59 protein-coding genes, 3 tRNA genes and 1 pseudogene (2 of these 63 only partly in view) are annotated in these 55,782 nt (G+C 53.8%); 18 read left to right on the top strand and 45 right to left on the bottom strand.

All coding sequences use genetic code 11. The annotated features are described in order from the left end of the window. A protein-coding gene (locus AC1DUO_RS02905; RefSeq protein ID WP_223509691.1) for a LysR family transcriptional regulator crosses the window boundary here: on the bottom strand, positions 1-286 show its 5' end (the start). It extends 608 nt beyond the left edge of the window; only the first 286 of its 894 coding nucleotides appear in the window; its start codon is at positions 284-286; its stop codon lies beyond the left edge, outside the window. 320 nt (positions 287-606) lie between these two features. Here AC1DUO_RS02905 and AC1DUO_RS02910 point away from each other — a divergent pair, with 320 nt between their 5' ends. After that, positions 607-933: an NIPSNAP family protein gene (locus AC1DUO_RS02910; protein WP_013574303.1), complete on the top strand. Its 327-nt coding sequence runs from the start codon at positions 607-609 to the stop codon at positions 931-933. Positions 934-1,009: 76 nt separating this feature from the next. Here AC1DUO_RS02910 and AC1DUO_RS02915 read toward each other — a convergent pair. The 5 genes and pseudogenes from AC1DUO_RS02915 to AC1DUO_RS02935 all read right to left on the bottom strand — a co-directional run. Continuing rightward, positions 1,010-1,240, bottom strand: a pseudogene (locus tag AC1DUO_RS02915) (S-type pyocin domain-containing protein); the annotation flags it as partial. Between the two features lie 46 nt (positions 1,241-1,286). Further along, complete coding sequence (locus AC1DUO_RS02920; protein ID WP_013574302.1) at positions 1,287-1,481, bottom strand: CPCC family cysteine-rich protein; 195 nt, start codon at positions 1,479-1,481, stop codon at positions 1,287-1,289. Next, positions 1,474-1,731, bottom strand: a complete 258-nt coding sequence (locus AC1DUO_RS02925) for a DUF7683 domain-containing protein (RefSeq protein WP_013574301.1) — start codon at positions 1,729-1,731, stop codon at positions 1,474-1,476. Before AC1DUO_RS02925 ends, AC1DUO_RS02920 begins: the two co-directional genes overlap by 8 nt. After that, positions 1,731-3,260 carry a colicin E3/pyocin S6 family cytotoxin gene (locus AC1DUO_RS02930; RefSeq protein ID WP_112151314.1) on the bottom strand — a complete coding sequence of 510 codons (1,530 nt, stop codon included), beginning with the start codon at positions 3,258-3,260 and terminating at the stop codon, positions 1,731-1,733. The genes AC1DUO_RS02925 and AC1DUO_RS02930 overlap by 1 nt, the downstream gene beginning before the upstream one ends. Before the next feature lie 3 nt (positions 3,261-3,263). Continuing rightward, positions 3,264-3,749, bottom strand: a complete 486-nt coding sequence (locus AC1DUO_RS02935; RefSeq protein ID WP_013574299.1) for a hypothetical protein — start codon at positions 3,747-3,749, stop codon at positions 3,264-3,266. Between the two features lie 377 nt (positions 3,750-4,126). Between AC1DUO_RS02935 and AC1DUO_RS02940 the strand changes: the two genes are divergently transcribed. After that, positions 4,127-4,411 carry a hypothetical protein gene (locus AC1DUO_RS02940; RefSeq protein WP_240433028.1) on the top strand — a complete coding sequence of 95 codons (285 nt, stop codon included), beginning with the start codon at positions 4,127-4,129 and terminating at the stop codon, positions 4,409-4,411. Between the two features lie 43 nt (positions 4,412-4,454). Here the strand turns inward: AC1DUO_RS02940 and AC1DUO_RS02945 are convergent, their stop codons facing one another. The 6 genes from AC1DUO_RS02945 to AC1DUO_RS02970 all read right to left on the bottom strand — a co-directional run bounded on the left by AC1DUO_RS02945 (position 4,455) and on the right by AC1DUO_RS02970 (position 7,579). Next, positions 4,455-4,709, bottom strand: coding sequence for a bacteriocin immunity protein (locus AC1DUO_RS02945; protein ID WP_013574297.1), 255 nt, complete (start codon positions 4,707-4,709; stop codon positions 4,455-4,457). Between the two features lie 37 nt (positions 4,710-4,746). After that, a complete protein-coding gene (locus AC1DUO_RS02950; protein WP_013574296.1) occupies positions 4,747-5,010 on the bottom strand; it encodes a colicin immunity domain-containing protein in 264 nt (87 codons plus the stop codon). A 199-nt stretch (positions 5,011-5,209) separates the two neighbouring features. Then, positions 5,210-5,285 (bottom strand) — tRNA-Thr (locus AC1DUO_RS02955). A gap of 226 nt (positions 5,286-5,511) precedes the next feature. Then, positions 5,512-5,587: transfer RNA gene (locus AC1DUO_RS02960), tRNA-Thr, on the bottom strand. 123 nt (positions 5,588-5,710) lie between these two features. Beyond that, positions 5,711-6,688, bottom strand: coding sequence for an alpha/beta hydrolase (locus AC1DUO_RS02965; RefSeq protein WP_112151315.1), 978 nt, complete (start codon positions 6,686-6,688; stop codon positions 5,711-5,713). A gap of 30 nt (positions 6,689-6,718) precedes the next feature. Then, a complete protein-coding gene (locus AC1DUO_RS02970; protein WP_477986453.1) occupies positions 6,719-7,579 on the bottom strand; it encodes an MBL fold metallo-hydrolase in 861 nt (286 codons plus the stop codon). Positions 7,580-7,708: 129 nt separating this feature from the next. Between AC1DUO_RS02970 and AC1DUO_RS02975 the strand changes: the two genes are divergently transcribed. Beyond that, positions 7,709-8,602, top strand: a complete 894-nt coding sequence (locus AC1DUO_RS02975; RefSeq protein ID WP_013574293.1) for a LysR family transcriptional regulator — start codon at positions 7,709-7,711, stop codon at positions 8,600-8,602. 65 nt (positions 8,603-8,667) lie between these two features. Here AC1DUO_RS02975 and proA read toward each other — a convergent pair whose 3' ends face one another. The 5 genes from proA to gpt all read right to left on the bottom strand — a co-directional run bounded on the left by proA (position 8,668) and on the right by gpt (position 13,518). Beyond that, positions 8,668-9,921 carry a glutamate-5-semialdehyde dehydrogenase gene (gene proA, locus AC1DUO_RS02980; RefSeq protein WP_013574292.1) on the bottom strand — a complete coding sequence of 418 codons (1,254 nt, stop codon included), beginning with the start codon at positions 9,919-9,921 and terminating at the stop codon, positions 8,668-8,670. 10 nt (positions 9,922-9,931) lie between these two features. Continuing rightward, complete coding sequence (gene proB, locus AC1DUO_RS02985; protein ID WP_013574291.1) at positions 9,932-11,035, bottom strand: glutamate 5-kinase; 1,104 nt, start codon at positions 11,033-11,035, stop codon at positions 9,932-9,934. A gap of 122 nt (positions 11,036-11,157) precedes the next feature. Then, positions 11,158-11,559 (bottom strand): sigma factor-binding protein Crl, encoded by a 402-nt coding sequence (crl, locus tag AC1DUO_RS02990; protein ID WP_013574290.1) that lies wholly within the window; start codon positions 11,557-11,559, stop codon positions 11,158-11,160. A gap of 63 nt (positions 11,560-11,622) precedes the next feature. Continuing rightward, the gene (frsA, locus tag AC1DUO_RS02995) at positions 11,623-12,873 is read right to left on the bottom strand and encodes an esterase FrsA (RefSeq protein WP_013574289.1); all 1,251 of its coding nucleotides are present in this window, start codon (positions 12,871-12,873) and stop codon (positions 11,623-11,625) included. A 186-nt stretch (positions 12,874-13,059) separates the two neighbouring features. Further along, positions 13,060-13,518: a xanthine phosphoribosyltransferase gene (gene gpt / locus AC1DUO_RS03000; RefSeq protein WP_013574288.1), complete on the bottom strand. Its 459-nt coding sequence runs from the start codon at positions 13,516-13,518 to the stop codon at positions 13,060-13,062. 293 nt (positions 13,519-13,811) lie between these two features. On the opposite strand from gpt, the gene pepD reads away from it, so the two are divergent. Further along, a complete protein-coding gene (pepD, locus tag AC1DUO_RS03005; protein WP_126124653.1) occupies positions 13,812-15,272 on the top strand; it encodes a beta-Ala-His dipeptidase in 1,461 nt (486 codons plus the stop codon). Positions 15,273-15,406: 134 nt separating this feature from the next. Here the strand turns inward: pepD and dinB are convergent, their stop codons facing one another. Beyond that, on the bottom strand, positions 15,407-16,465 hold the full coding sequence (gene dinB / locus AC1DUO_RS03010) for a DNA polymerase IV (RefSeq protein WP_112151318.1): 1,059 nt from the start codon (positions 16,463-16,465) through the stop codon (positions 15,407-15,409). Between the two features lie 283 nt (positions 16,466-16,748). Here dinB and dpaA point away from each other — a divergent pair, with 283 nt between their 5' ends. Further along, positions 16,749-17,474, top strand: coding sequence for a peptidoglycan meso-diaminopimelic acid protein amidase (dpaA, locus tag AC1DUO_RS03015; protein ID WP_013574285.1), 726 nt, complete (start codon positions 16,749-16,751; stop codon positions 17,472-17,474). On the opposite strand, the gene AC1DUO_RS03020 is transcribed toward dpaA, so the two are convergent. After that, entirely contained in the window at positions 17,445-18,212 is a 768-nt protein-coding gene (locus tag AC1DUO_RS03020; protein ID WP_015696178.1) for a class II glutamine amidotransferase, read from the bottom strand. The genes dpaA and AC1DUO_RS03020 overlap by 30 nt on opposite strands. Positions 18,213-18,238: 26 nt before the next feature. Continuing rightward, complete coding sequence (lpcA, locus tag AC1DUO_RS03025) at positions 18,239-18,820, bottom strand: D-sedoheptulose 7-phosphate isomerase (RefSeq protein WP_013574283.1); 582 nt, start codon at positions 18,818-18,820, stop codon at positions 18,239-18,241. Between the two features lie 269 nt (positions 18,821-19,089). Between lpcA and fadE the strand changes: the two genes are divergently transcribed. Then, positions 19,090-21,558 carry an acyl-CoA dehydrogenase FadE gene (gene fadE / locus AC1DUO_RS03030; RefSeq protein ID WP_449632199.1) on the top strand — a complete coding sequence of 823 codons (2,469 nt, stop codon included), beginning with the start codon at positions 19,090-19,092 and terminating at the stop codon, positions 21,556-21,558. 168 nt (positions 21,559-21,726) lie between these two features. Here the strand turns inward: fadE and AC1DUO_RS03035 are convergent, their stop codons facing one another. The 3 genes from AC1DUO_RS03035 to mtnK form a co-directional block, all read right to left on the bottom strand. Next, positions 21,727-23,124 carry a carbohydrate porin gene (locus AC1DUO_RS03035; RefSeq protein ID WP_015689451.1) on the bottom strand — a complete coding sequence of 466 codons (1,398 nt, stop codon included), beginning with the start codon at positions 23,122-23,124 and terminating at the stop codon, positions 21,727-21,729. Between the two features lie 292 nt (positions 23,125-23,416). Further along, a complete protein-coding gene (locus tag AC1DUO_RS03040) occupies positions 23,417-23,887 on the bottom strand; it encodes a YehS family protein (protein WP_013574280.1) in 471 nt (156 codons plus the stop codon). A gap of 95 nt (positions 23,888-23,982) precedes the next feature. Continuing rightward, positions 23,983-25,182, bottom strand: a complete 1,200-nt coding sequence (gene mtnK / locus AC1DUO_RS03045) for an S-methyl-5-thioribose kinase (RefSeq protein ID WP_112151322.1) — start codon at positions 25,180-25,182, stop codon at positions 23,983-23,985. A 117-nt stretch (positions 25,183-25,299) separates the two neighbouring features. Here mtnK and mtnA point away from each other — a divergent pair, with 117 nt between their 5' ends. Continuing rightward, positions 25,300-26,328: an S-methyl-5-thioribose-1-phosphate isomerase gene (gene mtnA, locus AC1DUO_RS03050; protein ID WP_217147217.1), complete on the top strand. Its 1,029-nt coding sequence runs from the start codon at positions 25,300-25,302 to the stop codon at positions 26,326-26,328. A gap of 178 nt (positions 26,329-26,506) precedes the next feature. On the opposite strand, the gene AC1DUO_RS03055 is transcribed toward mtnA, so the two are convergent. The 3 genes from AC1DUO_RS03055 to AC1DUO_RS03065 are packed head-to-tail and all read right to left on the bottom strand — an operon-like array spanning position 26,507 to position 28,361. Then, a complete protein-coding gene (locus AC1DUO_RS03055; RefSeq protein WP_013574277.1) occupies positions 26,507-27,052 on the bottom strand; it encodes a 1,2-dihydroxy-3-keto-5-methylthiopentene dioxygenase in 546 nt (181 codons plus the stop codon). 11 nt (positions 27,053-27,063) lie between these two features. Beyond that, positions 27,064-27,750 (bottom strand): acireductone synthase, encoded by a 687-nt coding sequence (gene mtnC / locus AC1DUO_RS03060; RefSeq protein WP_013574276.1) that lies wholly within the window; start codon positions 27,748-27,750, stop codon positions 27,064-27,066. Continuing rightward, positions 27,747-28,361 (bottom strand): methylthioribulose 1-phosphate dehydratase, encoded by a 615-nt coding sequence (locus AC1DUO_RS03065; RefSeq protein WP_126124649.1) that lies wholly within the window; start codon positions 28,359-28,361, stop codon positions 27,747-27,749. The genes mtnC and AC1DUO_RS03065 overlap by 4 nt, the downstream gene beginning before the upstream one ends. A 219-nt stretch (positions 28,362-28,580) precedes the next feature. On the opposite strand from AC1DUO_RS03065, the gene AC1DUO_RS03070 reads away from it, so the two are divergent. Both AC1DUO_RS03070 and AC1DUO_RS03075 read left to right on the top strand, forming a co-directional pair. Continuing rightward, a complete protein-coding gene (locus AC1DUO_RS03070) occupies positions 28,581-29,741 on the top strand; it encodes a pyridoxal phosphate-dependent aminotransferase (RefSeq protein ID WP_013574274.1) in 1,161 nt (386 codons plus the stop codon). Further along, a complete protein-coding gene (locus AC1DUO_RS03075; RefSeq protein WP_037036529.1) occupies positions 29,729-30,502 on the top strand; it encodes an amidohydrolase in 774 nt (257 codons plus the stop codon). Before AC1DUO_RS03070 ends, AC1DUO_RS03075 begins: the two co-directional genes overlap by 13 nt. Before the next feature lie 52 nt (positions 30,503-30,554). Here AC1DUO_RS03075 and AC1DUO_RS03080 read toward each other — a convergent pair whose 3' ends face one another. Then, positions 30,555-31,061: a DUF1993 domain-containing protein gene (locus AC1DUO_RS03080; protein ID WP_013574272.1), complete on the bottom strand. Its 507-nt coding sequence runs from the start codon at positions 31,059-31,061 to the stop codon at positions 30,555-30,557. Between the two features lie 213 nt (positions 31,062-31,274). Between AC1DUO_RS03080 and AC1DUO_RS03085 the strand changes: the two genes are divergently transcribed. Continuing rightward, on the top strand, positions 31,275-32,543 hold the full coding sequence (locus AC1DUO_RS03085) for a glutamine amidotransferase-related protein (RefSeq protein ID WP_477986466.1): 1,269 nt from the start codon (positions 31,275-31,277) through the stop codon (positions 32,541-32,543). A gap of 13 nt (positions 32,544-32,556) precedes the next feature. On the opposite strand, the gene uraH is transcribed toward AC1DUO_RS03085, so the two are convergent. From uraH to AC1DUO_RS03130, 9 genes are all read right to left on the bottom strand, one after another. Then, a complete protein-coding gene (uraH, locus tag AC1DUO_RS03090) occupies positions 32,557-32,892 on the bottom strand; it encodes a hydroxyisourate hydrolase (RefSeq protein WP_013574270.1) in 336 nt (111 codons plus the stop codon). Then, on the bottom strand, positions 32,892-33,386 hold the full coding sequence (gene uraD, locus AC1DUO_RS03095) for a 2-oxo-4-hydroxy-4-carboxy-5-ureidoimidazoline decarboxylase (RefSeq protein ID WP_112197223.1): 495 nt from the start codon (positions 33,384-33,386) through the stop codon (positions 32,892-32,894). Before uraD ends, uraH begins: the two co-directional genes overlap by 1 nt. Further along, on the bottom strand, positions 33,383-34,657 hold the full coding sequence (hpxK, locus tag AC1DUO_RS03100; RefSeq protein ID WP_112197224.1) for an allantoate amidohydrolase: 1,275 nt from the start codon (positions 34,655-34,657) through the stop codon (positions 33,383-33,385). The genes uraD and hpxK overlap by 4 nt, the downstream gene beginning before the upstream one ends. Beyond that, positions 34,657-35,895, bottom strand: coding sequence for a pyridoxal-phosphate-dependent aminotransferase family protein (locus tag AC1DUO_RS03105; protein ID WP_013574267.1), 1,239 nt, complete (start codon positions 35,893-35,895; stop codon positions 34,657-34,659). Before AC1DUO_RS03105 ends, hpxK begins: the two co-directional genes overlap by 1 nt. Positions 35,896-35,913: 18 nt before the next feature. Next, on the bottom strand, positions 35,914-36,666 hold the full coding sequence (locus AC1DUO_RS03110; RefSeq protein ID WP_037036540.1) for an amino acid ABC transporter ATP-binding protein: 753 nt from the start codon (positions 36,664-36,666) through the stop codon (positions 35,914-35,916). Continuing rightward, positions 36,666-37,316 (bottom strand): amino acid ABC transporter permease, encoded by a 651-nt coding sequence (locus AC1DUO_RS03115; RefSeq protein WP_477986497.1) that lies wholly within the window; start codon positions 37,314-37,316, stop codon positions 36,666-36,668. The genes AC1DUO_RS03110 and AC1DUO_RS03115 overlap by 1 nt, the downstream gene beginning before the upstream one ends. A gap of 2 nt (positions 37,317-37,318) precedes the next feature. Next, positions 37,319-37,984, bottom strand: a complete 666-nt coding sequence (locus AC1DUO_RS03120) for an amino acid ABC transporter permease (RefSeq protein WP_013574264.1) — start codon at positions 37,982-37,984, stop codon at positions 37,319-37,321. A 24-nt stretch (positions 37,985-38,008) separates the two neighbouring features. Next, positions 38,009-38,800, bottom strand: coding sequence for a transporter substrate-binding domain-containing protein (locus tag AC1DUO_RS03125; RefSeq protein ID WP_037036542.1), 792 nt, complete (start codon positions 38,798-38,800; stop codon positions 38,009-38,011). A 258-nt stretch (positions 38,801-39,058) separates the two neighbouring features. After that, positions 39,059-39,898: a MurR/RpiR family transcriptional regulator gene (locus AC1DUO_RS03130; RefSeq protein ID WP_037036543.1), complete on the bottom strand. Its 840-nt coding sequence runs from the start codon at positions 39,896-39,898 to the stop codon at positions 39,059-39,061. 198 nt (positions 39,899-40,096) lie between these two features. Between AC1DUO_RS03130 and AC1DUO_RS03135 the strand changes: the two genes are divergently transcribed. The 4 genes from AC1DUO_RS03135 to hpxZ are packed head-to-tail and all read left to right on the top strand — an operon-like array spanning position 40,097 to position 43,752. Further along, complete coding sequence (locus AC1DUO_RS03135) at positions 40,097-41,683, top strand: gamma-glutamyltransferase family protein (RefSeq protein WP_477986472.1); 1,587 nt, start codon at positions 40,097-40,099, stop codon at positions 41,681-41,683. A gap of 36 nt (positions 41,684-41,719) precedes the next feature. After that, positions 41,720-41,914, top strand: coding sequence for an oxalurate catabolism protein HpxX (gene hpxX, locus AC1DUO_RS03140; protein WP_013574260.1), 195 nt, complete (start codon positions 41,720-41,722; stop codon positions 41,912-41,914). Next, on the top strand, positions 41,911-43,314 hold the full coding sequence (locus tag AC1DUO_RS03145) for an AtzE family amidohydrolase (protein ID WP_223509681.1): 1,404 nt from the start codon (positions 41,911-41,913) through the stop codon (positions 43,312-43,314). Before hpxX ends, AC1DUO_RS03145 begins: the two co-directional genes overlap by 4 nt. Positions 43,315-43,368: 54 nt before the next feature. After that, positions 43,369-43,752: an oxalurate catabolism protein HpxZ gene (hpxZ, locus tag AC1DUO_RS03150; RefSeq protein WP_013574258.1), complete on the top strand. Its 384-nt coding sequence runs from the start codon at positions 43,369-43,371 to the stop codon at positions 43,750-43,752. Between the two features lie 656 nt (positions 43,753-44,408). Here the strand turns inward: hpxZ and puuE are convergent. The 3 genes from puuE to AC1DUO_RS03165 are packed head-to-tail and all read right to left on the bottom strand — an operon-like array spanning position 44,409 to position 46,832. Further along, the gene (gene puuE / locus AC1DUO_RS03155; RefSeq protein WP_112151331.1) at positions 44,409-45,347 is read right to left on the bottom strand and encodes an allantoinase PuuE; all 939 of its coding nucleotides are present in this window, start codon (positions 45,345-45,347) and stop codon (positions 44,409-44,411) included. Next, the gene (locus AC1DUO_RS03160; protein WP_217243981.1) at positions 45,340-46,098 is read right to left on the bottom strand and encodes an aspartate/glutamate racemase family protein; all 759 of its coding nucleotides are present in this window, start codon (positions 46,096-46,098) and stop codon (positions 45,340-45,342) included. The genes puuE and AC1DUO_RS03160 overlap by 8 nt, the downstream gene beginning before the upstream one ends. Beyond that, a complete protein-coding gene (locus AC1DUO_RS03165; protein WP_013574255.1) occupies positions 46,098-46,832 on the bottom strand; it encodes a GntR family transcriptional regulator in 735 nt (244 codons plus the stop codon). The genes AC1DUO_RS03160 and AC1DUO_RS03165 overlap by 1 nt, the downstream gene beginning before the upstream one ends. A 177-nt stretch (positions 46,833-47,009) precedes the next feature. Here AC1DUO_RS03165 and AC1DUO_RS03170 point away from each other — a divergent pair, with 177 nt between their 5' ends. Further along, positions 47,010-48,512: an NCS1 family nucleobase:cation symporter-1 gene (locus AC1DUO_RS03170; protein ID WP_013574254.1), complete on the top strand. Its 1,503-nt coding sequence runs from the start codon at positions 47,010-47,012 to the stop codon at positions 48,510-48,512. Positions 48,513-48,584: 72 nt separating this feature from the next. Here AC1DUO_RS03170 and AC1DUO_RS03175 read toward each other — a convergent pair. The 4 genes from AC1DUO_RS03175 to aguB form a co-directional block, all read right to left on the bottom strand. Continuing rightward, positions 48,585-48,661: transfer RNA gene (locus tag AC1DUO_RS03175), tRNA-Asp, on the bottom strand. Positions 48,662-48,799: 138 nt separating this feature from the next. Then, a complete protein-coding gene (gene dnaQ / locus AC1DUO_RS03180) occupies positions 48,800-49,537 on the bottom strand; it encodes a DNA polymerase III subunit epsilon (RefSeq protein ID WP_013574253.1) in 738 nt (245 codons plus the stop codon). 81 nt (positions 49,538-49,618) lie between these two features. Beyond that, positions 49,619-50,704, bottom strand: coding sequence for an agmatine deiminase (gene aguA / locus AC1DUO_RS03185; RefSeq protein ID WP_013574252.1), 1,086 nt, complete (start codon positions 50,702-50,704; stop codon positions 49,619-49,621). A gap of 3 nt (positions 50,705-50,707) precedes the next feature. Further along, positions 50,708-51,592, bottom strand: a complete 885-nt coding sequence (aguB, locus tag AC1DUO_RS03190; protein WP_013574251.1) for an N-carbamoylputrescine amidase — start codon at positions 51,590-51,592, stop codon at positions 50,708-50,710. Positions 51,593-51,852: 260 nt separating this feature from the next. On the opposite strand from aguB, the gene rnhA reads away from it, so the two are divergent. Further along, complete coding sequence (rnhA, locus tag AC1DUO_RS03195; RefSeq protein WP_013574250.1) at positions 51,853-52,320, top strand: ribonuclease HI; 468 nt, start codon at positions 51,853-51,855, stop codon at positions 52,318-52,320. 60 nt (positions 52,321-52,380) lie between these two features. Here the strand turns inward: rnhA and AC1DUO_RS03200 are convergent, their stop codons facing one another. Further along, positions 52,381-53,106: a class I SAM-dependent methyltransferase gene (locus tag AC1DUO_RS03200; protein ID WP_013574249.1), complete on the bottom strand. Its 726-nt coding sequence runs from the start codon at positions 53,104-53,106 to the stop codon at positions 52,381-52,383. A 43-nt stretch (positions 53,107-53,149) separates the two neighbouring features. On the opposite strand from AC1DUO_RS03200, the gene gloB reads away from it, so the two are divergent. Further along, complete coding sequence (gloB, locus tag AC1DUO_RS03205; RefSeq protein ID WP_013574248.1) at positions 53,150-53,905, top strand: hydroxyacylglutathione hydrolase; 756 nt, start codon at positions 53,150-53,152, stop codon at positions 53,903-53,905. Between the two features lie 69 nt (positions 53,906-53,974). Then, the gene (gene mltD / locus AC1DUO_RS03210) at positions 53,975-55,363 is read left to right on the top strand and encodes a murein transglycosylase D (RefSeq protein ID WP_037036550.1); all 1,389 of its coding nucleotides are present in this window, start codon (positions 53,975-53,977) and stop codon (positions 55,361-55,363) included. An 86-nt stretch (positions 55,364-55,449) separates the two neighbouring features. Here mltD and AC1DUO_RS03215 read toward each other — a convergent pair whose 3' ends face one another. Further along, positions 55,450-55,782, bottom strand: the 3' end of a protein-coding gene (locus AC1DUO_RS03215) for an endonuclease/exonuclease/phosphatase family protein (protein ID WP_013574246.1). 468 nt of this gene lie beyond the right edge of the window; the window shows 333 of its 801 coding nt (coding positions 469-801); its start codon lies beyond the right edge, outside the window — the gene reads right to left on this strand; it ends in the stop codon at positions 55,450-55,452.

The raw sequence follows: 55,782 nt of genomic DNA on the forward strand, positions 1-55,782 counted from the left end.
TATTACCGGAGGCGGTGCCGTTCAGTTGAACAAGCGATTCCAGCTCCTGCTCGAGATCAGCAATACGGGGCTCAAGGCAGGCAATAATTCTCTCACCCGCTTCTGTGGGGGCAACACTTCGGGTAGTTCGCGTCAGAAGACGGATGTTCAGCCTTTCTTCCAGCGCTTTCATCGCGTGGCTGAGTGCTGACTGAGAAACACCGAGTTTGCCCGCGGCTTTGGTAAAACTTCGCTCTCTTGCTACCATCAGAAAGATTTGGAGTTCGTTGAAGTTTTCTTTAAGCATTAGCGGTTTCCTTATTGAAGCATTCCCCCCATAGTTCACTCATGAAGGGTATTCATAAACACAATCATTTTAGCCCCGTTACTGACAATAATGATAATTGATGTTGTATCGGCATCGGAAATAAGTCTGAATTATCAGCAGGTTTATCAGGAAAGGACTCGTTAACGGCCAGGTGGCATCCCACAATAACTACAAAACTGACGATGGAAATGAAATGGCGAGATGTGAGCCACTTCACTGAGTTTATCCAGTAATAATGTGTCGCGATCTCAAAAACGCCATGAATTCTATGCCGCTGACAAATAAACGGAGACAACACGTTGAGAACCGTCGAAATACTGCAATACACATTACACAAAGGCACCGGGGCCACGTTTCACGCCATCATGCAGGAAATCAGTGTTCCCCTGCACCAATGCCACGGGATCGACGTTGTTTCGTTCGGCAACTCGCTGCATGACCCGGATTGCTACTATCTGATCCGTGCCTTTGACAGCCCTGAAAGCATGGCTACGGCTCTTGATGCCTTTTATGCAAGCGCTGACTGGCGCAACGGTCCACGCGAAAACATCATTCGTAGTATCGAAACCAGCATTAAAACAGTGATGAAACTGACGCCGGAAAGCGTGGAAGGGCTACGAGGGTAAGTGCAGGTTATCGGAATATAACGTAGTAGTGATAAATCACAGGCGACAGAGATATGATCTGCCGCCTGAATATTCATTATTTTTTAGACGGCATATGATCCGCCTCAAACTTTCCTTTTTTCGAACGCCGCTTAAAGTCACTGTATAACTCAACATCCAAAAACCTCACCAGCGGTTTACTCAGATAAATATAAATCGGCGGCATGCCGTGCGGCAGATTAACCAGGATGTAATCATCGAATGATTGTTCATCCGGGATCGGCAGTGAGGTTGAGGTGCTGCCTATTTCTTCCGCGCCGGGTAACGGTAATACTGTGCTAAGAGTAGGGCTTTATACCGTTAGCTTTTTGTGGCTACTGTATTATTTTACCTTGTTTAAAAGCCTCCTTAGCTTCATTCAAACTCATTTTGTTCGCTCCACCACGCCTGTCAGGATTTTTAGACTGAAAAGGGTCATCTTCCCAATTACAGGTGGGACAGATGTCATGCTCACCCAAAGCTTCGAATACCTTTTCACCACAGCATGGGCAAGGATAGTCATCAGTCATTGTCTTCACCTGCAGACATCTGAATAACGTAATTATCAGTATCAAATATTGTTTCAAATAGTATACCGAGGGATGCAGCTTGCACCTTATTCACGTTAAACACCGCAACACCATTGATGAAATCCATTTTATCCTCTTCATCCCAACCCATTATTTTTGAAATAGGGTCCAGTTTTTTTTTCGGGATGTTTACCTCTAAAATCAAGTCTTCTGTTTGCTTATCAAACAAATCAATCGTGTAAATAATCATTATTTTTCTACCTTTCTTGCTGGATCTGCAGGTTTCGTTTGTTTGCCGGTTACGGGATCAAATTCACCTAAATGATTACGCCCGCTTTTATCATAAACTTCGACAGTTCCATGTTGAGAATCCCATTCGTAGATCGTCTTTTTTGAGTCTTTCCAACGATACCGGAACTTTCCTCCGCCCTTGATTAGGGTCTTACTTACTGCTTTCTTAGCATCAGGAAATGCTGGCAATGGAGGATTTCCTTTTGGTGCCACATGGTATTTGTGGTCATTACTCAGATAAATATAAATCGGCGGCATGCCGTGCGGCAGATTGACCAGGATGTAATCATCAAATGATTGTTCATCCGGGATCGGTAGCGAGGTTGAGGTGCTGCCCATTTCTTCCGCGCCGGGTAACGGTAATACGGTGATGGTCGAAGGTAAATACGGCTCATCACGATTACCGGTATTGCCTGGCGCTTTAAACTCAAGCTCGTCGGGCGTCCAGATGATGGCGGGCTTTTCCGCGCCATCCGCCCAGAACTCATAGTTACCCGTGAATATGTTCCGCCGCATGGCGCGTACACGAACCTGATCCAGACCGCTGTCAGCGCCGGTGTGATAAGCCACGGGAATTAACCGACCATATTTATCCTTCACCCACTTAAAACGGATCCGCGTCGGGGCGGACTTTCCGGCCAGCGCCGCAAGCTGGCTGTCGCTTAAAATATCCTCTTCACCGGCGTTCAGCTTGTTCGAGTAAAACGTCCCGATAACACCGACGGTGACCGGATTCACGAACAGGCTGCCGAGGCGGATCGACGTCACCCCGCGCAGAGCACTCATGCCCGACGCAATGAGCTTAGCGCCACCGCCCGTTGCTACGGGTATTGCCAGCGGCATACCAGACTGAGCGGGTGCATCAGCCTTCGCGCCAAATATCTTTTTGTACCAGGGCTTTTTATCACCGGCTGGCTTCTTGCGCTTCGTCGCCTGCGCGTGCTGCTCAACTTCGGGCTTTATGCCTGCGACCGGCGTCGGCACCCCGTAAGACAATCGCCCGAAGTTATGATGCTGCTCCTCGCAGGTTCGTGCTTCGGTATTCCCTGCGCCACATTCAGCCGATTTTGCAAACACCGGCATCGAACGTCTGGCCTGTTCTGCCGCTTCTTTCTCAGCCTGAACCAGCAATACCGCGGCACGCTCTGCTTCCCACTTTTCACGCGCCAGTTCGGCAGGTGATTTACCTCTCCCCATCCACTGTCCGGCTGGCGCGATAACCCGGTTCGTCCCCGGCGGGCAACCACATAAAACATCCGAACCGTCCACGGCAGAAGCGAGGCCGTCATAGGTGGAATGCGGTTCTCCGCTGGTGATTTTTCCGCGACGACCGCATTTCGGGCAGTCGGTCGTAGCATCACCGATGCGGATCACGCCAAGCCCGTGTTCCGTCGCATTGGGCAGAGAGGTCAGGCACACCGCGCCTGTCGTGGTTTTGTCGCCGTGCAGCGCCTGCCCGCGACCATAACAATTTGAGCGATACCCCATCCGTTACGCGCCGGTAACGGCAAGAAAATCTACTGCCATCGGGACATCTTTTCGGGCAACCAGGTAGCAACTGCCCTGCGGCGTACTGATAATTTTATCGCCGTTATCCAGCATGCTGCCGACTAAGGCAAATCCACGATTCCCCTCACAAAACTGCTGGCCTGCGCTGGTGGTAATCTTTGCCGTGCTGCCATCGGCATAAGTGACTTCATCCTGCTCAAGGGCAAACGCCGCTTCAGTGCCATTCTCAAGGGTGACTTTACCCGTACTGCTGGCTTTGGTGACTTTGCCACCGCGGGCAGTCAGGCTGCCTGGAACTGCCAGCCGGTAAATCGCAATAACAGGATGCTGACGGGCAAACGCTGCCTGTTCCTCAACAACTGCCCTCGCGCTTTCATCCATTTCAGCCAGTTGTTCAGCCGTGAAAGGTGGGGTATTGATGACATCCAGTAATTCCTGATTCAGTTCATTAGTGAATTGCATTTCCATATTTATTTTCCGTCCATTGAGGTGAGTTTCGCCGGTATGATAATCAGCTAAAATAAACACCCACAACGAACAATAAATATAAAACCATAAACCTTGAGCTAAATCATAAGATATAAGTCATTTAAGTTATTCGAGTTATTCGAGTTATTCGAGTTATTCGAGTTATTCGAGTTATTCGAGTTATTCGAGTTATTCGAGTTATTCGAGTTATTTATACAAACAGATAATACGAATACTCATATTAATTATTATTTAAAAATGATTCATATAAAATATTTATAGCACAAACAGTCACATAAATTATTTCAAACAAGATAAATTCAAAGTCAAAATTCAGCCATCGCAGAAAATAACACATAATAATTAATGGATATAGAATGAAAATTGTCGTCATTTTTTATCATTTGCCCTCTTTTCTGGTACTCCTGATGCAAAAAAACTGTACCGAACGTGATGCAGAAGCAGCAGATATTGCAGTGGACAATCTCGATTCATGGGATGCCCTACATAAAAACCACATCGCTTACGCACAATGTGACGATGGCAGTATCGCAAAAGGAAATTCAGTAGCGATGGCGCGGAGACTTACCGATAAATGGCAGGAAATCGCTAAGCTGCAATCTCTGAGAAATCGCGATTCAGGATTTGAAAATATATTATGAGGCATATTGATGCGACGCTGGATGCGGATGACGCAGATACCCGTCAGCTTCTAAACAACGTTTTCCCGACAGAAGTCCGCCACTGTTTAATTTCGGTAACTACACTCTCTGGCGTGACTGGGTTATCTCCTTCAGGATAAAAAATTAAATCAGTCCCTGAAGGATGCCCGGTAACCCGACTGAAATTTTCCAGTAAACTGTCCTGATATGACTCGCTGCCATGCACGTCGAAAATATCTTTCACCAGCGCAACAAATTCGGCTTCCGAGTACTCTTCAAACTTATCTTTGAGCTGCATGTTTTTCCTTTATTTGTATTCAGGTGGCTCCTGAGAGTCATTCGTTATCCAAAACAGCCCGAACCCGCGCTTTAAGTTCATCAGCATCAAACTCATACTTATCACGATCATTGTCAGGATTGAATTGATCTGCGAGACAGAAAATGGTCGAGCATTTTTCACTGTCCTGATAGTTATCTTTCAGCGAATCGCCATTTTCACCCTCAGCTTTCCATAGCATCTGATAAGGGTCAGCAAAATCTTCGGCTGAGATTTCGCCATTAATAAATGATCTGGCGAAGGTTAAAAGTTTCTGGCTCATTTTGGGCTCCCTAAGATTGAAAACACTAAACTGACTGCTTTCTACTTTCATGGAATGCAATAGTCAGCGCATCTTCTTCGGCATAAAAATATGCCACCGGCACATCCAACCCAGCAAGAATGCCTGACACGTATTGAGAAAGCGCTGCACACAAGCGTGCTTCCCTGAGTCTTTTAAATGGATAAGCTGAAACGCCAAATGGTGCCGATAATAGGAGTCGAACCTACGACCTTCGCATTACGAATGCGCTGCTCTACCAACTGAGCTATATCGGCTTTTTTGAAAGGTGCCGGGGCTAGGGGTAACAAATTATGCAAACCGCTGACGTCCGTCAAGCGCCGATCGGGATGTTTGGTGAGTTCTTAATCACCCTGCGCACAATATGGATATAACGCCGGTTCTGATGCAGCAAAAACGTTTGGGCGAACGGGGAGCAGGCGCAGAAACGGAACTAAAGGGAGAAGTTAAAAGATTGAAAATCAGGGAGTGCGAGAAGATAAATGGTGCCGACTACCGGAATCGAACTGGTGACCTACTGATTACAAGTCAGTTGCTCTACCWACTGAGCTAAGTCGGCATTTTGAAGTGTTACCGGGGAACTACGGGGCATAAATTATTCAAATCTCCGACATCCGTCAAGCCCCCGGCGGTGCGTATGCTGCTTTTCTCATCAGCACACGCACTTTGATGAACTGACTGCTTAAGCTTTCGCCAGCGGTTCGCGGAAGAAACTGATCAGGGCGTTGTAAACCTGATAGCGGTTTTTCTCCAGCACCATCATGTGCGTGGCTTCACCGATTTCCAGCCAGCGTTTATCCGGTGAGCCGGTGGCGCACAGGAACCATGCCTGTGCCAGTTCGACGGGCACATCAATATCCCATTCGCCGTGGATTAACATCAGCGGCACGCCGATATCGGCCGGATCGTAAAACGGTTTTCCCGCCGCCCAGTAATCACGGATATCCTGAATCGGACCGTTGCTGGCGCGGATTGATTGCTGTGCCCGAAGTGCGTCATCCGGCTCGTCGCTGACGGTTTTTTCCAGCCATGCCTCAAATCCTCCTTCCGGGATCAGCCCTCCCCGCTTGCACTGTGGCGCTCCGCTAATCCAGCGTTCACGCGCCGCACCGGCATTGACGATGCGCCACGCGTTCAGTTCGCCACCGGGGTCGAGCGGCAGCGGTTTGTCGCTCACCCATTGCGGGGCAATCAGCCCTAAGCGCCTGACTTTATGGCCGTTCTGCGTGGTGTACGTACCGGTGACGCTGCCGCCCCACGACATCCCGATCACGTTAACCTGTGAAAGCCCGTTCGTTCTGAGCACAAAATTGACGGCGCTGCTGAAATCGCGCACGGCGACATCTGTTCTCACCGCAGGTGCGTTGAGGGTGGCGGCCTGAAGCATTTCCACCGGACGGGTCGAGCCGCCATAACCGCGTACATCGACGGCGTACACATCAAAACCGGCGCGGGCGAGTGCATCGGCAAAAGAGGCGCCTTCCAGCGGCGTGTCAAACAGGCTGCCGGAGGAATAAGTCGCGCCGTGCATCATGACGATGGTGCTGGCTTCGCTGAATTTTTGCTCCCCTTTGCGGTGCTTGTGCAAAAGATGCAACCGGATGCCGTCGGTATCAGACGGGATCAAAAAGCTTTCGCTGAAAATATCGGAATTGCTCATCGGGTTTTCCTTCTCAGAGTGGCTGCCAGCTCAGGCCACGGGCATCCTACGGATTTTGCCCGCAGAGGAACCGGCGAAATGGGTGGTGAAAACGGTGGCCTGATGGCTCAGGGCAAACTCAATTGCCTTATGGCGTGAGGCTGTCGCCTGTGCCGGTTCTTCGCAGAACACCGAATCCCAGTCAGGACGCGCGAGCTGAAGCGGATGGTGCATCACATCGCCCCAGAAAAAGGCCGTTTCACCTTCAGAGGTAAAGGCGAAAGAGAAATGATCATGGCTGTGGCCTGGCGTGCGGATGATAGCGAACCCCGGAATGGCCGTGGCGTCATCAGCATGTATCCGCTGATCGAGACCGGCCGCCACGACCGGCTCAACGCTGTCGGCAAAGATGCCGTCGCTCGGATCCCGGACGTTGTTCGGATCGGCGTAAAACTGGTATTCGGCTTCAGAAAACAGATAACGCGCGTTCGGGAAAGTCGGCACCCAGCGGCCATTCTCCAGCCGCGTATTCCAGCCGACATGATCAACGTGCAGATGTGACAGCAGTACCACATCAACATCTTCCGGTTCGACGCCCGTCGCCCGCAGGTTATCCAGCCAGCCCGTCTTCAGCTGATTGAACAACAGGTTCAGTGGACGCAATTTATCGTTGCCGGATGCGGTATCAATCAGCACCGTCTGCGTGCCGGTCTGCACCAGCCAGCTGTGGGTGCTGAGCATCAGTTCTGAGGCATCTGCGCCAAAAAAATCTGCCGGTAATGTTTTCGCGGCATCCTGAATAGCATCAGCATTCCATTGCGGAAAAAGCGACGATCCGGGATCTTGCAATGTCATCTCGGGGATCTTAGTGATTCTGGCGCTGCCGATCGGGTAAGTTTCTGGCACACTCATTTTATGACCTTATCTGGTGACAACCTTCTGGTGTGGGGTCATCCTCCCTGTTTCAGCACGGGCGAACAAGGTGGCAATCCCGAATGAAAGATTGCTGATATTGCAACGATAAAAAATGAAAGGGCCGGAATGGATAAGCTGGAGAATATGCGCACGTTCGTGCAGGTGGTGGATTCGGGGTCATTCAGCCGTGCGGCAGAACTGATGGATTTACCGAAATCCACGGTAACGCGGCAGGTGCAGGCGCTGGAAAGCGAACTGGGCGTGAAGCTGCTGCACAGGACGTCGCGCCGTTTAAGCATGACGGAACAGGGCGAAGCCTATTATCACGGAGCAATACGGCTGCTTGATCAGATGGAGATTCTCGACAGCAATGTGCAGGCGGCAACGCAGGCTCCGCGCGGCAAAATCCGCGTCGAGATGCCGAATGCGATTGCTTATCGGCGGGTGATCCCCGCCCTGCCCGGCTTCCTGATGCATTATCCCGACGTTCAGGTTGAGGTGAGCGTCGGTAACCGCACCGCCGATCTGATTGCGCAAAACATCGATTGTGTGATCCGTATCGGTGAGCTGCACAACGATGCGCTGATCGCCCGGTCGCTTGGGGTTTTACCGATGATCACCTGTGCCGCACCGGCGTATCTGCAAAAACACGGCATGCCTGAACATCCGCAGGATCTTATCCTCGACCATACGCTGGTGCAGATCGCCTCGCCACAAACCGGACGGGTATTTGAACATCAGGTGTTTAAGGATCAGCAGTGTGTCACTGTTCGCGGGCGCTGGCAGTTCTCGGTTAACGATTCCACCGCAGCGCTGACCGGTGCCATTGCGGGGCTTGGCGTGCTGACGACGTATCGCTTTCTGGCACAGGAAGCGCTGGATAACGGCGCGCTGGTGCCGCTGTTTCCTGAATGGGCGGATGAACAGGTGCCGGTGCATATTGCCTGGCCGGAGAACCGGCATTTGCCGTCAAAGGTGCGGTATTTTATCGAATGGGTCAGGGCGTTGTTTCAGGAATGATGGTGTTCAGCAGGGATAAGCGATCGCACCGGTTTCATCATGCTGAATCCACCGGTGCCGGTCAGTTACGGACGGACTAAATCGTCGCCGTAACCAATCCATTTGTAGGTCGTCAGGGCTTCTAATCCCATCGGACCGCGGGCGTGCAGTTTTTGTGTGCTGACTGCCACTTCTGCGCCTAAACCGAATTGTCCGCCGTCGGTGAAACGGGTGCTGGCGTTGACGTAAACCGCAGAGGAATCCACTTCACGCACGAACCTGTCCGCGCTGCTGATGGAACGGGTAAGGATCGCATCGGAATGCTCGGTGCCGTAGGTGCGGATATGCGCCACGGCGGCGTCCAGATCGGCCACTACCGTCACGTTCAGATCCAGCGACAGCCATTCATCCGAATAATCTTCTTCGGTCACCGCCAGCACCTTCGCCGGGCCGTTTTGCAGATACGGCATCGCAGATTCGCTGGCGTGTAACGTAACGCCTGCGCGGTGCATTTTGTCGCTCAGTTCCGGCAGGAAGCGGGCGGCAATCGCCTGATGCACCAGCACGGTTTCCAGGCTGTTACAGGCGCTCGGGCGCTGTACTTTCGCGCTTTCCAGCACGGTCAGCGCTTTGTCGAAATCGACGCTTTCATCCACAAACGTATGGCAAACGCCGATACCGCCGGTGATCACCGGGATGGTGGATTGTTCGCGGCAAAGTTTATGCAGCGCCGCGCCACCGCGTGGGATCAGCATATCGACGTATTTATCCAGACGCAGCAGTTCCGCCACCAGTGCGCGATCCGGACTGTCGATGGCCTGAACGGCGGCTTTAGGCAGTCCGCATTCCTCCAGCGCCATCTGAATGACGTTAACCGTCGCCTGATTGGTGTGGTGCGTTTCTTTACCGCCGCGCAGGATAACGGCATTGCCGGTTTTCAGGCACAGGCTGGCGACATCGATAGTGACGTTCGGGCGCGCTTCATAAATCACGCCGATCACGCCGAGCGGTACACGGCGGCGTTCGAGACGCAAACCGCTGTCCTGCTGTGAACCATCAATCACCTGCCCGACCGGATCGCTCAGACGGCAGACATCACGCACGTCGCTGGCAATCGCCGAAAGACGCGCGGGGGTCAGCAGCAGGCGGTCCAGTAATGCCTCGCTCATGCCGCTTTCGCGGGCAGCAGCCATGTCGAGTTCGTTAGCAAGAATAATGCTCTGGCTGTTGGCCTCAAGCATGTCGGCCATCAGCATCAGCGCACGATTTTTCTGCGCGGTGCTGAGGGTGGAAAGCTGCCAGGACGCGGCTTTCGCGGCCTTGCCCATCTCGTTAAGCATCTGTGGCTCCTTAACTGACAATCATGTCGTCACGGTGAACGGCAACCGGGCCGTATTCGTAACCGAGAATTTCACTGATCTGCTGAGAGTGATGACCGGCAATCATGCGCATCGCATCGCTGTTATAGCGGCTGACACCGTGCGCGAGGTCGCGTCCGTTCAGGTTGCGGATGCGGATCACTTCGCCACGCGAGAAATCGCCTTTCACTTCGCGGATCCCTTTTGGCAGCAGCGAACTGCCGCGCTCCATCATGGCAGAAACCGCGCCGTCGTCGATGGTGATTTCACCGGCTGGCGGTGCACCAAAGATCCAGCGCTTACGGTTTTCCAGCGGCGTCTCCATCGCGTGAAAACGTGTGCCGACGGAAACGCCGTTAATCACATCGCCAATCACGCCCGGCAGGTTGCCCGCAGCAATAATGGTATCGACGCCCGCCCGGCACGCGACATCTGCCGCCTGCAGTTTGGTGGCCATGCCGCCGGTACCGAGACCAGAGACGCTGTCGCCCGCCACACCGCGCAGTTCATCATCAATGGTCATGACTTCGCGGATCAATTCAGCTTCAGGATTGGTCCGCGGATCTGCGGTAAACAGACCACGCTGATCGGTCAGCAACAGCAATTTATCGGCACCCGCCAGAATAGCGGCCAGTGCGGAAAGATTGTCGTTATCGCCGACTTTAATTTCAGCGGTGGCGACCGCATCGTTTTCATTAATGACCGGGACGATATGGTTATCGAGCAGCGCGTGCATGGTGTCGCGGGCATTCAGGAACCGCTCGCGGTCTTCCATGTCGGCACGCGTCAGCAGCATCTGACCAATGTGGATGCCATAAATCGAGAACAATTGCTCCCACAGCTGGATCAAACGACTTTGCCCGACGGCAGCCAGCAGTTGTTTGGAAGCAATGGTGGCGGGGAGTTCGGGGTAGCCAAGATGTTCACGCCCGGCAGCAATCGCGCCCGACGTGACAATCACAATCCGGTGCCCTGCCGCATGTTGCTGCGCGCACTGGCGGACAAGCTCAACAATGTGAGCACGGTTGAGGCGGCGCGAGCCGCCAGTGAGCACGCTGGTGCCCAGTTTTACAACCAGTGTCTGACTACCACTCATAATCGTTCCATTAGTGTGAAAAAGAAGGGCTTCTTTGTCTTTGTAACAGCAGAGAAGCGTTATGCCAAACGGCATAACGCTATAATAGCAGCATTCATGATGGGAATGGGTAGTACAGAAAGTCAGGCGGAGAGCTTCACAGGTTCTTCGCTGAAATCATCAGCAGGTTCCAGTTTGAGGGACATCTCTTCGATCATGGCATTCAGGTTTTTGTGGAACCCTTTCAATGTCGTCTCAAGCTTCTCTCGCACTTCAGCATCTTTAATGTTTTGCACTTTCCAGATGCCGTCTTTATCAAACAATCCGAAATGATAAACATAGGTAAAACGTTCGGCTTCAGCCTGCAATTCAATCCACCAGCCCCAGAATTCACGCTTTTCCGGCGCAGGCTTCACGTTCACACAGACAGCTAAACAGTCAAAGAAAAAGCGGTCGTTCTCGCATTTCCCTTCTCTGATGTACGGTCCCAGTGTACCGAAACGTTTCATTAGCCTGCTTTTAGGATGACCGCTTGGTAACGTCATAGTACAACCTCCATTGAAAGACGATCCTTTTTAGCAAAACGTTAGGAATTAGCAACTATTAAGTTAACGCATATGCTTTTGCAACCACCCACAAATTTCATGTAAAGCGCTGTCAAAATGCGCGTAAAGCGGCTCGCTGCGGATGGTCAAAAGCTTGCCGTCAGCGGAAGAATCCGCAATCAGCTTAGCTTCGCTCTTCGGACTGAATATATCGTTCTCCCAGTATGCGGCCAGGATGGGCGTCGGCGTTCTGCGTCCGAGCAATCCCTGCGTTTTCAGAGAATAACGATTAAGTTCGGTTTTCAGCGCCGAGTCGGACGCGCTCGACATGCCGATGCGGCTCGCCAGCACATCTATATACATGTCCGGCACCTGCTCCTGACATTTCGGGTCGCTCAGCAGCGTATGCACCAGCGCCCCCAGCGTGGCCACTGCCCGCACGCGGCGCGGTTCGAGATACGCCAGACGCACCGCGACGTTCGCACCAAAACGGTAACCGAGCAAACTGACGCGGCTGGCATCGACCCAGGGCACATCCGAAAGCTGCATCAGCACCTGCTGATGCAGGAAGCTGGTGTCCTGCGTCAGTTTCCACTTCGATGAAAAACCGATCGACGGCATGTCGATGGTCAGCATCGCGATGCCCATCGGCGCGAGATATGAACGGAACAGGCGCTGATGGTCACTCTGTAAGGTGTCGAGACCGCCACACACCAGCACCGTCGGGAACGGTGCTTTCCCTTCGGCCGGCAGGTGCAGGAAACCGGTGATAGGGGCACCGCCGGGGATCTTAAATTCCAGCTCTTTCAGTTCGTAAGGCGAATGTTCCGAGGATTTTTCAAAGGCTTTATTGGCCAGCGCTTGCGCCTGTTCCGCCAGCGTATCGCCTTTCAGATGCGGATAACCGGCGATGCTGTAAAGGTTGGCGGCTTTCAGCCAGTATTCGCTCGCCACATCCGCATCTTTTTCTTCGGCGGCTTTTTGCTGCCAGTACATCGCCTGATTTGACCATTCGTAGATCCAGTTGCCATTGCGGTAACCAATCACGGTATCGAGCAGCAACGGATCGCTGTGCTCCGCCTGGGAGACAGCAATGCGCGACAGCACTTCTTCCACTTCCAGCGGATCAACCCCGCGCCACATCCACATCAGACGGTTAATCGTGCGGTACCAGCAATGAACCGTGTCGCCTTCCAGCGCAGAATGCATCGGCGGGTGCGTATTATGGTGATGAACGCGATGAACCAGCGTTGATGTTTCCGGGTATTTGAAGGAAGGTTTAAACAGTTTTTCCGTAAGATTGGCTGGAGCCATGATGCAAGATCCTCCGTTAGCAAGCAGCAGGTCGCCCGCAGGCGATCATTTCTGGACGGGATTATAACCCGCCCACGTTGCGACAAGTGAGGGGTGAGGTCAAGCGGAAAGGATTTCAAGGCAACAAAAGCAAAACGCCCGGCAATAAGCCAGGCGTTAAATTAGAGGAATATTAACAGTGGAGGATTATTTTCCTACCAGAGGTGGCACGAATACCACGCCCATATCCCACGGCTGTTCGATCCAGGTGTTCTGCGGGATGTCGATCACATAGTCATCAACCAGCGGTGCGCCAGCCGGTTTCGCGAAGATCGTGATGAAATGCGCTTTCGGGTACATTTCGCGGATGGCTTTCGCGGTGCCGCCGGTATCCACCAGATCGTCGATCACGATGAAACCTTCACCGTCGCCTTCTGCGCGTTTCAGCACCTGCATTTCGCGCTGATTATCATGGTCGTAGCTGGAGATACATACGGTATCCACATGACGGATGCACAGCTCGCGAGCCAGCAACGCTGCCGGAACCAGGCCACCACGGCTGACTGCAATAATGCCTTTCCATTGTTCTGCCGGCAGCAGGCGTTTAGCCATAGTGCGCGCGTGGATTTGCAGCATGTCCCAGGTTACAACGTATTTTTCGCTCATAAAGGTGTCCCAGCCAGTGAATTAACGGCTTCTAAAAAAATAATGGGGGGAAAAAAGGTTGCGCGAGATTATAGTGAGTCCGGTTCACAAAAACCAGCGATTATCTGGCTTCAGCCGCCCAAAAATCCCGGAATTTATCCCCGTCCCCGCGCACAGGTTAAGATTAAGTGATATTCTGTCAGGCCACTCGCCACACAGTCTGGCGGGGATTACTTAACCTTAAACCTACAGCATCTCAGTCAGTTCCCCTGCAAACGGAGCCTGAATGAGCTGACTGTCACAGGAGACTTATAGTGTCTGAACTGTCTCAGCTTTCGCCACAACCGTTGTGGGATATTTTTGCCAAAATTTGTTCAATTCCGCACCCTTCCTATCATGAAGAAGCGCTGGCAAAACACATCGTTGAATGGGCACAGGAAAAAGGTATCCACGCTGAGCGTGATGAAGTTGGCAACATTTTGCTGCGCAAACCCGCCACCAAAGGCATGGAAAACCGCAAAGCCGTTGCACTGCAGGCTCACCTCGATATGGTGCCGCAGAAAAACAACGATACTGTTCATGATTTCACTAAAGATCCGATCCAGCCCTTCATCGAAGACGGTTGGGTAAAAGCCCGCGGCACCACGCTGGGTTCTGATAACGGTATCGGTATGGCGTCCGCGCTGGCGGTTCTGGCTGATGACAGCGTAGAACACGGCCCGCTGGAAGTGCTGCTGACCATGACCGAAGAAACCGGCATGGCAGGCGCATTCGGCCTGCAACCGAACTGGTTACAGTCTGAAATTCTGATCAACACCGATTCTGAAACCGAAGGCGAAATCTACATGGGTTGCGCTGGCGGGATTGATTTTACCGCCACACTGCCGCTGAGCCGTGAAGCGGTTCCGGCCGGTTTCAGCACGCTGAAACTGACCCTGAAAGGCCTGAAAGGTGGCCACTCCGGCGCGGAAATCCACTTAGGTCTGGGCAACGCCAGCAAACTGCTGGCACGTTTCCTGGCAGACAACGCTGATACTCTTGGTCTGCGCCTGCTCGACTTCACCGGCGGCACACTGCGTAACGCTATCCCGCGTGAAGCGATTGTCACCCTTGCTGTTGCTGCTGATAAAGCAGACGCGCTGAAAGCGGCAGCACAAGAATTCCTGGCAACGATTCAGTTCGAACTGTCAGCGGTAGAGAAGAAAATTGCCTTCGTGGTGGAATCGGCTGAAAGCAACGCGAAAGCGCTGACCGCAGAAACTCAGGGTAAATTCCTTGCCCTGCTGAACGCGACGCCAAACGGCGTGATCCGCATGAGTGATGACGTGAAAGGCGTGGTAGAAACCTCGCTGAACGTCGGTGTTGTCACCATGAAAGATGACGAAGTGGCGATCAACAGCCTGATCCGCTCGCTTATCGACAGCGGTAAAGAATATGTGGTCAGCATGCTCAATTCACTGAGTGAACTGGCTGGCGCGAAAAGTCTGGCAAAAGGCAGCTATCCTGGCTGGAAACCTGAGCCGAAGTCACCAGTGATGACGCTGGTGCGTGAAACTTACCAGACGCTGTTCAATAAAACTCCGAACATCATGGTGATCCACGCCGGTCTGGAATGCGGTCTGTTCAAAAAACCGTACCCGGACATGGACATGGTTTCCATCGGGCCAACCATCACCGGGCCACACTCGCCGGATGAGCAGGTGGAAATCGCCAGCGTCGAGCTGTACTGGAAACTGCTGACGGCCCTGCTGAAAGCGATTCCTGAACGCGGTTAATACTCGATCGGTCCCCTAAATCATTCGGGCTGTATCAAGGCGGCAACTGAGTAAATCCCCGGGAGCATACACAAGTATGTGACCGGGGTTTGCGAAGGCAGCCAACGCAGAGACAGTTTGAAGGATGACGGGGATTATTCCCAGGGAAGCAGAAGCTGCCGCTCGATCTGCGGATCCTGCAACGTCACATGCAATCCCACCAGCCTGACTCCCCTTCCGCCACGCCTCTGTTCCCAGGCTTCATGCGCGACCTTCAGCAGATCTTCTTTATTCAGCACCGGCCAGACGTGTTCCTGCGTGGTCTGCTGGAAATCATGGAATTTGAGTTTTACGCCCTGCCTCGCGATGCGCAGATCCGGGCTGACACGGCTTAAACGTGTTTGCAGTTCAGGATACAAACGTTCGATCAGCGACACGCATTCTTCCCAGCTGTGGATATCTTCTGCCAGTGTGCGTTCAACGCCGACCGATTTACGTAACCGCTCGGGGGAAATTTCACGTTCATCGATACCCTGACAGCGTTCCCACAGCACACGGCCAAATTTGCCAAAGCGTTTAAGCAGTTTCGCCAGATCGTAACGCTGCACATCGCCGCAGGTGATCAGCCCCTGCTCCTGCAAACGCTGAGCGGTGACTTTACCGACGCCGGGGATTTTACTCAGCGGAAGATCCTGTAAAAACGCCCCGACTTTTTCCGGCGTGATCACAAACTGACCGTTGGGCTTGTTCAGATCCGAGGCGATTTTTGCCAGAAATTTGATCGGCGCGATACCCGCAGATGCCGTCAGATTGATCTCATCGAAAATGGCCTGACGGATTTCAGCAGCGATAAGCGTTGCAGAGCCGTTGCATTGCGTCGCGTGGGAAACATCCAGATAAGCTTCATCGAGTGACAGCGGTTCGATCAATGGCGTATAACGCGCAAAGATTTCGCGGATATGGTTTGACGCTTCTTTATAGGCCTCCATTCGGCCGGGGATCACTTTCAGGTGCGGGCAAAGTTTCAGTGCCATGCCGGTGGGCATCGCGCTGTGCACGCCGAATTTGCGGGCAGGATAATTAGCGGTGCTGATAACACCACGGCGGTCACGACTGCCGCCAATGGCAATAGGAATGTCGCGCAGGGAAGGATCATCGCGCATTTCGACCGCAGCGAAAAAGCAGTCCATATCCACATGAATGATTTTACGCATAACCCTCCCCCTCAATAACTGTATAAGTATACAGTTGAATGCAGGGATGTCCAACATAGAAAATGAGGGTTAGTTTGACTTAATTAATCACCATTAATGGCAACGTAATAATTTTCCTATTCCTAAAGTCATTATTCATTATTTGGTGATTGCTAAAAATTTAATCAGTATTAATATGACAGCGTTTCCGACAGACAGTACATAAGAAGAAAATCAGTGGCGGTCTTACAGGCAGTTGAGCTGTAGACAAAATAATCAAAATTATTACCGAGCAGGACTTAGAATGATCAGAATCGCGCTGTTTCTTGCGATGCTCCTCAGTTTGCCTTTATTTACAGCAAATTACGCCGTGGCCAGCGATGCTGTCCCGGTCAACGCGGCACTAAAAAAACAATTATTGGGTGCACCTGTTTATATCCAGATCTTCAAACAGGAACGTAAACTCGAATTGTATGCTCAGCTCGACGGCGAATTTCGTCTGATCGGCAGTTATGGCATCTGCGATTTTTCCGGCGGTTTGGGAAATAAACGTCGCGAAGGCGATTTCAAAAGCCCGGAAGGTTTCTACAACGTGGATATTCACCACCTGAAACCCGACAGCCGCTTTTATCGCGCCATCAACATCGGTTTCCCCAATGCTTATGATATCTCGCAGGGTTATTCAGGTAAGTATCTGATGATCCACGGTAACTGTAAGTCTATTGGTTGCTACGCCATGACCGACGGCTATATGGACGAAATATTCACCTACGTACAGGCGGCATTCCAGTTCGGGCAACGCAATTTAAAAATTAGCATTTACCCGTTCAGGATGACCGATGCCAACATGAAGGCGCATAAAAACTCCAGCTATTACAGTTTCTGGAACCAGTTACAGCCGGGATATGCGTACTTTGAGAAACACCATCAGCCACCAAATGTCGTGGTCACTGACGGTAGATATGAAGTGCTACAACCGTTGTCCAACACCCCGCTGCCTTCACAGCTGGCGTTCGCCCCGATGAAATAATGCGAATTCACCTGGAGCAATTTTGTTCCAGGTTTCGTTCGCCGTCAGCGGTTGCGTGGCAATCACGGTGACGACATCATCCGGTGTCGTCTGCTGCTGAAAATCAATTTCCACATCCTGATCCAACAACGTTGCCTTGCCGAAAGGCGCACGCCGCGTGATCCAGTGCAAATTCGTCGAGCAATAGGCCATCACGAAATTGCCATCCGACAGCAACATGTTAAACACCCCTTTCTGCCGTAATTCATCAGCCAGCGACGCAATATAGCGAAACACCGGCGGCCAGCTTGCAGGGCGGCGCGGATAGCGTTGGGTGAGTTTGTGCAGTAACCAGCAGAAGGCGTATTCGCTGTCGGTCTGGCCCACCGGACGCAGCGTACCGGTATCGAGCTGACGATAACCACGAAGCTGACCGTTGTGCGCATAAGTCCAGTTGCGTCCCCACAGTTCGCGGGTAAACGGATGAGTATTTTCCAGCGCGACTTCACCACGGTTTGCCTGACGGATATGAGAAATCACCGCGCAGGATTTGATCGGATATTCCTGAACAAGGCGGGCAATGGGCGAATTAAAGCTTGGCGTCGGATCTTTAAAAGTACGACAGCCATTCCCTTCATAAAAGGTGATGCCCCAGCCGTCTTTATGCGGGCCGGTCCCGCCACCACGCTGCACTAATCCACTGAAACTGAAACAAATATCAGTAGGAACGTTAGCGCTCATCCCGAGCAATTCGCACATCACCAGCCTCCTTTACGGCAAAAGGCTTATGCCTTTGCCATCTCTTTTTCGATCAGAAGAATCAAAATATGAATGACTTTGATGTGGATTTCCTGCACGCGGTCAGCGAAACCAAAGTGCGGAACGCGGATTTCCACATCGGCTGAACCGTCCATTTTCCCGCCATCTTTACCGGTCAGGGTGATAACTTTCATGCCTTTAGCGCGTGCGGCTTCGATGGCTTTGATCACGTTACCGGAATTACCGGAAGTGGAAATGCCCAGCAGCACGTCGCCCTTCTGGCCTACGGCTTCCAGATAACGGGAAAAGATGTATTCGTAACCGAAATCGTTGCCGACGCAAGAGATGTGGCTGACGTCAGAAATCGCAATTGCCGGATAGCCCGGACGGTTTTCACGATAGCGGCCTGTCAGTTCTTCGGCGAAATGCATGGCATCGCAGTGTGAACCCCCGTTACCACAGGAAATCACTTTCCCACCCGCTTTGAATGAATCGGCCAGCAGCACCGCTGCACGTTGAATAGACTCAATATTTGCCGGATCGCTGATGAATTTATTCAGCGTGTCAGCAGCTTCGTTCAGTTCAGTACGGATAATATCCTGGTACATAGCAGCCTCTTTTATGTCCATTTGCAGCCGGTTTCAGCACGGCCGATAGCAATAAAACGTTCCGCTGTGCAGTTTAACGGAAAGCCGAAACAGCGAGAAGCCATGAAGCGGTAATGATTCCGATAGTTTCTGTTTTTGACGCTTCGTGCGGCCGGTTTGTGAGCTGCGTTGTAATTAGTATGTAAACACATTGATAAAGAAATGGGCATGAACTAAAACCATTATATCCCTACAACAGGTCAGACCTCCTACTACTCAGGAGCTTTACTATGATGGTTCTTAGCATTGTTGCATTTATCGTGATCCTTGGTGCGTTGTTCTATCACAAGGTCAATCTCGCCCTGAGCAGCCTGATTTTACTGGCGTTTACGGCGGTTATGGGTACCATTAATCTGTGGACACTTTGGCTGTTATTGCCGCTGGCGATCATTCTCCTGCCCTTCAATATCCCTGTCATGCGCCGTTCATTGTTCTCCGGCCCGGCGCTTCGCACCTTCCGTAAAGTGATGCCCGCAATGTCGCGCACGGAAAAAGAAGCGATTGAAGCAGGCACCACCTGGTGGGAAGGTGACCTGTTTGGTGGCAAGCCAGACTGGAAGAAATTGCAGGATTATCCTGAGCAGCAACTGACAGAGGAAGAGCAGCGCTTTATTGACGGGCCGGTTGAAGAAGCCTGCCGTATGGCGAATGACTTCCAGATCACCCATGAACTGGCTGATTTGCCGCCGGAACTGTGGGCGTATCTGAAAGAACACCGCTTCTTCGCGATGATCATTAAGAAAGAGTACGGCGGTCTGGAATTCTCGGCTTATGCGCAGGCGCGTGTGCTGCAAAAACTGGCCGGTGTGTCAGGCATTCTGGCGATCACCGTCGGTGTGCCGAACTCCCTCGGGCCAGGCGAATTACTGCAACATTACGGCACCACGGAGCAGAAAGATCACTATCTGCCGCGTCTGGCCGAAGGTCTGGAAATTCCCTGTTTCGCCCTGACCAGCCCGGAAGCGGGTTCTGATGCCGGTGCCATCCCGGACTTTGGTATCGTGTGTAAAGGCCAGTGGCAGGGTAAGGAAGTGCTTGGCATGCGCCTGACCTGGAACAAGCGTTACATCACGCTGGCACCTATCGCCACCGTGCTGGGCCTGGCGTTTAAACTGAAAGATCCCGATCACCTGCTCGGCAACGAAACGGATCTGGGCATTACCTGTGCGCTGATCCCAACCGACACCGCCGGTGTTGAAATTGGTCACCGCCACTTCCCGCTGAACGTGCCATTCCAGAACGGTCCGACACGCGGCAGCGATATTTTTGTACCGATCGATTACATCATTGGCGGCCCGAAAATGGCCGGTCAGGGCTGGCGTATGCTGGTGGAATGTCTGTCTGTCGGCCGTGGCATCACGCTGCCGTCTAACTCTACCGGCAGCCTGAAATCTCTGGCGCTGGCGACCGGGGCTTATGCCTATATCCGCCGTCAGTTCAAACTGCCTATCGGTAAAATGGAAGGTATCGAAGAACCGCTGGCGCGCATTGCCGGTAACGCTTACGTGATGGATGCCGCCGCAACGCTTATCACGAACGGCATTATGCTGGGTGAAAAACCAGCGGTGCTGTCCGCTATCGTGAAATACCACTGTACTCACCGTGGCCAGCGCGCCGTGATGGATGCGATGGATATCACCGGTGGTAAAGGCATTATGCTCGGCAGCAGCAACTTCGTGGCCCGCGCTTATCAGGGTGCGCCGATTGCGATTACCGTGGAAGGTGCCAACATTCTCACCCGCAGCATGATCATCTTTGGTCAGGGTGCGATCCGCTGTCATCCTTATGTTCTTCGTGAAATGGCGGCGGCGGAGAAAAACGATCTGGTTGATTTTGACCGTGCGCTGTTCGGGCATATCGGCCACGTCGGCAGTAACAAAATGCGCAGCTTCTGGCTCGGTCTGACTAACGGCCGCACCAGTGATACGCCGGTCAATGATAAAACCGCCCGTTATTACCAGCACATCAACCGTCTGAGCGCTAATCTGGCATTGCTGGCTGATGTGTCGATGGGCGTGCTCGGCGGCAGCCTGAAACGTCGCGAACGCATTTCCGCCCGCCTCGGTGATATCCTCAGCCAGATGTATCTGGCGACGGCGACGCTGAAACGTTATGACGAAGAAGGCTGTCACGAAGCGGATTTACCGCTGGTACACTGGGGCGTGCAGGATTGTCTGCATCAGGCCGAAGTCGCTATCGACGATCTCCTGCGTAACTTCCCGAACCGTTTTGTGGCTGGCGTAATGCGCCTGGTGATTTTCCCGTTGGGCCGTTCGCACTCCGCACCGTCTGATCGTCTGGATCACCAACTGGCGCGTATTCTGCAGGTGCCTTCAGCGACACGCAGCCGCATCGGTCGTGGTCAGTATCTGACACCAAGCGAGCACAACCCGGTTGGTCTGCTGGAAGAAGCCTTGCAGGATATTCTGGCCGCTGAGCCGGTTCACAAACGTCTGTGCGAAGCGATGGGCAAAAAATTGCCGTTCACCCGTCTGGATATTCTGGCGCAAAAAGGTCTGGATGCCGGTCATCTGAGCGCCGACGATGCGCGTATCCTGAGCCGTGCGGAAGAAAGCCGTCTGCGTTCAATCAACGTCGATGAGTTTGAACCTGACGCACTGGCCGCACAAAAACCAGAAGCGGAGAAAGACAGCGTAAAAAAGGCTGAGGCGAAACCCCGCCACACCGAAGCTGCCTGATTTAACTGTTAATCCATAAAAAAACCTGAGTGTTTACGCACTCAGGCTTTTATTATTTATGAAGACACATACATATTACCCTAAATAGTTCGTGTTGCAGAAAGGCGGTAAGCTCACTCACCCTGGGAGTGCAGCCAACGCATCTGTGACGCGAAATATGACGGGTAATCAGAAGTAGTATTTAAAGCGTACCCGCGCCCCATACCGCTCATCGCTGTCATCATCGCCGCTGTAGGTTTTATCTGCTTCCAGCATGGAGACATAAGCGCCCAGATACACGTTGAAGTTTTCCATATCCATCACGTTCGGGATCAGGTAACTGGCGTGAACGGTATGAATGTCGTAGCTGCCCGGTTCATCAAACCAGTCATCGTCGTAATCGGATGCGCGGACGCCATTGATGCTGAAGTCTTCGATTTTGTTGTGCGCATAGATGTAGCCCAGCTCGAAGCGTTTCCATAAGGCATTGGCACCGACGGTGAAGTCTTTTTCATCCGATGCATCCATATAGGCCGTGCTCAGGTTAGCCACCACGCCGTTCTCAGGGTCAGCTTTCTGCCCGTCCCAGGTCATGGTCATGCCATAACCATTACGTTTGGACTGATCAACGAATTCGCCATTTTCACCGGTGTAGCCGTACGCATTGTTCACCACGTTGGTTTCCATTGCGGCGGCCACAGAGAACGCATCCCCTTTCCAGGCAATGACCGGACGCAGGTACGCGACGTTTTTATCATTCTCAAGTTGGTTGCCGTGGTAGTTTTGCTCAGCAAACAGTGAGGTGCCGTTTTCCAGCAGGGTGTTCAGCTCGAAATACCAGTTGCCGATATTCTTATTCAGCATGATGTTGCCGCCGCTGTCACTGCGACCGCGCCCTTCTTTCATCATGTAGACATAACCGTAGCCGTCGGCGTACAGATCATTGGCGGTATTCCCGGAGTATTCAACGAAGGTGTCCTGATTAAGCGGGAACATATCGTAAGCTTCGAAGCGACCGATTTTTGCCATCCAGTTTTTTTCTTCACCGAAGAAGAAAGCGGCATCATCAAGATTCATTGAACCGTTCAGGTCAGCCGTTGGCTGCACAGAGAAACCGGAGAACTGACCATTATCATTTCGACGATAACCATCAAGACCGATTAATAACCGTCCGTTAACATCCCAACGCTCATTATTCCCCGGTTTCCAGTTTTTATTGTCACTGGTTCTAACGGAGGTTAATTGCCCGCTGCGGCTGGCACCGTCAACGTTAAATTCCACATCACCGTACAGTTTTAAATTATCGAATCCATTAAGTGTTAATAATTTGTCTTCCGATATGCCATCCTTTTTAACTTCTACCGGACTGGCTTCTTTCACGCGGGCAATTTCCTGCTCGCGCTTAATATCCTGATGCTTCAACTGCTGGATTTGTTTTTCGGCAGTTTCAGCCCGTGTTTCCGCCTGCTGAAGACGCTGCTCAAGCTGTGCCATACGGGCTTCAAGGCTGCTTCCAGACGTGGCGGCAACCGCAGAACCCGAAATGGCGAATCCTACGAATAAGGCCAATAGTTTAATTTTTGTCATAATAAGATATCCTTTTCACTATAAAAATTACCCGCTGCCAGTCAATTAACAGCGGTGTTTTATTTTTTGAAATAGTGCCCTGAGGTATTACGGCGAAGGATGAAGATAGTTTCCGAATTAATATGCTGTCAAAAATAAACTAGAGAAACGTGATGTGGGAAGTAAAATAACGAAATTTCGTCATTACAGAGTAAATAAACGTAAAGCGGGAGCCTTTTAAAAAAGGCTCCCGCTTATTATTCACTATTAAAGTATTCAGTATATAAATATTTATTTCATGAATACTTTATATTCAGCTTTTTTTAGGACGCACTTTCGCCGTCAGCCCTTTCAGGAAATAACGCATCACCTGATCGCCGCACGGACGATAATTTTTGTGGCCTTCTTTGCGGAAGAATGCGCTCAGTTCACCTTCAGACACTTTGAAATCAGCCGCCGTCAGTACAGAAATCATGTCTTCGGTTTTCAGCTCAAACGCCACACGCAGTTTTTTCAGCATGATGTTATTGGTCAGGCGTTTTTCCACTTCCGGTGCCGGGAAGCGATCGTCTTTACCGCGTTTGAAGGTAATCAGGCCATTGAGGAAGTTCGCCATCACTTCGTCAGGCACTTCCATGTAACCTTCTTCGTCTTCTTTTTTCAGATAACGCGACATCACGTCAGGGCTGACGGGCGTACCGGTGGTTTTAAGGATCTCGATCAGCTGGCCTTCGCTTAAATCCAACATGTAGCGCACGCTGCGTAAGACATGGTTATGCATCATAATTCTGTATTCCTGTTAAAAGTAAACCGAGGAAATGCCACCGGGTTTACCCCTACGCACCTCGAAGGCGGGCATTATACAAGAAACTTACAGGATTAGCTGAACTGACGTATCCGCGCAATAAGTGACTCCACATCGCCGATTTGTTGTGCAGTGAGGATCAGTTTTTGCCCAAGGCTCAGCGCATGGCGCTGGCAGTCGGCGCGCATCGCATCATCTTTAATGGTATCGAGATCAGCAACATGTGCCAGGCCGATGGTGCGACGGATTAACTCCGCGCCGCAGTAACCGACGGCATCGTGCCAGACTTCCTGCAAAAAGAGTCCGGCATAGCCGGTTTCCGCCAGCGTCGGATCCTGAGATTTATCCCGCGCCAGTTGCAGGAAACGCTCTGAGAAACTCATCCACAGTTCACGCACATCTTTCAGGCGCTGCTCGCGGCCGTCCGCCGCCTCGCGCACACCCAGCAGCCCCGGCAGACCACAATAGTTCAGCAACAGGTTGCCGATAGCAGAACCGGGATCAAAGCCCATCGGGCCGTAATAACCGAACTCCGCGTCAATGGCTTTCAGTTTGCCTTCAGCAACAAAAATCGAACCACTGTGAATATCACCGTGCAACAGCGCTTCGGCCTTGCTCAGGAAACGATGTTTGAGCGCGGCCACAGCCAGACGCAGCGGTTTGTCCTGACGCAGTGCATCCACCGCCGGCTGCAATACCGGCTCAAAATTATTGCGCTCATGGTCAACATACGGATCGGTGAAGAACAGATCTTCGGTGATCTGACACAATTCAGGGTTGGTAAAACGCGAGACTTCGGCTTTTTTGGCCTGCGCGTTCTGGAAGAAATCCGAGGTATGGAACAACGTCTGCGCCAGATATTCTCCCAGTTGGGCTGCCGCCTGCGGGTAATGTTTCCCCAGTACCAGTTCACTGCGCCAGATCTGATGATCCGATAAATCTTCCTGCACCATCACCGCCAGTTCAGCGTCGTGATGCAACACATTAACCGTGTGCTGCGGACAATACTGGCCGTGGATAATCAGGGTTTCGGCTTCAATGCGCGCACGATCTAACGTCAGCGGCCAGGATTCCCCCACACACCGCACGTACGGCAGCGCCTGTTTGACAATCACCCGGCTTTTCCCCGCAGTATCGCGGATCTTAAACACCAGGTTCAGGTTTCCGTCACCGATTTCATCGGCCGTGACAAGAGATTGCGGATCCGCCACGCCACCAAACTGACGGGCATATTCAACGGCATCGTTGGCGGTAAATGTGTAGTAGCGTGACATCCTGACCTCTCGAATTCTTTTTTTAGCCTTTAAAGCGTTTAGACGTCTATACATCCGTGAAGCATGTTGGCAGAATAAGTGAACAGATGCAACCGGGCAACAAGGATTTAACTAACAATGCAAAGCCTCACAACCACCAGTTTACGTATTCGTGAAAACCAGCTGTGGATCCTCGACCAGCAAGCTCTGCCGCAACGTTCAGACTGGCGCGAATGCCGTGATGTCAGCGAACTGGTGGATCACATCCGCACCCTGCGCGTACGCGGTGCGCCGCTGATTGGTTTGTCCGCCAGTCTGTTGCTGGCGCTGCTGGCCGAGCAGGGAATGGCGCAGGATGAATTGCATCAGGCTCTGGAGACATTGCGTGCCTCGCGCCCGACCGCAGTGAATCTGATGAACAATCTCGACCGTATGAAGGCCGCGTTGCAACAAGCTGATTACGTGAAAGCGCTGGTGGAAGAAGCATTGCGGCTGGTGGATGAAGATCAGACATTGTGCGACAGCATTGCCACTCACGGCGCAAAACTGGTCACGCCCGGCAGCCGTCTGCTCACCCACTGCAACACCGGCGGCCTGGCAACAGCGGGCGTCGGCACGGCCATCGGCGTGATCCGTCGTGCCCATGAACAGGGCAATGTAGAACAGGTTTGGGTGGATGAAACCCGTCCGTTGTTGCAAGGGGGGCGCCTGACCGCGTGGGAACTAGGCGAGCTGGGCATTCCTTATCAGCTGATTTGTGATTCGATGGCCGCCAGCCTGATGGCGCAAAAACGCGTTGATGCCATCTGGGTCGGCGCTGACCGCATTGCTGCGAATGGCGATGTCGCCAACAAAATCGGCACTTACAACCTGGCGGTGCTGGCGAAATATCACGGTATTCCGTTCTATGTTGCCGCGCCGCATACCACCCATGACCCGCACTGCCCGAACGGTGCCGCCATCCCTATCGAACAGCGCGCGGCAAATGAAGTGACCGGCGTTTCCGGCAGCTTTGGTTCCGTACAATGGGCGCCGCTCGGTGCGCAGGTTTATAACCCGGCGTTTGATGTCACACCGGCGGAGTTGATCAGCGGATGGGTGCTGGATGTGGGGGTGGTGACGCCGGAGCAGGTACGGGATGGTGTGTTTGCGAAGGCGTTGAAGTAATCTTTTCTCCTCCCGGCAAACTGTGGCGAACAACTCGGTTTTACTCCTCCCCCTGCGAAGGGGGAGGCTGGGAGGGGGTTTTAAGGGCTAACACCTCAGTTAAAGCACACTTCAACATCTTGATTTTGCTTTAAAACCCCACCCCAACCCTCCCCTTCGCAGGGGAGGGAGTCAAAGCTTACTCCCCCATCCGCGGATACGCATCCGCAATCTTATCGCCGGTGAAATGCGCCACCCAGCCTTCCGGATTATCGAATACACGGATCGCGGTAAATGACGGGGATCCGCCCATGTCAAACCAGTGGCGGGTATTAGCCGGTACGGAAATCAGATCGTTTTTCTCGCACAGGATCTGAAAAATCTTGCCGTTCAGATGCAGGCAAAACAGCCCCGCGCCTTCGACGAAGAAACGCACTTCGTCTTCGCCATGTGTATGTTCAGAGAGAAATTTGGTGCGCAGCACCTCACGCTGTTCGTTGTCCGGGCGCATGCTGATCACATCCCAGCTCTGATAGCCCTTCTCTTCGACCAGTTTGTCGATTTCATGCTGATAGGCGGCAATCACGTCCTGCGGCTGCGGGTTCTCGCCTAAATCACGGTCAGCCTGCCAGCGTTCGAAACGCACATCAATTTTGCTCAGCTCAGCAGCGATCGCGTCCCCGTCACGGCTTTCCCACAACGGTGCGGAAGGGTCCTGGTCACTAAAAATCGTTAATGCACTCATGGTCAACCCTCTTATAAGAATGTTTCTAAGGCTATCTGATCAAAACGATTAACTTGCAGGTGATCGCTGAGTTCGTCCGCGTCATCGCGGATCAGCTGACAGGTATGCCAGCCCGCTAAGCGCGCGGCATCCAGCTCCTGACGGATGTCCGATAAAAACAGTAAATCCTGCGGCGGCAGGATCAGTTGCTCAGCGATGTTCTGATAAGACTCGGTTTCACGCTTAGCACCGACGCGGGTATCGAAATATCCGCTGAACAGCGAGGTTAAATCACCGGCATCGCTGTAACCAAACAGCAGCTTTTGCGCGTCCACCGACCCCGAGGAATACACACAAAGTTGCAGACCTTCAGCTTTCCACGCTTCCAGCTGCGGTGCGACGTCAGCATACAGATGTCCGCGAAAATCGCCGTTTTCATAGCCGGTACGCCAGATGATGCCCTGCAACACTTTCAGCGACGTCGATTTCACGTCGTTATCCATGTAAGTAAAGAGTTGTTCAATCAGCGCCTCGACGCTGGCCTGTGGCCGGTCGATTTCTGCGCGTAAGGCATCCAGTGCCGCCGCAACGTCCGGCTGTTCATGCTCATGGCGCAGGAATTCAGCAAGACGCTGACGGGCATACGGGAACAACACCTGATGCACAAAACGGATATCCGTGGTGGTACCTTCAATATCAGTCACAATGGCGCGGATCATTTAGCCTCCAGCAGGCGACGTTGCAGTTCACACTGGAATAAAAATTCCAGCCCTTCCAGATGGCGGCGCGCTTCGGCCACATCCCGTCCCCAGCAGGTCAGCCCGTGCCCGCGCAGCAGAAAACCATACTGCAACGGCGCGTGCTCCGCTGATGCGATGATCTTCTGCGCCAGCGCGGGAATATCCTGACTGTTGTCGAAAATCGGGATCACCACCTGATCAAGGTGCGAGGTCTGGCCGCTGAGCGATTTCTGCATCTCATAGCCTTCCAGCACCAGCGCATCACTGCGTTCTACCCGCGATAACACTGTCGAATTGACCGAATGGGTATGCAGCACCGCGCCTGTTTCAGGATAGCGGGAATACAGCATGGTGTGCAGCCCGGTTTCCGCAGAAGGACGACGTCCGCTGGGCGCAAGGCCGCTTTCCAGTTCCACCAGCAGGAAATCGTCTGCGGTGAGTGATCCTTTGTCTTTTCCCGATTCGGTGATCAGGCAATGAGCATCGCCTTCGCGGACGGACATATTGCCGCCCGTTGCCGGGCTCCAGCCCTTCTGACCAATCCAGTGACAGGCTGCCAGCAGCGCGCCCAGTTGCAAATTCTCTGTCATCGTATTCCTGAAAAGCTGTGCGTTGAGGGACGGAGTTCGGAATGAAATTGACGCTTTTTACCGCGATATATTCAATGTGTTGCGGCTTAGATCGAATTGGCATTTAGCCATCTAAGCGTCTCGATTGCCAAATATTAACATCGTGTTATATTGTGAGCAACATCGCTATTTGCACACCTGACGCCTGTCAGGTCAACGGTCCAGGAGTATTGACCCGCCATGAGCACAGCAGCATTGATCCCCGAAAGTAAACTTCCTGCATTAGGCACCACGATTTTCACCCAAATGAGTGCGCTGGCGCAGAAACACAATGCCATTAACCTGTCGCAGGGGTTTCCTGATTTCGACGGCCCGCAATATCTGAGGGATCGTCTGGCGTATCACGTCAGTCAGGGCGCGAACCAGTACGCCCCGATGACCGGCACGGCGCAGCTACGTGAAGCGATTGCCACCAAAACTGAACAGATTTACGGCTATGCACCGGACGCCAACACCGACATCACCATCACGGCGGGCGCGACAGAATCGCTGTATATCGCCATCACCGCGCTGGTGTCGAAAGGCGACGAAGTGATTGCTTTCGACCCGAGCTATGACTGTTACGCCCCGGCGGTAGAACTGGCAGGCGGCGTGATGAAACGCATTCAGTTGCAGCCACCGGAATTCAAAGTGAACTGGGCGGAATTCGCCGATCAGATTACCGACCGCACAAAGCTTGTGATCATCAACACGCCGCACAACCCGTCGGCTACCGTCTGGAGCCACAGCGACGTCGGGCAGCTTTGGCAGATCATTGCGGATAAACACATTTTCGTGCTGAGCGATGAAGTGTACGAGCACATTTGTTTTGCGCCGGAAGGTCACGCCAGCGTGCTGCGACATCCGCAGCTGCGTCAGCGCGCCATTGCCGTATCGTCGTTCGGCAAGACTTACCACATGACCGGCTGGCGCGTGGGATATTGCATCGCACCGGCGGTTATCAGCGCCGAACTGCGCAAGGTGCACCAGTATCTGACCTTCTCCGTCACCACGCCGGTTCAGCTGGCGCTGGCGGATATGCTGCGTGAAGCGCCGGAACACTGGCAGGAATTACCGGCCTTTTATCAGGCCAAGCGCGACCGTCTGGCGCAAGGGCTGGCGAACAGCCGCCTGAAAGTTTTACCGAGCCAGGGCACCTATTTTCTGCTGGTCGATTACAGCGAGGTTTCCGGTTTAGACGATGTTGCATTCTGCCACTGGCTGACTGAACATGTGGGTGTGGCGGCCATTCCGATGTCGGTCTTCTGCGCCGCGCCTTTCCCACATAAACTGATCCGGCTGTGCTTCGCCAAACAGGAAGCCACGCTGGACGCTGCTTCGGAGCGCCTGTGTCAACTTTAAAACTGTCCGTATTGCAACAGCCGCTGGTGTGGCTGGATGGCGAGGCGAACCTCGCACATTTCGACGGCCTGCTCAGTGCGCTGACCGGCCGCGACCTGATTGTTCTTCCTGAAATGTTTACCACCGGTTTCGCCATGCAGGCACCGGGCAGTGCGCTGCCTGAATCGCGTGTCGTGCAATGGCTGCAACAGTGGGCGAAACAACTCGGGGCGATGATTGGCGGCAGTGTGGCGTTAAGCACCACGGAAGGCGCCGTAAACCGTTTCCTGCTGGTTGAACCGCAGGGCAAGGTGCATTTTTACGATAAACGTCACCTGTTCCGCATGGCCGGTGAGCACAATTATTATGTGCCGGGCAAACGCCGTGAAATCGTCGAATGGCGCGGCTGGCGCATTCTGCCGCAAGTCTGTTATGACCTGCGTTTTCCGGTGTATTCACGCAACCGGCAGGATTATGACCTGGCGCTTTACGTCGCCAACTGGCCTGCCCCGCGCAGCCGCCACTGGCAGACGCTGCTCGCCGCCCGGGCGATTGAAAATCAGGCTTATGTCGCCGGATGCAACCGCGTCGGCACCGATGACAACGGCCACTACTACAGCGGTGACAGCCTGATTATTAATCCGCAGGGGGAAGAGCTGGCGCGTGCTGAGCCGGGTTCGGCAATGATTATCGACGCAGAGTTGTCGCTGGAAGCGTTACAGGATTACCGCGAAACCTTCCCCGCCTGGCGCGATGCCGATACCTATTTGTTACATGACTAAAAAAATGCCCCGGACTTTTCAGCCGGGGCATTTTTAATTCCTGCCTGTCTGTTTAGTTCCCACCAATAAAGTCCATTTTACCGATGTTCACGCCCAGATGGCGCAGAATATTGTAGGCGGTGGTGATGTGGAAATAGAAGTTCGGCACGGCAAACACGGTAACATAGCTGTGCGCAGTAAATTTCATTTCACGATTTCTGCCTTTCACCACGATCTCACGGGATTCATCGCCTTCCAGCTGTTGTGCATCCACACTTTCGATAAAACGCAGCGTTTTGGCGATGCGCTCCTGCAACTGGGCGAATGTCACTTCATTGTCTTCCATTGCAGGCGCGGCGATACCGGCCAGACGGGCAATTGCGCCTTTCGACATATCACTGGTGATTTGCACCTGTCGCGCCAGTGGATACATATCTTCTGCCAGACGGGTATTCAGGACTTCTTCTTCTGATTTTCCGTTTTCCTTTGCCCATGCCGCGCCTTTTTCCAGCAAGGCTGAAAGATTTTGTAAACCACGAACAAATTGTGCCGCCGTACTGCCATAAAGCGATGCTGACATGATGCTTCCTTAATGAATGATGGGTTAGAACAACTGGCGCTACCTTAGCGCGTTATGGTCTGAACAGCGCGCCGTTTTATAGCAATGAAGTGTGACGAAAAATCCGCTTTGCGAGCTGCCCCTGTCTTTTTGTCAGCGCATGTAAAAACATCCCGGTGTGGATCACTTCTTGCATTCAATACCCCCGCAAAAACATCTGACAGAGGATCACTGATGACTATCACCTTTATTGCCCACTCCACGCCCGAACCTGCGTTGTACGGCGCGATGGCAGCGATACTTGCTGAGCTACGCGCTTTGCCGCTGTGTCACTTTCCCGTCAGCCATGATGCGCAACGTTACCCGAATGCCCGCCAGCACGTGACGGCGCAAGGGCATGCACTGACCAGCGGACTGCTGTGGCTTGAGCGCCTGACCGGGCGCGGTGCGGGTGAAGAATCCGGTGTTGAATCCCTGATTTATCGGGCACTTAAAGAAGATATCGTCGTACCGTTGCGTGAACCGTTATCCGCAGAACTGGCAGTGCAAATCGCGGAACAGGGTATTGAAATTGAATCATTAACCGTGGTGCGTAATCAGGATAAATTCCAGCTGGAAGACGGCATCACCGGCAAAATTCGCAGCAACGGCTGGGGGCGTGATGCCTTTGGCCGCTGGGCATTAGGCCCGGTTTCACAACCGGTCATGCGGGCAGGAAAAACCCTGCGCGTGGCACTGGTCGGGGATTTTACCGAGCAGCGTGACAGTTATCCGGCGATGCTGGCTGCACTGGGAGACGCCGCCGATGCACTGGCAATGAACATTGATGTGATCTATGTGCCATCGACGTTACTGGGCAGCCAGCTTGATTGCACGCTGTTTGAGGTTGACGGCATTATGTTGCCGGGCGCGACACTCACCCGCAGCGACACGCAGGCCGGACAACTGGCGACCGCCACCTGGGCTCTGGAAAACCAGACGCCGGTATTAGGGATTAATCAGGGTATGCATCAGATGATCACTGCGCTGGGGCAGAAAGTGCTCGGGCAGGAACGCGTGGTGATGCACGGGCCGTCGACGCTCGGCAGCCTGCAAACCGCGTTGCCACTGGCCGAGCACGTGCAGCCGCGTGTGGGGAATCATCCGGTCATTACCCGCAACGGCAGCCTGCTGGCCAATAAAACGGGGGATGAATTTATGCTGCGCTACAACCAGCGCCGCTATCTGAATCCGCATTTGCTGGCTGAGCTGGAAAACGCCGGGCTGATCGTTTCAGGGTATGACGAAAGTGGCGAACAGGCGCAGGCAATTGAGCTGAACAATCATCCGTTCTTTCTCGGCGTGCAGGGACAACCGGAACTGATGTCGCGCCGTGAACGCCCGAACCCGCTGCTGATGGCGTTCCTGCAACAGGTCCGTCAGGGCAACCGTGACCGCGATGTCAGCCACGCCGCGCTGACCCAAAGCGTGCGGCTTAAACATCCGCACCTGCTGATGGGCTGACTGCCAGAAAGATCTAACTGCCGCGATACGTTGAATAAGAATACGGACTGATCAGCAGCGGCAGATGGTAATGATCCTGATCACCGGAGATCACCACATCAATGATCGCCGAGTGATACAGCGTCTCACGACCGGTGGCGGTGAAATACGCGCCGATATCCGCACACAACCGGTAATGCCCGGAGGTGACCGGTTCCGGCGTTAATTTTGCGGCGCGGCCATCGGCATCGGTTTGGATTTCACTGATGATCGTGACGTTCTGCCCTTCAATACATTCCAGCCAGACGCGCACATTCGCCGCGGGCTGCCCTAAAGACGTATCGAGAATATGGGTAGTGATGCGGGTCATTATTGAAATATCTCCTTTAAACGCAGCAGGGTAATTTCTTTGAGTTGTTGCGCCGTTTCCTGATCTTCAGCCTCCGGCGAATTCTGTAGCCGCCGTTGCAGATTATCAAGGATCTCCTCTGAACTGCGCCCTTTAGCGCGGATCAGAAACACCCGCCCGAAACGCTGTTCATAACGCAGATTCCCCTCGTGCAGTGCATCAATCACTGCCTGCTGGCTGATATTGAGCGTCGCCTGTTCGCCACGGGAAAGCTGCGCTTCTTTACTGGCACCGGCGGCGCGTTCACCGATACGCGGGTGCGCCGACAGCGCCTGAGTAATATCTTCCGGCTGCCAGTTTTCGCAGGCCGCTCCGGCGCTGTGCAATACGTCTTGCACAGAAGCATAAGGCCGCGCATCGCTGACGGTTTTCGCCCACGACGGGATATTCACCAGCGGGCGTAACAACGCAACGGCTTCGAATTCGGATAATGCGTTGAATTCTTCAAAGGTCATAAATGTCCCTCAGCAAAGCTCAGCACCGTATTGATATACGCCTGCACCGCGTAAGCCACGTCGCCGGTGGTGACCGATTCATCGGGATGATGGCTGATGCCGTCCTTGCAGCGCACAAACAACATGCCGACCGGCCAGCATTCAGCGATAGCAATCGCGTCATGCCCTGCGCCGCTTGGCAGCGACATCGCCTGCCCCTGTAAATGCAAAACACTCTGGCTGAGACGATGCTGTAAACCGTCGTTACATTCAGTCGCGCTGATGCCATAAAACTGTTCGGCGGCAAACGTCAGCCCGCGACGTGCAGCAATATCGCGGCCCTTCGCCAGCAGCGTTTCCAGCAGTGCCGATAAATCATCATCACGCGGTCCGCGTACATCCAGCGACAATTTCACCTGTCCCGGAATGACATTCACCGCACCCGGCAGGCATTCCAGCGTGCCCACTGTCGCCACCAGATTGCGGCCGGTGGCGGTGGTGATACTTTCAATGGCCAGCGTCCATTCGGCGGCGGCAGTCAGCGCGTCCTGACGCTGCCCCATCGGCACGGTACCGGCATGACCGGCGTGACCGGTAAATTCACAATTCAGGCGACGCGCGCCGTTAATCGCCGTGACCACGCCGAGCGGCACATCCGCCGTTTGCAGGCACGGCCCCTGCTCGATGTGCAATTCCAGGTAAGCGCAAAAGTCGCTGACCGCACGCTGTGATGCGCCGATTCTCAGCGGATCCAGCCCGACATCACGCATCGCCTGGGCGACCGAAATCCCCTGCGCGTCCTGACGTTCCAGCCAGTCCGCGGGCCAGGTACCGGTCAGTCCACGACTGCCGAGCAGCGTGATGCCAAAACGTGTGCCTTCCTCATCGCAGAACCCGACAATTTCCACCGCCATCGGCAAACGAATGCCGTTCTGATGCAAATGCGCCACCACCTCCAGCGCGGTCAGCACGCCCAGCGGGCCGTCGTAACGCCCGGCATTACGCACGCTGTCGAGATGTGATCCCAGCAAAATGGCCGGTGCTGTCGCATCCAGCCCGTCATAGCGCCCGCAGATATTGCCGACGCTGTCCTGCCAGACACGCATCCCGGCGGCAGTCATCCACTCGCCCACCTGTCGGTTAGCCTGCAAATGTTCCGGCGAGAGATAGACGCGGGTCAGTTGTCCCGGCGTTTCGCTGATGGCGGCGAGCGCATCGCAACGCGCCATCACCCGTTCAGCGGCAAGCTTTGCGCTTTCTGAAACCGCAGCCAGCGTAAAAGCTTCAGCCATTACTGACCTCCCGCGTAATGATCCCAGGCACCCTGCGCCCCTGCGCCGTATTTCGATGCAAAGCCGAGACGGTTGAGCACCGCTTCAAGCGCCACCAGCGTTTGCAACACGCAGTCTTTACGCGCGTTGTAACCCATGGTGCCGATACGCCAGATTTTCCCGGCCAGCGGACCAAATGAGGTGCCGATTTCAATGCTGAAATCATTAAGCATCATCTGGCGAACCTGTTCGCCGTGGATGCCCGGTGGAATGACTACGCCGAGCACGTTGCTCATGCGGTTATTCAGGTCGCCGAACACTTCCAGCCCCATGCCCTGAATGCCTGCCAGTAATGCGCCGCCGTGTAATTTATGACGGGCGATGCCGGTATCCAGCCCTTCTTCCAGAATGATGCGCGCACATTCACGCGCCGCAAACAGCATGCTGGTGGCTTCGGTATGGTGGTTAAGACGCTCCGGCCCCCAGTAATCCATGATCATCCCCAGATCGAAATAGTTGGAGTAGATCATCTCGTCGTCGCCATCAGCATGGTCGGCGGTACGGATACCTTGCTCGACACATTTACGGCGGCGGATTTGTTCTTCAAAGCGCGGGCTGATGGTCACCGGCGAACTGCCTGACGGACCGCCGAGGCATTTTTGCAAACCGGCAGATACGGCGTCTAAACCCCATGCGTCGGTTTCCAGCGGGTTACCGCCAAAGGACGCCGTGGCATCGGAGTAGAACAGCACACCGTGACGGTGGCAGATTTCACCCAGTTGCTCCAGCGGCTGCAACATGGTGGTGGAGGTATCGCCCTGCACGGTCAGCAACCAGCGCGGTTTAACGGATTTAATCGCATCTTCGATTTGCTGCGGATCAAACACTTCGCCCCACGGCACTTCGAGGGTATGAACTTCCGCACGACAACGACGGGCAATTTCGCACAGCAGATGACCGAAACGACCAAACACCGGCACCAGCACTTTGTCGCCCGGACGGATACCGGAAAGCAGCACGGCTTCGATACCGGCGCGCGAGGTGCCGTCGATCAGGAACGTCCACTGATTGTCGGTTTTGTACAAGGCGCGGTACAGCGCCATCACTTCGTTCATGTAGCCGGTCATCACCGGATCATATTGCCCGACCAGTTGACTCGCCATCGCCCGCAGTACGCGCGGATCGGCATTGATGGGTCCCGGCCCCATCAGCAGACGGGTTGGCGGGTTGATTTGTCCGGGAGAGATGAAATCTGACATAGTTAATCCTTTACGATGTTAGCTTGCGGCAGCCTCAGTAAGGCCGCGTACGGATGCTATAAATTGTTTTAACTCCGGCGTTTGCGGATTGGCAAACAGCGCCCGGCTTTCGCCCTGTTCCCACACGGTGCCCTGATGCATAAACACCACGCGGTCGCCCACTTCGCGGGCAAAATTCATTTCGTGTGTCACCAGCACCAGCGTCATACCTTCTTTCGCCAGTTGCTCGAGCACTTTCAATACTTCGCCGACCAGTTCCGGATCCAGCGCCGAGGTGATTTCATCACACAGCAGCACTTTCGGGTTCATGGCCAGCGCACGGGCAATCGCCACGCGTTGCTGCTGGCCGCCGGAAAGATTCGACGGGTAATAATCCATGCGATCCGCCAGACCGACTTTCGCCAGCATCTGCGCGGCCAGTTCACGGCATTCGGCAGCGGACTTTTTCAGCACGCGGCGTGGCGCCAGCATGACGTTTTCCAGCGCGGTCATGTGCGGGAAAAGATTGAAACTCTGGAACACCATGCCCACGGAACGGCTGATGTCACGCGCCTGAGAATCGCGGTCGGTAATGGTCATCCCGCCGAGTTTGATGCTGCCTTCCTGATAGCCTTCCAGCCCGTTCATGCAGCGCAACAGCGTACTTTTGCCTGAACCGCTGCGGCCGATGATCGAAATCACTTCGCCGCTATCAATATCCAGATCCACGCCTTTCAGTACGTGGTTCTGACCGTAAAATTTCTGAACCTGGTTGATGGTGATCAGTGGCATTACTGTTTCTCTCCACGCAATGATTTTTCTAAATGCTGGCTGTAACGGGACAGCGGATAGCACATCAGGAAGTAGCCCAGCGCCACTAATCCAAACACTTTGAACGGCTCATACGTCACGTTGTTCAGCATCGTTCCGGCTTTGGTCAGTTCGACAAAACCGATAATCGAGGCCAGCGCGGTCCCCTTCACCACCTGCACGGAAAACCCGACGGTCGGCGCGATAGCAATGCGCAACGCCTGCGGGGTGATCACCCGCCATAACGTCTGACCGAAATTCAGGCCGAGACAGCGTGACGCTTCCCACTGGCCTTTCGGCAGCGCGGCAATACTGCCGCTCCAGATATCCACCAGATAAGCGCTGGTATACAGCGTCAGCGCCAGCGCGGCGGCGGTCCACGGGCTGACATTGATCCCAAACAGGCCAAGCCCGAAGAAGGCCAGGAACAGCTGCATCAGCAGCGGCGTGCCCTGAAACAGCTCGGAATACAGACGGACAAAAAGCGTCGGCCAGCGGCGTTTGGTGAGACGCAGTAACAGCAACGGCAACGTCACCAGCGTGCCGCCGATAAAAGCGGTCAGCGACAACAATAACGTCCAGCGCGCCGCCAGCAGGAGATTGCGCACAATGTCCCAGTCGGTGAAGATCATCATCAGTTTTCACTCCCAAAGACACGGCGTCCGGCCAGCAGCAGCAACTGACGCATCGCAACCGACAGCAATAAATAAAACAACGTGGTGACCAGATACACTTCAAAACTGAGGAAGGTGCGCGACTGAATTAAGTTCGCGGCAAACGTCAGTTCTTCATAGGACACCTGCGATACCACGGAAGATCCGAGCATCACGATAATGCACTGGCTGACCAGCGACGGATAAATGCGTTTCAGCGACGGCGGCAGCACGATGCGCAGAAACGTCTGACTGCGGGTTAATCCCAGCACGCGCCCGGCTTCCCACTGACCTTTCGGCGTCACCTGAATACCGGCGCGGATAATCTCCGTGCTGTAGGCGCCGAGGTTAATCAGCATCGCCAGCAGCGCCGCTTCACCGGCAGTCATTTTCAGGCCAATGGCTGGCAGGCCAAAGACAATGAAAAACAGCTGCACCACAAACGGCGTATTACGGATGGCTTCGACATACACGCCCCAGACCGCACGCAGGGTTTTATGGTTGCCGCAGCGGATGGCCGCGCCGCAAATCCCTATTGCGACACCGCCAACCGTTGCCATTACCGTCAGCTCAATGGTGGTCCATAAACCGGCCAGCAGTTCCGGCATATAAGGCCATAGCGCGCTAAAGTTAAGCTGATAGGTCATGAAAGATCTCCGTCAGGCCTCTGATCACGCGCCGATGGACGCTGGCAGCGGTGCCTTCATCCATTTTTCAGACAGTGTATTCAGCGTCTTGTCTTTGATGCCTTCGGCGATCAGTTCATTCACTTTGTCTTTCAGCGCGGGTTCGTCTTTACGCAGACCGACGTAGCATGGTGAATCTTTCAGCATGACTTTCGAAACCGGTGCTTTGGCCGGGTTCATGCGGGCAATCGCGGCGACCACCAGGTTGCCGGTAGCGATGTATTCCACCTGGCCGGAAAGGTATGCAGACAGCGTGGTGTTGTTGTCTTCATACCGCTGAATTTTGGCATCTTTCGGTGCCACGCCGGTCAGTGCCAGATCTTCCACCGCGCCACGGGTCACGCCGATGGTTTTACCGGACAGTTCTTTCAGGTCGGACAGTTTGTCACCCTGGGCACCAAACACGCCGAGGAAGAACGGTGCGTAAGCGTTGCTGAAGTCGATGACTTTTTCGCGCTCAGCGTTTTTACCCAGGCTTGAAATCACCAGATCGACTTTATCCGTTTGCAGATAAGGCACGCGGTTGGCGCTGGTGACCGGCACCAGTTGCAACTTAAGTTTCATCTTATCGGCCAGATAATGCGCCATATCGATGTCATAACCTTCCGGCTGCAAATCCTTGCTCACCGAACCAAACGGCGGGAAATCCTGAGGAACAGCCACACGCAGCACGCCACGTTTCTGAATATCCTGCAACTGATCCGCCATTACGCTGGATGCCTGAAGCACCAGCATTGCCGCACCTGCCCATGCCAACAGCCGTTTGTTCATGTTCATAGATTATCTCCGGTGAAAGGTTTTTGGAACGATAGATTCTTATGTTTATAGCTTTGCAACGAATGTGCCAAAAGCCGTGCAGCAGAAAAATTGTGCACAAAGTCACGGTATGACAAGGAATTAGACAATGAGAGGCGCGATCAGAAGAGGTTTTTTTGCCCTGAATCAGGGCAAAAAGCGTGAACCAATGAAAAATATGATGCACTGAAATTGTGCGCAAGCACCAGAAAAGCGCCCGATTTGTTCTTCAAACGGGAATCAGCGCTGCTCCAGCTCATCCAGATCGTTATACAAATCGCTTATCTGATGAATACGCTGGCGGCCTGAAGCGAGCATATCGTGCAGCAATGCATTGCTGAGCAAATTCGCCAGACTCATGGCAGAAGAATAACTGTCGAACGCCGATACGCTGTCGAGCGGAGCAGCCAGATGCCAGGTTGCCAGCGGGATAAGTGTCTGCGCCTGCGGCTCGCAAATCAACAACACCGGCACGCCAAGTGACTGTAACTGCATCAGAATTGCCTTCGCCATGCGCGGCCTGCGGCGGAAAGCGACGAATATCACCACGTCCTGCGCGGTAAGATCCACCAGTTCTTCCGCCAGCGTTTGCCCCGGCTGCGGCATTATCATCACGCCAGCGCGCACCTGAATCAGTTGCTGACGCAGGTGCAGCGCCACCGGGTAACTGTTACGAAAACCCAGCAAACGTACTTGCCGCGCCTGATTCAGGGCGGCGATCAGCGCACCGAACTGGGTGCCATCAATCTGGTTAATCCACTGCGTCAGGTTGGCCATTTCCTGTTTATAGTGCCGTGATAACAAGGTGTTACCTTGCACTGCGTCGCGGCTGTCGGTCAGCGGCATCCCGCTCTGGCGCAGGGTGCGCATTTCATCGCGCATATCGCGGTAGCTCGGGTAACCGAGGCGTTTGAACAGGCGGCTGACCGTGGCTTTCGATACGCCGCTAAGCCGCGCCAGTTCGGCGCTGTTATAGCTCATCAGGTCGTCAATACTGGCAAAAATAAAGTCGGCCACCCGCTGTTCCTGCGGCGTCAGTTCTGCGTAATGGTCACGCAGACGCTCATCAATCTGTTTCATCTCTGGCCCTTTTGTAACCAATGTTTCAGTAAATCAGCGGAACATACCATGCACTATGCTTGCCAATGCAAGAGAAATTAGCGCTAAAGCTGCAAGGTTTTGCCGATGTGGAACACCTCTTGCTTAACTTTATCCCTACGCGCCCACAACCCTGCAAGCACGGGCAGCATAAAAAAGCGTTTCTAAAAAGGACATCGCATGATTAACAGTAACAGCGCACCGCTGGGCATGGCGGTCACACCTCATCATCTGGCGAGCCAGAGTGCGCTTGCGGTATTGCGTGAAGGCGGCAATGCCATCGAGGCCATGGTGGCTGCGGCCGCGACGATTGCCGTGGTCTATCCGCACATGAACGGGCTGGGGGGCGATGGCTTCTGGCTGATCGTGCCGCCGCAGGGCAATCCGGTGGCGATAGACGCCAGCGGTGCCGCAGGCTCCCTCGCCTCTCTCGATTTCTACGCCGGTGAAACGCACATTCCGCACCGTGGCCCGAAAGCCGCGCTGACGGTAGCGGGTACCGTCGGCGGCTGGCAGGAAGCGCTGAATGTGTCGGCTGAATTTGGCGGCGAGCAAAAACCGCTCTCCCGCCTGCTGCGTGACGCCATCCGTTATGCCGCTGATGGTATTCCGGTGACGGCATCGCAGGAAGCGGCGACCCGCGCCAAGCAACACGAACTGAAAGATTTCCGCAGCTTTGCCGATGTTTTTCTGCCTAACGGCGATGTGCCCCGCGCCGGAAACCGCTTCACTCAGCCGCAACTGGCGCAGACGTTATCGATGCTGTGCGAGGACGGGCTGAACAGTTTCTATCGCGGTGAGCTGGCCGACAATATGGCCGCCGACATGGAAAAGCTCGGCATGCCGGTGACCCGCGCGGATCTCGCGGCTTACAGGCCACAGCGCCGTGTGCCGTTGCGGCTCAAACACAGTAAAGGCGAAATCTACAACCTGACACCCCCGACGCAGGGGCTGGTTTCGCTGGCGATCCTCGGCCTGACTGACCGTTTGCCGCTGGAAACCATGGACGAAAGTGCCACCATTCACAGCGTGGTGGAAGCCACCAAACTGGCGTTCGGTCTGCGCGATCGCTTTATCACCGATCCGCGCATGATGACGCAGGATGCACAGGAACTGCTGGATCCACAGTATCTCGATGCTCTTGCGACCCGCATCAAACCACACAGCGCCGCCGACTGGGGTAAAGGTAAAGGGCCGGGCGATACCGTCTGGATGGGCGTGATGGACAGCAGCGGGCTGGCGGTTTCTTTTATCCAGAGCATTTATCACGAGTTCGGCAGTGGCGTGGTGCTGCCGGGCAGCGGCGTGTTGTGGCAAAACCGCGGCGCGTCCTTCAGCCTTGATGCCGGTCATTTACTGGCGCTGGCACCGGGCAAGCAACCGTTCCATACCCTCAACCCTGCCGCCGCACGCTTATACGACGGGCGCACCATGGTTTACGGCTCAATGGGGGGTGACGGCCAGCCGCAAACGCAGGCCGCCGTGTTTATCCGCCATGTAGTACAGGGGCAATCTTTGCAACAGACGATCAGCGGCCCGCGCTGGCTGCTTGGCCGTACCTGGGGCGAGAGTTCGGATTCACTGAAACTCGAAGGCCGTTTTGCCTATCCGACGCTGGCCGGGCTGAGGCAGCGTGGTCACGACGTCGAACTGTTGCCGGATTTCAGTGAAGCCGTCGGTCACGCCGGTGCCATCGTTCGTCACACCAACGGCATGTTTGAAGGTGCCTCCGACCCGCGCAGCAACGGCAGCGCCGCCGGTTTTTGATCAGGGTTTGCATAACAGAATGGATAAGGAAGCAGAATGAAAAATACCTCCGCAGCGACCGACTGGGCCGCCTATATCCGCCAGATGGAATCCGTTCTGGCGCTGGAACTCGACGACGCACGCCGTCAGGAATTGCTGGTGCAGTTCAGCCGCATTGCCCAAATGGCACAACCGCTGATGGATTTACCGCTGGATCCGCGTCTGGAAATTGCCGGGGTGTACCGCGCATGAAATCGTTTGATAGCTTTACCGTCAGCCAGTTACATCAGGCGATTGCGCAGGGCGAAATCTCGGCCACAGAAATCGCCACCTCCACGCTCGACGCCGTTGAACAGGCCAATCCGGTCATCAACGCCTGGACGCAAATCACCGGCGATCGCATGCTGAGTGAAGCAGCGAAAGTGGATAAAAGCCGCGCCAGCGGTGCCGTACTTCCGCCGCTGGCGGGCATTCCTTATGCGGTGAAAAACCTGCTGGACGTGGCCGGTGAAGTGACGCTGGCCGGTGCCAGCCTCAACAGCAGCAACGCCGCTGCACGCCATGACGCCTGGACGGTTTCACGCCTCGCGGCACAGGGCGCGATGCTTTCCGGCATGCTGAATATGGATGCTTACGCCTACGGTTTCACCACGGAAAACAGCCATTATGGTGCCACCCGTAACCCGCGGGATCTGGCGCGCGTGGCCGGAGGATCTTCCGGCGGTTCAGCCGCCGCCGTGGCTGCCGGGCTGGTGCATTTCACCCTCGGCAGTGATACCAACGGCTCGATCCGTGTGCCGTCCTCATTAAGTGGTATTCTCGGCCTGAAACCGACCTTCGGGCGGATTTCACGTCGCGGCAGCCAGCCGTTTGTCGCCAGCCTCGATCACATCGGCCCGATGGCACGTTGCAGCGAAGATTTGTCGCAGGTCTATGACGCCATACAGGGCACGGATCCGCAGGATCACTTTCAGGCTGACAAACCTGTCACAGAAACATTTTCCCAGCTTAAGCGCGGGCAACAGGGCCTGCGCAGCGCCGTACTGGGCGGATACTTTTCTCTCTGGTGTGACGACCACGCCAAAGCAGCCGTACACCGGATAGCGCAGGCACTGGAAGCCCAGGAAGAAATTGAAATGCCACAGGCCGGGCTGGCACGATCCGCCGCGTTTATCATCAGCGCGTCGGAAGGCGGCAATCAGTACCTGCCAAAACTGCGCAGCATTCCGGAACAGTTTGAGCCACTTTCACGTGAGCGTCTGCTCGCTGGCGCAATGATCCCGGCGGCATGGTATGTTCAGGCGCAGCGTTTCCGTCAGCAATTTCAGCAGCAAATCTTGCCCTTGTTCGATCATTGGGACATTCTGATCGCCCCTGCCACGCCGTGTCCGGCAACGTTGCTTGGTCAGGAAACCATTCGCATCAACGGTCAGGATCTGCCGACACGCGCCAACATGGGCATGCTCACGCAGCCAATTTCGTTCCTCGGCTTGCCGGTGGTGACGGTGCCGGTCACCACGTCGACCGGCCTGCCGATAGGATTACAATTGATTGCGCCACCGTGGCGCGAAGATCTCTGCCTGCGTGCCGCCTGGGCACTTGAGCAGCAGGGAATAGTGAATGTCAGCAGTTCTCCGGTGATGCCCGCGTAACAACCCGCATCCCCGTTTTCCCAGGGTGAAGTGAAAAGAGTAAAGAGAGTCACTATGAAAACTGAACATATCGACCGCCCGGCGATCCTCGCCGAAATGAATGCGGCGTTTTATCGCTATGAACAGGCGCTGATCACCAACGATACCGCCGTACTCGACGAACTGTTCTGGCACGACCCGCGTACCGTGCGCTATGGCGCGGGAGAGAATCTTTATGGCATTGACGCCATCCGCGCATTCCGCACAGCGCGATCGTCACAAGGGTTAGACCGGGAACTGGTCAACACGACTATCACCACGTTTGGCGATGACATGGCGGTCGCCAGCACAGAATTCCGCCGGGAAGGCAGCGACAAGATTGGTCGTCAGCAGCAAACGTGGGTGAAGATGGCGAGTGGATGGAAGATTGTGGCGGCGCATGTGAGTCTGATGGTTTGACCGAACCAATGGGCGGTTCAGCTTTGGAAAGCTGAGGAAACTGTTCTTTTCCAGGAATGGACGGTGACAATTTCGGTTCCCACCGAGGGGAAATCTGAACGGTGATAATTTCGGTTTCTCAATAACAGCGATCACTTATCGCGCTGCGCCGAAACCGCCCAAAAGGGGAAAGTGCTTTTCCCCTTTTGGATTTCCCCTCGCTGTTACAACACGCGCTTCGCTCGCTGGCTATGTTCCAGTTACCACCATGACAGGCTGGAAATCTTGCCGCTCTGCGGTTCCTTCTCTCGGTCTTCGAGCCATAGGTCTCGAAGCCGCTCCGTTCAGCAAGATTTCTGAATCGCCCGTGGGCTTTTTAAAAAAATATAGTGAGGTTGTGAAGTTGAAGCCTGAGGCCGGTTCCAAAATCGCGCCGGAGGAGAGGTGGAAAACCGCGCGTCTTTTTGCGCGGGTTGTAACCCGAACGGAGGGCACCGCGGAGCGGCGGGATTTTGCGGCTATCACTATGGCTTATGAAACATAGCCAACGAGCAGAGCGCGCAGTGAAAGAGCCTGGGATTCTTAAGGGGTGCGGCGATAGGCGCCCCTTAAGGCCAGTTTGGGCGGCGAGCCCAAGGTTTTGAATTTGAATTTGAATTTGAATTTGAATTTCGAGATTAAACACCGAAATGTTTAACCCAATGGTCGGCAATGTCCTGCCGCTTACACACCCACACGCGATCATGCGATTCGACGTAATCGAGAAACCGCTGTAAAGCGCGAAATCTCCCCGGGCGTCCCAGGATCCGACAATGCATCCCAATCGACATCATTTTCGGTGAGGTTTCACCCTCGGCGTACAACACGTCAAATGTGTCTTTCAGGTAGGTATAAAACTGTTCGCCGGTGTTGAAACCCTGCGGAGAGGCAAACCGCATGTCGTTGGTTTCCAGCGTGTAAGGGATGACCAGATGCTGCCTGGTTTCGCCATTTTCCAGTTTTACCGGCGTCCAGAACGGCAGGTCATCGCCATAATAATCGCTGTCATACTGCAACCCGCCCGATTCCACCACCAGCTGACGGGTGTTCGGGCTGTCGCGTCCGGTATACCAGCCGGACGGCGCTTTGCCGAACAGGTCACGCAGCACGGTGATGGCTTTTTGCATGTGCTCCGCCTCTTCGGTTTTGCTCATGTCCTGATAATGGATCCAGCGCCAGCCGTGGCTGACAACATCGTAATCCGCTGCTTTGATCGCACTGACGATTTCCGGATTGCGAGCCAGTGCCATCGCCACGCCGAAAACGGTCAGCGGTAAGCCGCGTTTCTGAAACTCATTGTGGATGCGCCAGAAACCCGCACGCGAACCGTATTCGTACAGCGAATCCATCGACATGTGGCGGTCGGGGAAACTGGCGGCACCGATAATGTCCGATAAAAATTGTTCAGAACCGGCATCACCATGCAGAACGTTATTCTCTGCGCCCTCTTCATAATTGAGGACAAACTGTACCGCAATGCGCGCGTTGCCCGGCCAGTTAGCGTGGGGCGGGCGTCCGGCGTAACCGATTAAGTCGCGCGGGTAAGCATCAGTAAAACCGTATTCAGTATCAGACATAGTGTTCTCTCAGATTCAGCCCGGCAAAACGGCCAGACAAGGGTTTTTCCAGCGGATAATCCAGATCACCGTGTTTACTGGTCGTCAGGCGAAGAGCCGCCAGTGACTCGACCATTTTGACCGCCGCGCTGACGCCATCGATCACCGGTATATGCAGCTCGCGCGTCAGTTCCTGCGCCAGATCGGCCATTCCGCCACAACCGAGCACGATCGCCCCGCTGCCGTCAGATTTTTTCGCCGCGATACACTGCTCGCGCACTTTTTCCTGCGCCAGCCCGCTGCCGTCTTCCAGTGATAACACCGGCAGATCGATGGCGTGCAAGGCCGCGCAATGGCGTTCGAACCCGTACTGATGCAGTAAATGCCGGGCGATCGTCAGTGTGCGCGGCAAGGTCGTCACGATAGAAAATCGCGTCGCCAGCATCGTCGCCAGATGCATTGCCGCTTCCGCAATACCGATAACCGGCGCATGCGCCAGCTCGCGGGCAGCCAGTAATCCGGGGTCACCGAAACAGGCAATAATATGGCCGTCGACACCGGCATCGCGCCCGGCTTTTATCTGCTGCAACACGCCCAACGTGGCAATCGCTTCATCGAAGTGGCCTTCAATTGACGGCGCACCTTCTTCAGGGCAAACGGCCAGAATTTGTGTATCCATCCCCGCAACCGAGCGGGCAGTTTGCGCCATCACTTCGGTCATCGCCTGGCTGGTGTTCGGATTGATCAGTTGTATACAAAGTGATTTGACCATCAGCCTGGCTCCTTACCTGCAACCGGCTTCTGAACCGCAAATATCTGCGCAAAATCGGGGGTCTGCCCGTTATGTTGCTCAAAACGCAGACTGGCGACGATGGTGTCGAAATGATGCGCCATGCTTGCCGTCAGCCCGGCGACGTCGCGCTTTTTCAGCAACTCAATAAGGTCGTCATGATCATGGCAACGGCAGCCCTGTTGCCACGGTGCGCCCCAGGCAGCAATCGCCAGCGAGGAACGCAGGGTCAGTTGCGAGACAGATTCAGTCAGCACTTTATTGCCGGAAATAGCCTGAAGCTGAACATGGAAGGCGGCGGAAAGGCGGATCGCAGCGGCACCGTCACGTTCATCGTGCGCGCGCTTTTCTTCCTGCACCAGTTTTTTCAGCGCCACCAGATGTGGCGACTGGCAATGCGCAATCACCAGCGGCAGGTTGGCGCACTCCAGGATTTTACGGGTTGCGAAGACATCGCGCGATTCTTCAGCGTCCGGCGTGGTGACATGCGCACCACGCTTGGGCAATAACGTCACCAGTTGCACTGCGGCAAGGCGCTGCAGGACGCGGCGAATCCCCGTGCGGCTGACTGAAAACACCTCAGCCAGCGCTTCTTCCGGCAATTTACTGCCCGGCAAAAGCTGGTGTTCCACAATAGATTTCACCAGCGCGTTATAAATATGGTCGTCCTTATCCTCGGTAAAATAGGCCGTATTAAGCCCGTTCCAACTGGTCATTGCCGTTACTCCGTATACCGTTCGAGAATTTAATCGTATACATAAAAGTTAATTTTTGTATACAAAAAATGAAATTTGGCCTGATTCATGCAGTGCTCCTGTGACTGCTTTTTAACTTTTGGCAGCCGGCATCCGGCTTCCGACTTTCACATGTTGTTTATGACAGGAGCACGATTTATGCCAAATCAGGAAATCACCTCCGCCACGGCGTCATCAGAACAGAGCGCCGGGATCATCAAACCTTATTACAGCCCGAAGCTGTGTAACGATGATTTAGCGCCCACCCGTGACCAAAACTGGAGCTGGTACAACATATTTTCTTTCTGGATGTCCGATGTGCACAGTATGGGCGGCTATGTGGTGGCCGCGAGCTTCTTTACGCTCGGCCTGACCAGCTGGCAGGTTCTGCTGTGTTTGTTGTGCGGGATTTGTATCGTGCAGATTTGTGCCAACCTGGTGGCGAAACCGAGCCAGCAGGCCGGTGTGCCTTACGCGGTCATTTGCCGTCAGGCATTTGGCGTATTCGGGGCGAATATACCGGCAGTGATCCGCGGGCTGATCGCTTTCGCCTGGTACGGCATTCAGACCTATCTGGCGGCTAATGCGTTAATGCTGGTGCTGCTCAAATTCTTCCCATCGCTGACACCTATGACCCTTCCGCACTGGCTGGGATTGTCGGCGCTGGGATGGGTGTGTTTCGGCATTATGTGGGTGTTGCAGGCGATGGTGTTCTGGCACGGGATGAGCGCGATTAAGCGTTTTATCGATGTGGCGGGTCCGGCGGTATATGTCGTTATGCTGATGCTGGCGGGCTGGATTTTGTATAAAACCGGGCTGAGCAATATCTCCTTTACGTTATCCACCAAAACCCTGACGGTCGGCCAGCAAGGCTGGGAAATGCTGACCGCCACGGCGCTGGTAGTGTCTTACTTCTCCGGTCCGCTGCTGAACTTCGGCGACTTCTCACGTTACGGGAAAAGCATGGGCGAAATCCGTCGTGGTAACCGCTGGGGCCTGCCGTTTAACTTCCTGCTGTTCTCGATTGTGACCGTAGTGATCGTTTCAGGGACACAATCACTGTTCGGGCAGATGATCACCGATCCTATCGAAACCGTCAGCCGTGTGGGTAACAGCGTGGCTGTGGCGCTCGGCCTGCTGACCATGATCATCGCGACCATCGGTATCAATATCGTGGCGAACTTCGTGTCTCCTGCGTTCGACTTCTCTAACTGTTCTCCGCAGAAAATCAGTTTCCGTACCGGCGGGATGATCGCCGCAGTCGGTTCTGTTCTGCTGACACCGTGGAACCTGTTCCAGTCACCGGAAATTATCCACTATACGCTGGACGTGCTGGGATCCTTTATCGGGCCACTGTTCGGGATTTTACTGGCGGATTATTACCTGATTAAACGCGGTCATATGGATGTGGATGCGCTGTTTAACGCCACGCCTTCCGGCCGTTACTGGTACCGCAACGGGTTCAACCCGAAAGCGATTGCCGCGCTGGTGCCGGCGGTGGTGATTGGTCTGGTGATAAGCTTTACGCCGAGCCTGCATCAGGTAGCGAACTTCAGCTGGTTTATTGGTGCCTTCCTGGCTGGCGGTTTCTATCGTTACATCGCCCGTCATGATCGTGCGACCAGCGGTGCAATTGGCTATATGAAAACCGAAGCGGAATAACAGGAAGGAAATAGCCAGGACGGCTGAAACGACGAAGCCCTGAGTGATTTCTCACTCAGGGCTTCTGAATAGTGGCGGAACGGACGGGGCTCGAACCCGCGACCCCCTGCGTGACAGGCAGGTATTCTAACCAACTGAACTACCGCTCCGCGTTGTGTTCTGGTTAAGAACGGAGCGGATATTAAGGAATGGCCGCCGTTACGTCAATGCTTTTCCTGATATTTTCAATCAACCGCACAGTTTTTCCGCAGGCTGGACAATTTCAATCCAAAAGTCAGAAAAACGGCTTACGAACGCCACAAACAGCTACCGCCCTTTTTCACCACTAAATCTAAACGCTCTTCATGCCACGCCAGTTCCTGATCAGTGGCGGCGATGACTTTTAACCCGGAGGCTGGCCGCGCAACACGCTGGATCCCCAAGCCGTCAGCGCCAGTATTTTGCTCGCCTTCGTGGGTGAATTTAATGCTGGTCTGGCCGCCGGTCATCATCAGATAGACTTCGGCAAGAATCTCGGAGTCAAGCAACGCGCCATGGAGCGTACGCTTGCTGTTGTCGATCAGGTAGCGATCGCTCAGCGCATCGAGGTTGTTACGCTTGCCCGGGAACAGCTTGCGCGCCATGGCCAGGCTGTCGGTAATTTTGCAGAACGTCTCGGTTTTCGGCAGATTACGGCCGAGCATGTCGAACTCGTAATCCATAAAGCCGATGTCGAACGTCGCGTTATGAATGACTAATTCGCCGCCGCGAATGTATTCAATGAAGTCGTCGGCCACGTCGGCAAACGTCGGTTTATCAGCGAGGAATTCATCGCTGATACCGTGAACGCCAAAGGCTTCCGGATCCACCAGACGATCGGGTTTGAGATAAACATGGAAATTGCGCCCTGTCAGGCGGCGGTTAACCACTTCAACAGCACCGATTTCGATAATCCGGTGCCCTTCATAATGGACGCCGAGTTTATTCATACCGGTGGTTTCGGTATCGAGAACGACGATCCTGTTAGAGGTGTTTTGTAAATCCATGGCTCATTATCCAACGCTGACAGTCAATTACAGAAACGATCTGCCCGGCGCGAGACAGGGTGACGCGCCGGGCACTTTTTCTTACGCAGGGATTTGCTGTGTAATGCAGTGGATGTTACCACCACCCAGCAGAATTTCACGGGCAGGAATACCCGTGATTTTGTACTCAGGATACATTTCACCCAGCAACTTCTCAGCTTGCTTATCCGTTTTAGCGTCGAGCAGCGGGAAGATAATGTGGTTGTTGCTGATCAGGTAATTGACGTAAGACGCCGCCAGACGGTTACCTTCCACACGCTCAATGGCTGTGCCCGGCAACACCCCGATCGTTTCTTCCGCAGTGGCATGCATAACCGGAGGTGAGGGCATTTTCCAGATTTTCAGGCTGCGCCCTTTGGCATCTTTCGCCGCTTCCAGCACTTTCAACGCTGCCGCCGAACGCGCGTACTGCGGGTCCTGCTGATCGTCAGTCCAGTGCAATGCAACTTCTCCCGGACGCACGAAGCAGCACATGTTATCAATGTGACCGTCTGTTTCGTCGTTAAATACGCCGTCTTCCAGCCAGATGAATTGCTTAACACCGAGGAGTTCCCGCAATTTCGCCTCAATCTCTGCCTTCGACAAATCAGGATTGCGGTTAGGATTGAGCAAACATTCAGCGGTGGTCAGCAAAGTGCCTTCACCATCAACATGAATGGAGCCACCTTCCAGTACCAGATCCGTTGAAACATAAGGAATGTGATGATAGTTCGCCACCTGACGCGCCACCCGCTGATCACGCTCCCAGCTTGAGTAAAGGCCACCGTGCAAGCCGCCCCATGCGTTGAATGTCCAGTCAATTGCCAGACGTTCACCTTGCGGATTGACCACAATGGTCGGGCCGGTATCACGCATCCACGCATCATCGCTTTCCATTTCCACCAGCGTAATTTGTGCTGGCATCACTTCGCGTGCATTTGCCATTTCTGCTGCCGGAACCGCCATAAATACCGGCGTTTTGGTCGCAATCGCTGCCGCTACGTTAGCAAAAGCCAACTGGGCCGGACGCCCGTTAGAGCGCCAGTTATCGGTGCGATAAGGCCAGATCATCCAGACAGCCTGCTGCGCAGCCCATTCAGCGGGCATCGCAAAACCTTCAGCCTGAGGATTGATATCAATAGAAGACATCAGTTATTTCCTTGTTGAACCGTCGGACGTCGCGATTGCGCCATACATTTCAGGACGGCGGTCGCGGAACAGACCCCAGGATGCACGCTGTGCAGCGATAGCATCCAGATCAAAGGTATGAACCAGCACGGCTTCTTCCGTTTTGTTGGCCTGCTCAACCAGCGCACCGGTCTGATCAGCAATGAAGGAAGAACCGTAGAAGGTCATTTCATAATCAGGAATGAATTTGCTTTTTTCAGTACCAATGCGGTTTGAGGCGATCACCGGCACCAGATTTGCCGCAGCGTGGCCCTGCTGAACACGGGTCCAGTGTGGCTGGCTGTCAATTTCCGGATAGGCCGGTTCGGAACCAATCGCTGTCGGATAGAAGATAATTTCCGCGCCCTGTAATGCCAGACAGCGGGCAGTTTCCGGGAACCACTGATCCCAGCAGATACCCACGCCGATTTTCGCGTAACGGGTATTCCACACTTTGAAGCCGGTATCACCAGGAATGAAGAATTGTTTTTCCTGATAGGCCGGGCCGTTCGGAATGTGAGTTTTGCGATAGACATCCAGCACACTGCCGTCAGCATCAATCATGACCAGCGAGTTATAATAGGCGTTATTGCACTTCTCAAAGAAGCTCAGAGGAAGCACCACTTCCAGTTCTTTCGCCAGCGCAGAGAAATGGCGGATAAGCGCGCTGTTGTCCAGCTCCTGTGCCAGGCTGTAATGCTCAGGGCTCTGATCAATACAGAAGTAAGGTGCAGCAAAAAGTTCCTGAATCAGAATAACTTGCGCGCCTTTGGCATGTGCCTGGCGAACCAGCTTTTCGGCGTTAACAATATTATTTTCCAGATCCCAGCTGCAGCTCATTTGTGTTGCAGAAACCGTTACATTTCTCATCAGACATCCTTAAAGCATTGAAAAATTGGCAGTGAAAAAACCATGAAAGGCTCAACTCGCTCAGAGTTTTGAACTGGCACTCTGCATTTTCCTATTATATTGCAAAAGACAGCGCTCTCCAGCCAAAAGAGTGATGAATGCCCGGGCAACCTGTTACATCCCCCCGCTTTCAGACAGTTACACCTCAAGATATTGCTGTGCCCGGCACGGCGGTTTATGTCAGACTTGGTTTTTACATTTGATGAAAGAGCCTGCCAGATATGACCAAACAGGTAGAAATTTTCACCGACGGCTCCTGCCTGGGTAATCCCGGCCCCGGCGGTTTCGGCGCGATTTTACGCTATAAGCAACACGAAAAAGAGTTCAGCGCGGGTTTTCGTCTGACCACCAATAACCGCATGGAAATGATGGCGGCGATTGTGGCGCTTGAAGCTCTGAGCACACCATGCGAAGTGACGCTGAGCACCGACAGCCAGTATGTTCGTCAGGGGATCACATTGTGGATCCACAACTGGAAAAAACGTGGCTGGAAAACTGCCGATAAAAAACCGGTGAAAAACGTCGATTTGTGGAAGCGTCTTGATGCCGCGATCCAGACGCATGAACTGAACTGGATGTGGGTGAAAGGCCATGCCGGACACCCTGAAAATGAACGCTGTGATGTGCTGGCGAAAGAAGCCGCAGGGAATCCGACGCTGGACGATTTAGGCTATCAGGCGGAGAATTAATTCCGCAGGCCCCACAGCCCATCCCAACCTTCCCCTTGTGAAAGGGGAAGGTGCAAGACTTCAGTCCCGATGCTCCTTCCGGTAACTCTTCGTTGCGCCCACCGCCTGCGGTATTTTCTGTTTCTGCGCAAGAACTTTTTTCGCGGTTGGCGTCAGCGGGAAAGTCCGTTTACGGGCAATAATCAGCGTCATGCACCCCAGCGCGGGAAGGTGCGTACTCAGCAATTTTCCGCCATTCTTTTTCCACGGCAGCACGTGAAAACGCCGGTGCACCATCACTTCATAATTAAGCAACGACAGCCAGTCGAGCAGACGCATTTGGGTAAACAAGCGGCTGCTGTACGGCTGACGTTTGCGAAAAAGCGGCATCAGTTTGCCAATGCCCAGCAGGCTGAGCGGATTAAAGCTACTGAGCACCATCCAGCCATCATCAATCAGCACGCGGTCCACTTCGCGCAGAATGCGGTGCGGGTCATCCGCGTAGGCCAGCGTATGGCTGAGCAGGCAGGCATCCACTGATTTTGCTGCGAAAGGTAAATGGTACGGATCACCCCGAACATGCAGCCCCTCGCCTTCCTGGGCAAAGTTTACCTGATGCGAGATCGGGCATGCCCGGGCGTCGATTTCGGCACTTAATGCGCCGATTTTCAGCAGGTGGAAACCGTAAAGTTTCCCCCACCAGGGTTGCAGTTGTTGCTCAAGCGCGGCACGGTAGTAGCCGCCGCACGGGATCTCATCCCAGGAAGCCGGAGCAACAATGGTCTTGCGGATGCGGGCTGGTCGCATAGTTTATTATCTTCTTTCAAGCAGTTGCCAAAGAGAGGTTGCCATGAATCTTATCAGTATTCCGGCGTTGCAGGACAATTACATTTGGATGCTCGATGACCAGCAGGGGCATTGCCTGATCGTCGATCCCGGCGAAGCAGCGCCAGTTTTGGCCGCGTTGAAAAAGGCCAATTTAACCCCGACAGCCATCCTTCTGACACATCATCATCACGATCATGTGGGGGGCGTTGATGAGATTTCGAGCCATTTTCCGGGTCTAAAAGTATACGGACCTCACGAAACTGAGAATAAATTTAGTCAGACTAGTCTTAAAAATGGTGAAAAAAGGGTAATTGGCGGTCTGGAATGGCAGATCTTTGCTACGCCCGGTCATACGCTTGGTCATATTTCATACTATAGCGCGCCTTATCTTTTCTGTGGAGACACGATGTTTTCCGCCGGATGTGGTCGTTTGTTCGAAGGGACGCCGGAGCAAATGTACCAGTCGTTTCAACGGTTAGCGGCGTTGCCTGACGAAACATTAGTCTGCGCAGCACATGAGTACACTCTTTCAAATCTTAAGTTTGCGCGCTCTATTTTACCGGAGGATGATGATATTCTTTCTCATGAGCACAAAGTGCAACAAATGCGTGAAAAGGGACAATCTTCCCTGCCTTCAACCCTCGGTCTTGAGCGTAAAATCAACCTCTTTTTACGATGCGATGACGTTGATTTACAAAACAAATTAAACCTTAACGATCCCTTAAAGCCTGACTGGCAGGTTTTTGCCTATTTAAGGGCACTCAAGGATAGCTACTAGACCCAAAGGTTGTGTTTTTTTCCGAAGCAAAGTATTATCGCTCGTCTTTTAAGCAACTATGACACACACATGAAGGCAAACGCGATCCTAATAATCGCCTCCATGTTGCTCACAGGTTGCCAGGCGTCCAGGCAGGGCGTGAAGGTACCGGAACAACATGCACAGAGTTTGTCTTCAGCAAGTCAAAGTGAAGAAGCAGGACAGTTCACAGGTGATGGCCGAGCGGCCTCTGGGGGATGGTTGGATGGAAACGACACCGTCTCCCAACAAAATCTGTGGAACTTCATAGGCGACGAGCTGAAGATGAAGGTTCCGGATAATCCCCGGATCCGCGAGCAAAGAGTTAAATATTTAAAAAATAAGAGCTATCTCCACGATGTAACATTACGGGCAGAGCCGTACATGTACTGGATCACCGAGCAGATTAAGAAACGTAATATGCCGATGGAACTGGTACTGCTACCCATAGTGGAGAGCGCTTTTGACCCCAAAGCAACCTCATCAGCTAACGCTGCAGGGTTGTGGCAAATTGTGCCGCAGACGGGTCGAAACTATGGTTTGAAACAAAACCAGTGGTATGACGGACGCCGTGATGTTGTGGCTTCGACAACTGCTGCGCTTGATATGATGCAACGTCTGAACAAGATGTTTGGTGGCGACTGGTTACTGACCGTTGCTGCGTATAACAGCGGTGAAGGCCGTGTCATGCAAGCGGTGAAAGCGAACAAAGCCAGAGGCCGTTCCACGGATTTCTGGGCACTGGCGCTGCCACGTGAAACATCGATTTATGTGCCGAAAATGTTAGCCCTTAGCGACATTCTCAAGCACAGCAAGAAATACGGTATCAATCTGCCGAAACCGAGTGAAGACCGTGCTCTTGCGCGTGTTGAAGTCGGACAGCAGATGCAACTGACCCAGGCGGCTGAGATGGCGGGCATGTCCCTGACCAAGCTTAAGTCGTTTAACACTGGCTACAAGAAAAATGTAACCGCGCCGAATGGCCCGCATTACATTGTTCTGCCGAAGGCGCATGCCGACCAGTTAAAAGATTCACTGGCTGATGGCGATATTGCCGCAGTACAGGAAACCAAACTGGCCAGCAACACTCCGTCAGGTGCAAAACAGTACAAGGTTCGCTCCGGCGACAGCTTGTCTGGCATTGCAGCCCGGCTGAATGTGAAGACCCGTGATTTACAGCGTTGGAACAATTTGCGCTCAGCAGGCGCGTTAAAAGTTGGGCAAACACTGCAGGTGGCGGATAACAGCGTCAGCAATACCAGTGCCAATGGCGGCAGTATCACTTATCAGGTACGTAAAGGTGATTCATTGTCGAGCATTGCTAAGCGTCACGGCGTCAACATCAAGGATGTGATGCGCTGGAACACCAATGCCGACAACCTGCAGCCGGGCAACAAGTTAACGTTGTTCGTCAGCAACAAGATGAGTCCTGATACCTGATTCGAAAGGTACCGGTAATAAAAAAGCACCCTGAATATTCCGGGTGCTTTTTTTATGTCTGCGTTTTTTAGCGGACGAATTAAGCGTTATTGCGTCAGCGGTTTTCCCGCCATAAATTCTACCCGCAACGGGTTATGGTCAGAGGCTCGTGTTTCCATCACCGATGCGCTGGTGACGCTGAGATCCCGGTAGAAAATGAAGTCCAGCGGTCTGCCGAACGCCCGCTTGCGGTAATCAGAAGGAAAACGGACTTCCTCCAGATGGATATTTCCCGCAAAGCCAAACAAGGCATTGATACGCTGTTTGCTCCACGCATTAAAATCCCCGGCCATGATCACCGGCCCTTTGTGATTAGCAATCTGCTCACCAATCGGATCCAACTGCTTGCTGTAAACGTCGATGCCAATGCTGAAATTGAC

It is taken from the genome of Rahnella sp. P4_A8, assembly GCF_056402435.1.

Coding starts and splice junctions, on each gene's coding strand:
- AC1DUO_RS03070 (WP_013574274.1), top strand. CDS start 28,581: ATGAGCACAGCAGCATTGATCCCCGAAAGTAAACTTCCTGCATTAGGC.
- AC1DUO_RS02940 (WP_240433028.1), top strand. CDS start 4,127: ATGAAAATTGTCGTCATTTTTTATCATTTGCCCTCTTTTCTGGTACTC.
- gpt (WP_013574288.1), bottom strand. CDS start 13,518: ATGAGCGAAAAATACGTTGTAACCTGGGACATGCTGCAAATCCACGCG.
- mltD (WP_037036550.1), top strand. CDS start 53,975: ATGAAGGCAAACGCGATCCTAATAATCGCCTCCATGTTGCTCACAGGT.
- lpcA (WP_013574283.1), bottom strand. CDS start 18,820: ATGTACCAGGATATTATCCGTACTGAACTGAACGAAGCTGCTGACACG.
- AC1DUO_RS02925 (WP_013574301.1), bottom strand. CDS start 1,731: ATGATTATTTACACGATTGATTTGTTTGATAAGCAAACAGAAGACTTG.
- AC1DUO_RS02965 (WP_112151315.1), bottom strand. CDS start 6,688: ATGAGCAATTCCGATATTTTCAGCGAAAGCTTTTTGATCCCGTCTGAT.
- AC1DUO_RS03120 (WP_013574264.1), bottom strand. CDS start 37,984: ATGACCTATCAGCTTAACTTTAGCGCGCTATGGCCTTATATGCCGGAA.
- proA (WP_013574292.1), bottom strand. CDS start 9,921: ATGCTTAACGAGATGGGCAAGGCCGCGAAAGCCGCGTCCTGGCAGCTT.
- uraH (WP_013574270.1), bottom strand. CDS start 32,892: ATGACCCGCATCACTACCCATATTCTCGATACGTCTTTAGGGCAGCCC.
- AC1DUO_RS03080 (WP_013574272.1), bottom strand. CDS start 31,061: ATGTCAGCATCGCTTTATGGCAGTACGGCGGCACAATTTGTTCGTGGT.
- AC1DUO_RS03065 (WP_126124649.1), bottom strand. CDS start 28,361: ATGACAGAGAATTTGCAACTGGGCGCGCTGCTGGCAGCCTGTCACTGG.
- AC1DUO_RS03040 (WP_013574280.1), bottom strand. CDS start 23,887: ATGATGCATAACCATGTCTTACGCAGCGTGCGCTACATGTTGGATTTA.
- mtnA (WP_217147217.1), top strand. CDS start 25,300: ATGCAAAGCCTCACAACCACCAGTTTACGTATTCGTGAAAACCAGCTG.
- dinB (WP_112151318.1), bottom strand. CDS start 16,465: ATGCGTAAAATCATTCATGTGGATATGGACTGCTTTTTCGCTGCGGTC.
- AC1DUO_RS03165 (WP_013574255.1), bottom strand. CDS start 46,832: ATGACCAGTTGGAACGGGCTTAATACGGCCTATTTTACCGAGGATAAG.
- AC1DUO_RS02935 (WP_013574299.1), bottom strand. CDS start 3,749: ATGGAAATGCAATTCACTAATGAACTGAATCAGGAATTACTGGATGTC.
- hpxX (WP_013574260.1), top strand. CDS start 41,720: ATGAAAAATACCTCCGCAGCGACCGACTGGGCCGCCTATATCCGCCAG.
- AC1DUO_RS03085 (WP_477986466.1), top strand. CDS start 31,275: ATGACTATCACCTTTATTGCCCACTCCACGCCCGAACCTGCGTTGTAC.
- proB (WP_013574291.1), bottom strand. CDS start 11,035: ATGAGTGGTAGTCAGACACTGGTTGTAAAACTGGGCACCAGCGTGCTC.
- AC1DUO_RS03055 (WP_013574277.1), bottom strand. CDS start 27,052: ATGAGTGCATTAACGATTTTTAGTGACCAGGACCCTTCCGCACCGTTG.
- gloB (WP_013574248.1), top strand. CDS start 53,150: ATGAATCTTATCAGTATTCCGGCGTTGCAGGACAATTACATTTGGATG.
- AC1DUO_RS03115 (WP_477986497.1), bottom strand. CDS start 37,316: ATGATCTTCACCGACTGGGACATTGTGCGCAATCTCCTGCTGGCGGCG.
- uraD (WP_112197223.1), bottom strand. CDS start 33,386: ATGACCTTTGAAGAATTCAACGCATTATCCGAATTCGAAGCCGTTGCG.
- puuE (WP_112151331.1), bottom strand. CDS start 45,347: ATGTCTGATACTGAATACGGTTTTACTGATGCTTACCCGCGCGACTTA.
- mtnC (WP_013574276.1), bottom strand. CDS start 27,750: ATGATCCGCGCCATTGTGACTGATATTGAAGGTACCACCACGGATATC.
- hpxK (WP_112197224.1), bottom strand. CDS start 34,657: ATGGCTGAAGCTTTTACGCTGGCTGCGGTTTCAGAAAGCGCAAAGCTT.
- aguB (WP_013574251.1), bottom strand. CDS start 51,592: ATGAGAAATGTAACGGTTTCTGCAACACAAATGAGCTGCAGCTGGGAT.
- fadE (WP_449632199.1), top strand. CDS start 19,090: ATGATGGTTCTTAGCATTGTTGCATTTATCGTGATCCTTGGTGCGTTG.
- AC1DUO_RS03145 (WP_223509681.1), top strand. CDS start 41,911: ATGAAATCGTTTGATAGCTTTACCGTCAGCCAGTTACATCAGGCGATT.
- AC1DUO_RS03130 (WP_037036543.1), bottom strand. CDS start 39,898: ATGAAACAGATTGATGAGCGTCTGCGTGACCATTACGCAGAACTGACG.
- AC1DUO_RS02945 (WP_013574297.1), bottom strand. CDS start 4,709: ATGCAGCTCAAAGATAAGTTTGAAGAGTACTCGGAAGCCGAATTTGTT.
- AC1DUO_RS02975 (WP_013574293.1), top strand. CDS start 7,709: ATGGATAAGCTGGAGAATATGCGCACGTTCGTGCAGGTGGTGGATTCG.
- AC1DUO_RS03135 (WP_477986472.1), top strand. CDS start 40,097: ATGATTAACAGTAACAGCGCACCGCTGGGCATGGCGGTCACACCTCAT.
- frsA (WP_013574289.1), bottom strand. CDS start 12,873: ATGGCTCCAGCCAATCTTACGGAAAAACTGTTTAAACCTTCCTTCAAA.
- AC1DUO_RS03125 (WP_037036542.1), bottom strand. CDS start 38,800: ATGAACATGAACAAACGGCTGTTGGCATGGGCAGGTGCGGCAATGCTG.
- dpaA (WP_013574285.1), top strand. CDS start 16,749: ATGATCAGAATCGCGCTGTTTCTTGCGATGCTCCTCAGTTTGCCTTTA.
- AC1DUO_RS02970 (WP_477986453.1), bottom strand. CDS start 7,579: ATGAGTGTGCCAGAAACTTACCCGATCGGCAGCGCCAGAATCACTAAG.
- AC1DUO_RS03160 (WP_217243981.1), bottom strand. CDS start 46,098: ATGGTCAAATCACTTTGTATACAACTGATCAATCCGAACACCAGCCAG.
- rnhA (WP_013574250.1), top strand. CDS start 51,853: ATGACCAAACAGGTAGAAATTTTCACCGACGGCTCCTGCCTGGGTAAT.
- crl (WP_013574290.1), bottom strand. CDS start 11,559: ATGACGTTACCAAGCGGTCATCCTAAAAGCAGGCTAATGAAACGTTTC.
- AC1DUO_RS03105 (WP_013574267.1), bottom strand. CDS start 35,895: ATGTCAGATTTCATCTCTCCCGGACAAATCAACCCGCCAACCCGTCTG.
- AC1DUO_RS03200 (WP_013574249.1), bottom strand. CDS start 53,106: ATGCGACCAGCCCGCATCCGCAAGACCATTGTTGCTCCGGCTTCCTGG.
- AC1DUO_RS03170 (WP_013574254.1), top strand. CDS start 47,010: ATGCCAAATCAGGAAATCACCTCCGCCACGGCGTCATCAGAACAGAGC.
- AC1DUO_RS03110 (WP_037036540.1), bottom strand. CDS start 36,666: ATGCCACTGATCACCATCAACCAGGTTCAGAAATTTTACGGTCAGAAC.
- mtnK (WP_112151322.1), bottom strand. CDS start 25,182: ATGTCACGCTACTACACATTTACCGCCAACGATGCCGTTGAATATGCC.
- AC1DUO_RS02920 (WP_013574302.1), bottom strand. CDS start 1,481: ATGACTGATGACTATCCTTGCCCATGCTGTGGTGAAAAGGTATTCGAA.
- AC1DUO_RS03035 (WP_015689451.1), bottom strand. CDS start 23,124: ATGACAAAAATTAAACTATTGGCCTTATTCGTAGGATTCGCCATTTCG.
- AC1DUO_RS02930 (WP_112151314.1), bottom strand. CDS start 3,260: ATGGGGTATCGCTCAAATTGTTATGGTCGCGGGCAGGCGCTGCACGGC.
- AC1DUO_RS03020 (WP_015696178.1), bottom strand. CDS start 18,212: ATGTGCGAATTGCTCGGGATGAGCGCTAACGTTCCTACTGATATTTGT.
- dnaQ (WP_013574253.1), bottom strand. CDS start 49,537: ATGGATTTACAAAACACCTCTAACAGGATCGTCGTTCTCGATACCGAA.
- hpxZ (WP_013574258.1), top strand. CDS start 43,369: ATGAAAACTGAACATATCGACCGCCCGGCGATCCTCGCCGAAATGAAT.
- AC1DUO_RS02950 (WP_013574296.1), bottom strand. CDS start 5,010: ATGAGCCAGAAACTTTTAACCTTCGCCAGATCATTTATTAATGGCGAA.
- aguA (WP_013574252.1), bottom strand. CDS start 50,704: ATGTCTTCTATTGATATCAATCCTCAGGCTGAAGGTTTTGCGATGCCC.